At 38.8% G+C, this 57,671-nt stretch carries 58 protein-coding genes and 1 riboswitch (1 of these 59 cut by a window edge); of the genes, 13 read left to right on the top strand and 45 right to left on the bottom strand.

Going from position 1 to position 57,671, the window contains the following annotated elements:
- Positions 1–229: 229 nt before the first annotated feature.
- The 7 genes from ACE1MS_RS08440 to ACE1MS_RS08410 all read right to left on the bottom strand — a co-directional run bounded on the left by ACE1MS_RS08440 (position 230) and on the right by ACE1MS_RS08410 (position 5,645).
- Positions 230–430, bottom strand: a complete 201-nt coding sequence (locus ACE1MS_RS08440) for a hypothetical protein (protein WP_447402831.1) — start codon at positions 428–430, stop codon at positions 230–232.
- A 168-nt stretch (positions 431–598) separates the two neighbouring features.
- Positions 599–727 carry a hypothetical protein gene (locus ACE1MS_RS08435; protein ID WP_258858685.1) on the bottom strand — a complete coding sequence of 43 codons (129 nt, stop codon included), beginning with the start codon at positions 725–727 and terminating at the stop codon, positions 599–601.
- A 62-nt stretch (positions 728–789) separates the two neighbouring features.
- On the bottom strand, positions 790–1,731 hold the full coding sequence (locus ACE1MS_RS08430) for a nuclease-related domain-containing protein (RefSeq protein ID WP_012293976.1): 942 nt from the start codon (positions 1,729–1,731) through the stop codon (positions 790–792).
- Between the two features lie 157 nt (positions 1,732–1,888).
- A complete protein-coding gene (locus ACE1MS_RS08425) occupies positions 1,889–2,896 on the bottom strand; it encodes a FecCD family ABC transporter permease (protein ID WP_447402830.1) in 1,008 nt (335 codons plus the stop codon).
- A complete protein-coding gene (locus tag ACE1MS_RS08420) occupies positions 2,889–3,890 on the bottom strand; it encodes a FecCD family ABC transporter permease (RefSeq protein WP_012293973.1) in 1,002 nt (333 codons plus the stop codon). Before ACE1MS_RS08420 ends, ACE1MS_RS08425 begins: the two co-directional genes overlap by 8 nt.
- Positions 3,891–3,913: 23 nt before the next feature.
- Positions 3,914–4,840, bottom strand: coding sequence for an iron-hydroxamate ABC transporter substrate-binding protein (locus tag ACE1MS_RS08415; protein WP_031419655.1), 927 nt, complete (start codon positions 4,838–4,840; stop codon positions 3,914–3,916).
- A gap of 16 nt (positions 4,841–4,856) precedes the next feature.
- The gene (locus ACE1MS_RS08410) at positions 4,857–5,645 is read right to left on the bottom strand and encodes an ABC transporter ATP-binding protein (RefSeq protein WP_012293972.1); all 789 of its coding nucleotides are present in this window, start codon (positions 5,643–5,645) and stop codon (positions 4,857–4,859) included.
- Between the two features lie 147 nt (positions 5,646–5,792).
- Between ACE1MS_RS08410 and ACE1MS_RS08405 the strand changes: the two genes are divergently transcribed.
- The gene (locus ACE1MS_RS08405) at positions 5,793–6,842 is read left to right on the top strand and encodes an NAD(P)/FAD-dependent oxidoreductase (protein ID WP_200991132.1); all 1,050 of its coding nucleotides are present in this window, start codon (positions 5,793–5,795) and stop codon (positions 6,840–6,842) included.
- Positions 6,843–6,894: 52 nt separating this feature from the next.
- Here the strand turns inward: ACE1MS_RS08405 and ACE1MS_RS08400 are convergent, their stop codons facing one another.
- On the bottom strand, positions 6,895–7,137 hold the full coding sequence (locus tag ACE1MS_RS08400; RefSeq protein ID WP_031419654.1) for a hypothetical protein: 243 nt from the start codon (positions 7,135–7,137) through the stop codon (positions 6,895–6,897).
- Positions 7,138–7,308: 171 nt separating this feature from the next.
- Between ACE1MS_RS08400 and ACE1MS_RS08395 the strand changes: the two genes are divergently transcribed.
- From ACE1MS_RS08395 to ACE1MS_RS08380, 4 genes are all read left to right on the top strand, one after another.
- Positions 7,309–8,016 (top strand): class I SAM-dependent methyltransferase, encoded by a 708-nt coding sequence (locus tag ACE1MS_RS08395; protein WP_281486590.1) that lies wholly within the window; start codon positions 7,309–7,311, stop codon positions 8,014–8,016.
- A 141-nt stretch (positions 8,017–8,157) separates the two neighbouring features.
- Positions 8,158–9,306 carry a DUF418 domain-containing protein gene (locus ACE1MS_RS08390; RefSeq protein WP_031419651.1) on the top strand — a complete coding sequence of 383 codons (1,149 nt, stop codon included), beginning with the start codon at positions 8,158–8,160 and terminating at the stop codon, positions 9,304–9,306.
- A gap of 570 nt (positions 9,307–9,876) precedes the next feature.
- Positions 9,877–10,413, top strand: coding sequence for a sensor histidine kinase (locus ACE1MS_RS08385; RefSeq protein ID WP_375142628.1), 537 nt, complete (start codon positions 9,877–9,879; stop codon positions 10,411–10,413).
- Positions 10,410–11,015 (top strand): response regulator transcription factor, encoded by a 606-nt coding sequence (locus tag ACE1MS_RS08380; protein WP_031419650.1) that lies wholly within the window; start codon positions 10,410–10,412, stop codon positions 11,013–11,015. The genes ACE1MS_RS08385 and ACE1MS_RS08380 overlap by 4 nt, the downstream gene beginning before the upstream one ends.
- A 595-nt stretch (positions 11,016–11,610) precedes the next feature.
- Here ACE1MS_RS08380 and ACE1MS_RS08375 read toward each other — a convergent pair.
- From ACE1MS_RS08375 to ACE1MS_RS08345, 7 genes are all read right to left on the bottom strand, one after another.
- The gene (locus tag ACE1MS_RS08375; RefSeq protein ID WP_416277860.1) at positions 11,611–12,321 is read right to left on the bottom strand and encodes an ankyrin repeat domain-containing protein; all 711 of its coding nucleotides are present in this window, start codon (positions 12,319–12,321) and stop codon (positions 11,611–11,613) included.
- A gap of 142 nt (positions 12,322–12,463) precedes the next feature.
- The gene (locus tag ACE1MS_RS08370) at positions 12,464–13,150 is read right to left on the bottom strand and encodes a response regulator transcription factor (protein WP_031419648.1); all 687 of its coding nucleotides are present in this window, start codon (positions 13,148–13,150) and stop codon (positions 12,464–12,466) included.
- Entirely contained in the window at positions 13,128–14,606 is a 1,479-nt protein-coding gene (locus tag ACE1MS_RS08365) for an ATP-binding protein (protein ID WP_447402829.1), read from the bottom strand. The genes ACE1MS_RS08370 and ACE1MS_RS08365 overlap by 23 nt, the downstream gene beginning before the upstream one ends.
- A 182-nt stretch (positions 14,607–14,788) precedes the next feature.
- The gene (locus tag ACE1MS_RS08360) at positions 14,789–16,150 is read right to left on the bottom strand and encodes a PepSY-associated TM helix domain-containing protein (RefSeq protein ID WP_031419645.1); all 1,362 of its coding nucleotides are present in this window, start codon (positions 16,148–16,150) and stop codon (positions 14,789–14,791) included.
- Between the two features lie 464 nt (positions 16,151–16,614).
- On the bottom strand, positions 16,615–16,779 hold the full coding sequence (locus tag ACE1MS_RS08355) for a hypothetical protein (RefSeq protein ID WP_198694802.1): 165 nt from the start codon (positions 16,777–16,779) through the stop codon (positions 16,615–16,617).
- A gap of 67 nt (positions 16,780–16,846) precedes the next feature.
- A complete protein-coding gene (locus tag ACE1MS_RS08350) occupies positions 16,847–17,014 on the bottom strand; it encodes a hypothetical protein (RefSeq protein ID WP_012293960.1) in 168 nt (55 codons plus the stop codon).
- A gap of 63 nt (positions 17,015–17,077) precedes the next feature.
- Complete coding sequence (locus ACE1MS_RS08345) at positions 17,078–17,200, bottom strand: hypothetical protein (RefSeq protein ID WP_258858684.1); 123 nt, start codon at positions 17,198–17,200, stop codon at positions 17,078–17,080.
- A gap of 30 nt (positions 17,201–17,230) precedes the next feature.
- A riboswitch (cobalamin riboswitch) is annotated at positions 17,231–17,419 on the bottom strand.
- A gap of 414 nt (positions 17,420–17,833) precedes the next feature.
- Between ACE1MS_RS08345 and ACE1MS_RS08340 the strand changes: the two genes are divergently transcribed.
- The gene (locus ACE1MS_RS08340; RefSeq protein ID WP_289449177.1) at positions 17,834–18,199 is read left to right on the top strand and encodes a VOC family protein; all 366 of its coding nucleotides are present in this window, start codon (positions 17,834–17,836) and stop codon (positions 18,197–18,199) included.
- 243 nt (positions 18,200–18,442) lie between these two features.
- The gene (locus ACE1MS_RS08335; RefSeq protein WP_036167966.1) at positions 18,443–19,789 is read left to right on the top strand and encodes a C40 family peptidase; all 1,347 of its coding nucleotides are present in this window, start codon (positions 18,443–18,445) and stop codon (positions 19,787–19,789) included.
- Positions 19,790–19,838: 49 nt separating this feature from the next.
- On the opposite strand, the gene ACE1MS_RS08330 is transcribed toward ACE1MS_RS08335, so the two are convergent.
- The gene (locus ACE1MS_RS08330) at positions 19,839–21,227 is read right to left on the bottom strand and encodes a UDP-N-acetylmuramoyl-tripeptide--D-alanyl-D-alanine ligase (protein WP_036167963.1); all 1,389 of its coding nucleotides are present in this window, start codon (positions 21,225–21,227) and stop codon (positions 19,839–19,841) included.
- Between the two features lie 146 nt (positions 21,228–21,373).
- A complete protein-coding gene (locus ACE1MS_RS08325) occupies positions 21,374–22,768 on the bottom strand; it encodes a Mur ligase family protein (protein ID WP_012293956.1) in 1,395 nt (464 codons plus the stop codon).
- A 140-nt stretch (positions 22,769–22,908) separates the two neighbouring features.
- On the opposite strand from ACE1MS_RS08325, the gene ACE1MS_RS08320 reads away from it, so the two are divergent.
- Positions 22,909–24,120 (top strand): ATP-grasp domain-containing protein, encoded by a 1,212-nt coding sequence (locus ACE1MS_RS08320; protein ID WP_031419637.1) that lies wholly within the window; start codon positions 22,909–22,911, stop codon positions 24,118–24,120.
- Positions 24,121–24,201: 81 nt separating this feature from the next.
- Here the strand turns inward: ACE1MS_RS08320 and ACE1MS_RS08315 are convergent, their stop codons facing one another.
- From ACE1MS_RS08315 to ACE1MS_RS08275, 9 genes are all read right to left on the bottom strand, one after another.
- Entirely contained in the window at positions 24,202–26,418 is a 2,217-nt protein-coding gene (locus tag ACE1MS_RS08315) for a YheC/YheD family protein (RefSeq protein WP_197224963.1), read from the bottom strand.
- 97 nt (positions 26,419–26,515) lie between these two features.
- Positions 26,516–26,947 (bottom strand): hypothetical protein, encoded by a 432-nt coding sequence (locus tag ACE1MS_RS08310; protein ID WP_031419634.1) that lies wholly within the window; start codon positions 26,945–26,947, stop codon positions 26,516–26,518.
- Between the two features lie 158 nt (positions 26,948–27,105).
- Positions 27,106–27,819 carry an HAD family hydrolase gene (locus ACE1MS_RS08305; protein WP_012293951.1) on the bottom strand — a complete coding sequence of 238 codons (714 nt, stop codon included), beginning with the start codon at positions 27,817–27,819 and terminating at the stop codon, positions 27,106–27,108.
- Between the two features lie 60 nt (positions 27,820–27,879).
- Positions 27,880–28,251, bottom strand: coding sequence for a DMT family transporter (locus ACE1MS_RS08300; protein WP_012293950.1), 372 nt, complete (start codon positions 28,249–28,251; stop codon positions 27,880–27,882).
- 12 nt (positions 28,252–28,263) lie between these two features.
- Positions 28,264–28,587 carry a DMT family transporter gene (locus tag ACE1MS_RS08295; protein ID WP_012293949.1) on the bottom strand — a complete coding sequence of 108 codons (324 nt, stop codon included), beginning with the start codon at positions 28,585–28,587 and terminating at the stop codon, positions 28,264–28,266.
- A 46-nt stretch (positions 28,588–28,633) separates the two neighbouring features.
- On the bottom strand, positions 28,634–28,846 hold the full coding sequence (locus ACE1MS_RS08290; RefSeq protein WP_031419630.1) for a helix-turn-helix domain-containing protein: 213 nt from the start codon (positions 28,844–28,846) through the stop codon (positions 28,634–28,636).
- 11 nt (positions 28,847–28,857) lie between these two features.
- Positions 28,858–29,496: a DUF2975 domain-containing protein gene (locus ACE1MS_RS08285; protein WP_036161312.1), complete on the bottom strand. Its 639-nt coding sequence runs from the start codon at positions 29,494–29,496 to the stop codon at positions 28,858–28,860.
- Between the two features lie 136 nt (positions 29,497–29,632).
- Positions 29,633–31,150, bottom strand: coding sequence for an ABC transporter permease/substrate-binding protein (locus tag ACE1MS_RS08280; RefSeq protein WP_036161309.1), 1,518 nt, complete (start codon positions 31,148–31,150; stop codon positions 29,633–29,635).
- Positions 31,143–32,096: an ABC transporter ATP-binding protein gene (locus ACE1MS_RS08275; protein WP_198694806.1), complete on the bottom strand. Its 954-nt coding sequence runs from the start codon at positions 32,094–32,096 to the stop codon at positions 31,143–31,145. Before ACE1MS_RS08275 ends, ACE1MS_RS08280 begins: the two co-directional genes overlap by 8 nt.
- Positions 32,097–32,350: 254 nt before the next feature.
- Here ACE1MS_RS08275 and ACE1MS_RS08270 point away from each other — a divergent pair, with 254 nt between their 5' ends.
- The 3 genes from ACE1MS_RS08270 to ACE1MS_RS08260 all read left to right on the top strand — a co-directional run bounded on the left by ACE1MS_RS08270 (position 32,351) and on the right by ACE1MS_RS08260 (position 35,211).
- A complete protein-coding gene (locus ACE1MS_RS08270) occupies positions 32,351–33,745 on the top strand; it encodes a hypothetical protein (protein WP_447402828.1) in 1,395 nt (464 codons plus the stop codon).
- A 129-nt stretch (positions 33,746–33,874) separates the two neighbouring features.
- Entirely contained in the window at positions 33,875–34,660 is a 786-nt protein-coding gene (locus ACE1MS_RS08265) for a glucosaminidase domain-containing protein (protein ID WP_230584372.1), read from the top strand.
- 107 nt (positions 34,661–34,767) lie between these two features.
- Positions 34,768–35,211, top strand: a complete 444-nt coding sequence (locus tag ACE1MS_RS08260; protein ID WP_230591380.1) for a hypothetical protein — start codon at positions 34,768–34,770, stop codon at positions 35,209–35,211.
- Between the two features lie 393 nt (positions 35,212–35,604).
- Here ACE1MS_RS08260 and ACE1MS_RS08255 read toward each other — a convergent pair whose 3' ends face one another.
- The 12 genes from ACE1MS_RS08255 to ACE1MS_RS08200 all read right to left on the bottom strand — a co-directional run bounded on the left by ACE1MS_RS08255 (position 35,605) and on the right by ACE1MS_RS08200 (position 47,757).
- The gene (locus tag ACE1MS_RS08255; protein ID WP_012293940.1) at positions 35,605–36,435 is read right to left on the bottom strand and encodes a C40 family peptidase; all 831 of its coding nucleotides are present in this window, start codon (positions 36,433–36,435) and stop codon (positions 35,605–35,607) included.
- Positions 36,432–37,217, bottom strand: a complete 786-nt coding sequence (locus ACE1MS_RS08250) for a serine hydrolase (RefSeq protein ID WP_099805957.1) — start codon at positions 37,215–37,217, stop codon at positions 36,432–36,434. The genes ACE1MS_RS08255 and ACE1MS_RS08250 overlap by 4 nt, the downstream gene beginning before the upstream one ends.
- Before the next feature lie 7 nt (positions 37,218–37,224).
- On the bottom strand, positions 37,225–38,157 hold the full coding sequence (locus ACE1MS_RS08245) for a S66 peptidase family protein (protein WP_031419619.1): 933 nt from the start codon (positions 38,155–38,157) through the stop codon (positions 37,225–37,227).
- Complete coding sequence (locus tag ACE1MS_RS08240; protein ID WP_447402827.1) at positions 38,154–39,107, bottom strand: ATP-binding cassette domain-containing protein; 954 nt, start codon at positions 39,105–39,107, stop codon at positions 38,154–38,156. Before ACE1MS_RS08240 ends, ACE1MS_RS08245 begins: the two co-directional genes overlap by 4 nt.
- Positions 39,094–40,167, bottom strand: coding sequence for an ABC transporter ATP-binding protein (locus ACE1MS_RS08235; RefSeq protein WP_031419618.1), 1,074 nt, complete (start codon positions 40,165–40,167; stop codon positions 39,094–39,096). Before ACE1MS_RS08235 ends, ACE1MS_RS08240 begins: the two co-directional genes overlap by 14 nt.
- Positions 40,160–41,134 carry an ABC transporter permease gene (locus ACE1MS_RS08230; protein WP_447402826.1) on the bottom strand — a complete coding sequence of 325 codons (975 nt, stop codon included), beginning with the start codon at positions 41,132–41,134 and terminating at the stop codon, positions 40,160–40,162. Before ACE1MS_RS08230 ends, ACE1MS_RS08235 begins: the two co-directional genes overlap by 8 nt.
- Positions 41,134–42,078, bottom strand: a complete 945-nt coding sequence (locus ACE1MS_RS08225; RefSeq protein ID WP_036161306.1) for an ABC transporter permease — start codon at positions 42,076–42,078, stop codon at positions 41,134–41,136. Before ACE1MS_RS08225 ends, ACE1MS_RS08230 begins: the two co-directional genes overlap by 1 nt.
- A gap of 83 nt (positions 42,079–42,161) precedes the next feature.
- Complete coding sequence (locus ACE1MS_RS08220; RefSeq protein ID WP_036161304.1) at positions 42,162–43,991, bottom strand: peptide ABC transporter substrate-binding protein; 1,830 nt, start codon at positions 43,989–43,991, stop codon at positions 42,162–42,164.
- Between the two features lie 198 nt (positions 43,992–44,189).
- Entirely contained in the window at positions 44,190–44,984 is a 795-nt protein-coding gene (locus ACE1MS_RS08215; RefSeq protein ID WP_036167945.1) for a M55 family metallopeptidase, read from the bottom strand.
- Positions 44,981–45,529 (bottom strand): M15 family metallopeptidase, encoded by a 549-nt coding sequence (locus ACE1MS_RS08210; protein WP_447402825.1) that lies wholly within the window; start codon positions 45,527–45,529, stop codon positions 44,981–44,983. Before ACE1MS_RS08210 ends, ACE1MS_RS08215 begins: the two co-directional genes overlap by 4 nt.
- A 469-nt stretch (positions 45,530–45,998) precedes the next feature.
- On the bottom strand, positions 45,999–47,057 hold the full coding sequence (locus ACE1MS_RS08205) for a DmpA family aminopeptidase (RefSeq protein WP_197150722.1): 1,059 nt from the start codon (positions 47,055–47,057) through the stop codon (positions 45,999–46,001).
- Position 47,058: 1 nt separating this feature from the next.
- Entirely contained in the window at positions 47,059–47,757 is a 699-nt protein-coding gene (locus ACE1MS_RS08200) for an aspartate/glutamate racemase family protein (RefSeq protein WP_036162679.1), read from the bottom strand.
- A gap of 187 nt (positions 47,758–47,944) precedes the next feature.
- Between ACE1MS_RS08200 and ACE1MS_RS08195 the strand changes: the two genes are divergently transcribed.
- The gene (locus tag ACE1MS_RS08195; protein ID WP_012293928.1) at positions 47,945–49,339 is read left to right on the top strand and encodes an alanine/glycine:cation symporter family protein; all 1,395 of its coding nucleotides are present in this window, start codon (positions 47,945–47,947) and stop codon (positions 49,337–49,339) included.
- Between the two features lie 43 nt (positions 49,340–49,382).
- Here ACE1MS_RS08195 and ACE1MS_RS08190 read toward each other — a convergent pair whose 3' ends face one another.
- The 3 genes from ACE1MS_RS08190 to ACE1MS_RS08180 all read right to left on the bottom strand — a co-directional run bounded on the left by ACE1MS_RS08190 (position 49,383) and on the right by ACE1MS_RS08180 (position 54,365).
- Positions 49,383–51,344, bottom strand: a complete 1,962-nt coding sequence (locus tag ACE1MS_RS08190) for a methyl-accepting chemotaxis protein (protein ID WP_447402824.1) — start codon at positions 51,342–51,344, stop codon at positions 49,383–49,385.
- Between the two features lie 363 nt (positions 51,345–51,707).
- Positions 51,708–53,387 carry a methyl-accepting chemotaxis protein gene (locus ACE1MS_RS08185; protein WP_012293926.1) on the bottom strand — a complete coding sequence of 560 codons (1,680 nt, stop codon included), beginning with the start codon at positions 53,385–53,387 and terminating at the stop codon, positions 51,708–51,710.
- Positions 53,388–53,543: 156 nt separating this feature from the next.
- A complete protein-coding gene (locus ACE1MS_RS08180; RefSeq protein WP_447402823.1) occupies positions 53,544–54,365 on the bottom strand; it encodes a hypothetical protein in 822 nt (273 codons plus the stop codon).
- Positions 54,366–54,469: 104 nt separating this feature from the next.
- Here ACE1MS_RS08180 and ACE1MS_RS08175 point away from each other — a divergent pair, with 104 nt between their 5' ends.
- The gene (locus ACE1MS_RS08175) at positions 54,470–55,024 is read left to right on the top strand and encodes a hypothetical protein (protein WP_031419605.1); all 555 of its coding nucleotides are present in this window, start codon (positions 54,470–54,472) and stop codon (positions 55,022–55,024) included.
- A gap of 39 nt (positions 55,025–55,063) precedes the next feature.
- On the opposite strand, the gene ACE1MS_RS08170 is transcribed toward ACE1MS_RS08175, so the two are convergent.
- The 4 genes from ACE1MS_RS08170 to ACE1MS_RS08155 form a co-directional block, all read right to left on the bottom strand.
- Positions 55,064–55,603 carry a DUF1572 family protein gene (locus ACE1MS_RS08170; protein WP_012293922.1) on the bottom strand — a complete coding sequence of 180 codons (540 nt, stop codon included), beginning with the start codon at positions 55,601–55,603 and terminating at the stop codon, positions 55,064–55,066.
- A gap of 59 nt (positions 55,604–55,662) precedes the next feature.
- A complete protein-coding gene (locus ACE1MS_RS08165) occupies positions 55,663–56,550 on the bottom strand; it encodes a hypothetical protein (protein WP_289449202.1) in 888 nt (295 codons plus the stop codon).
- On the bottom strand, positions 56,543–57,055 hold the full coding sequence (locus ACE1MS_RS08160) for a sigma-70 family RNA polymerase sigma factor (protein ID WP_447402822.1): 513 nt from the start codon (positions 57,053–57,055) through the stop codon (positions 56,543–56,545). The genes ACE1MS_RS08165 and ACE1MS_RS08160 overlap by 8 nt, the downstream gene beginning before the upstream one ends.
- A gap of 111 nt (positions 57,056–57,166) precedes the next feature.
- Positions 57,167–57,671 carry the 3' portion of an SCO family protein gene (locus tag ACE1MS_RS08155; RefSeq protein ID WP_012293921.1) on the bottom strand. The gene runs 104 nt beyond the window's last position, so only the last 505 of its 609 coding nucleotides appear in the window; its start codon lies beyond the right edge, outside the window; its stop codon occupies positions 57,167–57,169.

Raw genomic sequence — 57,671 nt, 5'->3', positions numbered from 1 at the left:
TCTCTATCCGTCACTTTTTCCGTTCTATCCGTCACTTTCCTCACTCTATCCGTCACTCTTTGCGATTCCCTCATTTTCGCCTCCCCACCCGCGCCTTCTTCATGCGTATCCATCACTTTTCACTCTCTATCCGTCACTTTTCCTTTTCTATCCGTCACTTTCCTCCCTCTATCCGTCACTTCATTTTCGCCTCCCCACCCGCGCCTTCTTCATGCGTATCCATCACTTTTCACTCTCTATCCGTCACTTTTTCCGTTTTATCCGTCACTTTCCTCACTCTATCCGTTACTCTTTGCGATTCCCTCATTTTCGCCTCCCCACCCGCGCCTTCTTCATGCGTATCCATCACTTTTCGCTCTCTATCCATCACTTTTTCCGTTCTATCCGTCACTTTCCTCACTCTATCCGTCACTCTTTGCGATTCCCTCATTTTCGCCTCCCCACCCGCGCCTTCTTCATGCGTATCCATCACTTTTCATTGTCTATCCATCACTTTTTCCGTTCTATCCGTCACTTTCCTCACTCTTTCCGTCACTCTTTGCGATTCCCTCATTTTCGCCTCTCCACCCGCGCCTTCTTCATGCGTATCCATCACTTTTCACTCTCTATCCGTCACTTTTCCTTTTCTATCCGTCACTTTCCTCCCTCTATCCGTCACTTCTTTCCCTCTATCCGTCACTCTTTGCGATTCTCTCACTCTATCCGTCACTCTTGATGTTCCGCTCACTTTGCCTCACTATCTCCCCACAAAAAAACTACAACTCAGTCTGGCTGAATTGTAGTTCGTTTCTATTCCATGATCCAATACTGTCTATGTTTCTTTATTCCGTCTGCTTTTAATGGGAGCTGCTGTAGTAGCTTGTAGGCGACGTTTGGGGAATCGATGGCAAAGAATTCGCGGAAGCTTTTATTGGTGAGCTTTGGACCTACTAATAATCGATAATCTTCGAGGGCTTTTTTCAATGCATCCTGGTCGACCCATTTACAGCGAGGGCAATGCCATTTTTTATAATGGTAGTTCATTGGCTGACCATTCGCACAATGGGGACATAGAACCCCCTTTACCATCTCCTCAAGAGGTACCTTCACCTCTCTTTTTATTGTGCTATGCAGGGACATGAGGTGCATAGCAAATCGAAAGAGGTTTTCATTCTCTACTGGTTGATGCAGGTCGAACCATTTTTGTAAATGTGTACGTAATCCGGTTACATGAAATATTGGCTGTCCATGAAAACCTTCTGATAAAATTCCATTTTTTGTTGCAAGCACGACTGCATGCAAAACAGGCAATTGAAATTTTTCTTGATGTAACAGTTTTTTCATCCATCCTACATGTCGTTCAAGTTGAAGAAATGGATCAGTCATTCCCTCTACCTTGCCTTCTGAGGTCATCCGTGTCAATTGTGCAAAGGAGGTATCATATGAGAGAACGCCTGTTATATTTTTGATTTCTACAATCAGTAAAAAGTGTGGACATAGAAAAATGGTGTCCATTTGGTGAGTAGAGCCGAAGTTATTCATCGTTTGAAAATCATGGAGAAAATAATAGGGGGTAGGAAGGTCTATCTCAAGCCACTCTGCATCTACACGCTGTTCGCCTGCGTGTCCAGCCTTTAAACGTCTTAAGTTTTCATCATAATTCGAGTACTCCTGGTGAGAGTTTGAGAGTCTTCGAACAATGGCTTCTAGTGTCTTCTGTGTTTCCGATATTCGACGTGCTAATAGAATCATTTATTCACCTCCTGTCTTGATTATATAAAAAAAGAACCTCAACAAATGAGGTTCCTAAAAACTTGCCATATACATTTAGTAAAATAAATCTTTCTTTCATTTCAGTAGTTCAAAAGCCTTTGCTTTCGAGCATCCATTTACTCGTGCTATCACTTTTCTATACACTTTTCCGTAATAAATATAAAAAGTAAGGTGCGCCAATAAAGGCCACAATAATTCCCGCTGGCACTGTTGCAGTAGCAATGGCAACGCGGCCAATCGTATCGGACAGCATTAATAAACTTGCGCCAATGCATAAAGTCAATGGTAAAAAGAATTGGTAGCGTGGTCCGACAAGCTGTTTGGCAATATGAGGTGCCATCAACCCTATAAAGGCAATACCACCTGTTACAGAAACTGCTGCTGCTGCTAGTGCCACAGCGACGATTAATAAGCGTAACCGCTCGCGCCCGATATTCATCCCAAGACCTACGGCTGTTTGCTCCGTCATCGCCAAGACATTTAAGACATTGGATTTATAGAAAATGTACGGAATCCCAAGCACAAGCCAGGGCACTAAAGCCCAGAAAAATGGCCAATCCGTACCCCAAACGCTACCTGCAAGCCATTGGGCAATGAATTGCACATCACTACGCTCTGCAGAGGAGATTAATACCATCATAACCCCAGATAAAGCAGAGGCTACCCCTACCCCAATTAAAATCAATTGAACAGGTTGCACCCCTTTATGGCGTTGATAAGAGAAAAAGTAAATGCAAAGGGCAGTAAAAAGAGCAATACAAAACCCTACAACTGGCAATATATAAGCAAAATGTGGGAGATCGCCATTTACAAGTAAGTAAAAGACTGTAATCCCGACACCTGCTCCCGCATTAATACCAATGATCCCTGGATCTGCTAAATCATTGCGTGTAACCCCTTGTAGGACCGCACCTGCTAAAGCTAACGCCATCCCTGCCGCTGCTAATACCAACATTCTTGGTAAGCGAACTGAGAATAATACGAAGGATTCTTTAAAACTACCGTTGCCTAACAAGGTTGGTAGAATGCGATCAAACGAAACTGAGGCTGGTCCTAAAGAAATGCCTAGAACAAAAATGAATAACGTGACGACAAGCCAAGTAAAAAGCCATTTTCGTTGTTTTTTGCGACCTTCTTTAAACAAATTGGCGTCCTCCCTTCCTTACTAATAGTAGGAAGAATGGTAGACCAAGAATCGAAACAATCGCTACAACTGGCGTTTCAAATGGTGCATTAATCATGCGACCTGCAAAATCAGCCGTCACCATAAACCAGCCGCCAATAATTGCGCTCATCGGTAAGACAAAACGATAATCCGTTCCTACAAATGCGCGAACAATATGAGGTACCATTAAGCCAACAAATGCTAGATTCCCAACAAGAGCTACGGCAGAGCCTGCTAAAATAACGACAGCAAACATCATAATACCTTTAATCAATGTTGTGTTTTGTCCAACTCCTACCGCAACTTCTTCATTTAAACTTAAAATCGTTAATTGTCGACTAAAAGCAAATGACAATAGGAGACCTATGACAATGACAGGAACAATCAATAACGCCTGCCATGTCGTGCCAATGAATCCGCCACTCGTCCACATCGAAACATCCTTGGAAATTTGAAATAAAATGCCTGTGCCTTCAGCAATCGCCTGTAATAATGCAGTAACTGCTGCACCAGCTAAAACAAGTCTCAATGGTGAGAAACCTTTCTTAGTAGAAGCACCGATCCCATAAACGATTATCATACCAATTCCAGCTCCAATAAAGCAGGCTATAATTAACGTATAATAAGAGAATTTCGGGATAAATGCCATAGTTAAAGCAAGGGCCGCATTTGCCCCTGCTGTTAAACCAAGTAGCCCTGGATCCGCTAATGGATTGCGTGTAACCCCCTGCATAATCGCTCCCGCAACTGCGAGTGCACTGCCAACAAAAATAGCAGCAATGATACGAGGAAATCGAATTTCACGTAAAATCGTGTAATGCTTACCACCACTTTGTCCGACAATTGCTTGATAGACATCTTGAATGCTCGTATTCGCTGCACCTAAGCACAGCGAGATACAAGCCGTGCCGATTAATACGAGCAATGCAAGCAATACCTGAAGCCAAAATGGTAACTGTCGAAACTTTGTCATTTGCCTTCGCTACTCTCTACTAATTATTGTAAAAATTTCTCTTCAAAGAACTTCAGTTGATGTTCTAATGTAATCGGGTCATTGAAATAAAAGGCATTTGCATTCACTTCAAATAAATGACCATTTTTCACTGCTTCTAAGTCTTTAAACCATGCTGCGTCTGTAAATGAATTATCTTGGTCTTGGAACATACTGAAGATCACATAGTCCCCTGCATAATCCCCTAAAACTTCTTGAGAAATAGCATAGTAGCCTGGCTCTAAAGCTGTTTCTTTAACTTTCTCAGGCATTTTTAAGCCCATTTCTTGATATAAAATCTCTGTTCCGCGTCCCCAGTTATCGCCATAAATATAAAATTGTTTATTAAAGTTTTCTGCGACTGTTACAGTTGCATCTTCCCCGATTTTTTCTTTAATTTTTTTACCAGATTCCGCTGCACGTACTTTAAAATCTTCTACCCATGCCGTTGCTTCTTTTTCTTTATTGACCACTTTACCGATTTCAATAAATTGCTGTAAATAGTCTACTTTCCCATACGTAAATAATACAGTTGGAGCGATTTCTGATAATTTATCAGCATTTTCAATACCATTTAAACCAATGATTAAGTCTGGCTCTAGCTCAAGAATTTTTTCGATATCTGTATTTTCTACAACTACTGCATCTTTAATAGCATCTTCAAAGTTCGGATTTTTCGCTGCCCATGCATCTACACCGACAACATCAACATCAAGCTGTAATAAATCCCCTACAAATGAAGATAACACGACTACACGTTTAGGGTTTGCTGGTACTTCAATAGGTCCTGCTTCAGATTGATAAGTAATTGTTTCTGCAGAAGTCGCTTCTTTCGAGCCTTCATCAGCCTTTTCTATTTTCTCTTCTTTATTGCCGCACGCTGCAAGTACTAGTACGAGCATCATAAACATTGGTAATAACCACTTCTTCATTGTCTTTCATTCTCCTTTAAACGGTTTGTAATAAGTTATATGTAATGCACATTGGTTTGTTCGTTCGTGGATCTTTGCCAATTACAGCATCAATATTAAACACTTTTTTTAATACTTCTGGAACCATGACTTCCTCCGCAGTTCCAAATTTAACAAGCTCTCCTTGTGACAGCGCCACAATATAATCAGAAAAACGTGCCGCTTGATTTAAATCATGGAGTACCATAACAATCGTGCGCCCTTGTTCTTCATTGAGCTTGTAAAGTAACTCTAAAACCTCTAATTGATGTGCCATGTCTAAATAGGTTGTTGGCTCATCTAAAAATATAATGTCGGTTTCTTGAGCTAAAGACATGGCAATCCACACTCGTTGACGCTGTCCACCTGATAAAGCGTCTACAGATTGCAAGCGGAATTCTTCTGTTTTTGTCACTTGTAAAGCCCAGTCAATGACCTCTTTATCTTTCTGTGATAAATTGCCAAAGCCCTTTTGATAGGGAAATCGACCGTAGGATACAAGCTCTTCCACTGTTAAACCATGTGCACTTTCTGGGCTTTGCGGTAAAATCGCAAGTTCTTTCGCCAATTCCTTCGTGTTCATCTTGGAAATATTTTGACCATCCAGAATGACCTGTCCACTCTCATGCTTTAAAATTCGTGTAATGGCCTTTAATAAGGTAGACTTTCCGCAGCCATTTGAACCAATGATGGTTGTGATTTTGCCATCTGGAATTTGTAGCGATAAGTCATGCACAATCGTTTTATTCTCATAACCAACACGAATCGATTCAACTTCTAAACGCAATTCGGACCCTCTCTTTCATTTTACTTCATTCCATGCTATGATAGGCACTGTTAAAAATGATAATCATTATCACTAAAATTAGTCTAGTTTTATGATAAGATTTTGTCAATTACTTTTTTACTATCAATTAAGGATGTGGCAATAAAAATGCAACATGTGTATGATGTGACAATTATTGGCGGAGGCCCTGCTGGCTTATATAGCGCCTTTTATAGTGGTTTACGAGGATTAAAAACAAAATTAATAGAGAGCCAATCTCAACTTGGTGGAAAAGTATTACTTTATCCTGAAAAGCTTATTTGGGATATAGGAGGCCAGCCCCCTATTTTAGGCGAGAAATTTGTTAAACAATTGATCCAGCAAGCTAAAACATTTGACCCTACTATTCTAACAAACACAAAAGTAGATTTTATTGAACGACAAGAACATCTATTTATTGTACATACGGCAACTGGAGAAAGGCATTATTCAAAAACTGTTCTATTAGCGGTTGGTGGCGGTATTATAAACCCTCAGAAACTAACACTGGAAGGTGCTGAGAAATATGAAATGTCCAATTTACACTATACCGTTCAATCCTATAAACGTTTTGTGAATAGGGATATCCTTATTTCTGGTGGTGGCAATGCGGCCATTGATTGGGCTGTAGAACTGAGCCCCCTTGCTAAAAGTGTGACAGTGGTTTACCGTAAAGATACATTATCAGCGCATGAAGCAACTGTAAAAGAAGCCATTGATGCAGGGGTCCTAATTGAATGTAATACGACGATTACAAAGCTTTTAGCGAATGATGATAAAACCGCTATTCAATTAGTGAGATGTGAAAATTCGAAAACGAAGGAAAGTTACACTCGTCAAATTGACGAGGTTATCATTAGTCATGGCTATAATTGTGAAGCGTCCCTCACGTTTGAAGAAGCCATTTCTATTCCTAAAAAGGATGATTATTATTTTGAAGGCAAAGCAACTGGTGAAACAGCACAGCCTGGTATTTTTGCGGCAGGAGATATTTTATCATTTGAAGGAAAAATCAATTTGCTGCTTGGGACATTCCAAGATGCAGCCAACGCGGTCAACTCTATTAAAACTTATTTAGAGCCAACTGCTTATCGCCATGGAATGGTGTCCTCTCATAATGAACTATTTAAAGAGAAAAATCGCTCCATTATCGAAAAAGAACTTGTCCCATCCCATTAGGTCGCAATAGAAACCCTCTTAAAGAAAGCATTCTTAAGAGGGCTTCTTTCTTTTATTTGAATAAACTTAATAGTGCCCCCATCTGTCTTAACATATTTACGCCATTCGTAATCGTTCCAGCATGCCCCATGATTGCATGTAAATGATCTGGCAATCTTCCTAAACCAGGACCTTGAAATTGCCGATTGGGTGGATAGTTAGGTTGCATCGCTCTACCTCGAAATGGAGGACCAAAAGTTCCCATATTGTTTGAAGGATAGACTCCTCTTCTATAATTCGGCTGAAAATGTGGCATTTATACACCTCCTATCTAAAAGCTCTCCCCTAGTATATGTGCATCATCTATGAAGGAATTAGACGTATGAAGAAGTATCAAAAATTATCTATTTAAAAATAGGATTTCTAGCTTTTCATCATATGTAAGGGAACCATACTAGTTTTCTTTTCATACTATATGAAAAAGAAGGTGGTTTTCATTCAAGACTCTAATTATCTCCAATTCCTAGCAAAATTTGGTGTTGGTGGTGCCCATCCTGGTGGCATCAATCTATCAAAGGAAATCCTAAAGAATGAGAGTATTCTGCCAACCTCTCATATTTTAGATGTTGGCTGTGGTACAGGGCAAACAGCTGCCTTTTTGGCTTCCTACTATACAACAAATGTAACGGGTATCGATATTAATCCCATTATGATAGAAAAGGCACGTCACCGCATGAAAAAAGCACGTTTACCAGTCAATATCATTCAAGGCTCGATTGAGGAAACATCACTCCCCAATGGAGCATTTGACTTTGTGCTTGCTGAATCTGTTCTTTCCTTTGTTCATAAACAACGTGCATTGCAAGAGATTTTTCGTTTATTAAAACAAGGTGGGCGCTTGATTGCTATTGAATTTACAATCCCTACGCTTCTTTCCTCACAGCTGGCAGACGATATTCAACAATTTTACGGGTTTGATGCTCTCTTTACGAAAAAGGATTGGGTTGCATTATTTCAAGAGATAGGGTTTCAAGATATTCGCATACAAAAAAATAAGGATATTTCCTCTAAGCCAGAATTCCACATTTCCAAGGAGATTGAATCCACATTGTATGATGTCTTGAATCAGCATATTATGATGAATGAAAAATACGATAATATTTTAGATTATCGCATCTATATCTGTACAAAATAACCATCTAGCCAGCATCCAAAGCGTTGCTGGTTTTTTTGTTATGACACCTGTCATAACGATTCTTTGACTCGTGTGAATAGGTTTTATCCTCCTGTTTTCTTATCATGAATATAAGAAAAACAAAGAAAGAGTGATGGAACTATGCAAACACAACAAAGGCTTCCCTTTATCGATATGCTAAGAGGATTCGCTGTCTTAGGGACCCTCGGAACCAATATTTGGATTTTTGCTTATCTGGGTGATTTATCGTATATTACAACGAGTAATTATTCTGGTTGGTGGTCATTCAATGATTTTTTACGAATGTTAGTACTATTTTTTGTAAACGGCAAGTTACTAGGATTATTAACGATTATGTTTGGGGTAGGTTTACAGTTAAAATACCAGCAGGCACTTCGTAGAGGAAATACTTGGCCTGGCGTGTATCTTTGGACCATTGTCTTCTTAGGGGTGGAAGGACTACTTCATTACACACTGGTCATGGAATATGATATTTTAATGAGCTACGCCGTTACGGCATTTATCGTGGCTATTCTCATTAGATTAGGCGACAAAGTCATGACCTGGGCTTTCTATCTTTTGGGTAGTTTTCATGTCTTCCTCATTCTTTTTATTTTTGTCGTTACATTGCTTGGGGCTAGCGTTTCCCTAAATGGGATGGAAACTGTCACAGCCATCTATGAAAATGGTACATGGCTGGCGCAAGTACAGCATCGCCTGACAAACTTTTTATTTTATCGAACGGAAGCTATATTTATTATCCCGATGAATGTTTTTTTATTTATCCTTGGGGTCAAATTCATGCGCAACGAGGTTTTTTCACCAACAAGTAAAGGTTATCAAGCTCGACAAAAGCTTTTTACAATCGGTGTATTCATTGGTATTCCATTGAATCTGCTAATTTTTATACCTGGGGGACTTTTTGATTTACCTGTTCGCTATTTATGTGCACCTATTCTATCCATTGGCTATATTGGAATTTTAGGTAAACTGGTAGAATATAAGAAGCTAGATTGGCTTTGGCAACGGTTTGCCAATGTCGGCAAAATGTCATTGAGCTGTTATGTCCTGCAAAACGTGCTGGCGTCTATTATTTTTTACGGCTGGGGGCTTGGCTTAGGCGGGCATGTAAATAGCCTTTTTATTATAAGTATGTGGGTTGCCCTATCTTGTCTACAGCTAGTACTAGCAACATTTTGGCAGCACCAGTTCCGTATTGGCCCGATGGAATGGGTTCGTAAAAAAACGATTCAAGCTCTGACAAAGAATAAGCAACAGAGGATGGTGTAAGCCATAAAAATATATCCCAGAGAACAAGTTAAACACTATTTAATCATCGATGTTGTATCCATAATTGTTTTAATTGCCATGGTATTATGGTCGCATTCTGTACTCCCTTTCACAGCTAAAATCGTTATTTTAGCCTTGTACTTAGTCGCCTTCTATATGGCTTTATGGAATCGAGATTGGAAGCTACTAATTGCCTCACTTGTAGGCTTCCTTCTCATTACCATCCTTGCTATTTACGAGGATATCTTCATGCTTATCTTCGGATTTACCTTTGCCGATTTATTAGGGAGGGCAAAATCAAAATGGCATATTGCTAGCGGAATTCTTGGTATAGCTGCTATGTTTTTAATCATTTTGTGGGCGACCGCAAATTCCCTAGCACTTGTTGACACACAAGTACTAATACCCTTAATGATCATTCAATTAGTATTCCCTGTTCTCATTTATTTTGTAGAAAAGTCGAAAAACCTACAAATTGAATTGGCAGATGTCAATACCCAGCTTGTTCAACAAGAGGAAAGACAGCGCATTGCTAGAGATCTTCATGACACGATTGGTCACACCCTGACGATGATTAAAATCAAAACGGAATTGACCACTAAACTTATCGACCGAGATCCTTCCAGTGTCAAACAAGAATTAAATGACATATTAGCTACAACACGTATAGCCTTAAAGCAAGTACGAGAGCTCGTTTCGGATATGAATTTTGTGTCTCTACAAACAGAGCTACTACACTGCCAGCAGCTCTTACAAAGTGCGAATATTACGACCACTATTAACAATCATTGTCCAAAAATTGTTCTTTCAAGTGTTGAGGAAACCATGTTAGCTTTATGTGTACGTGAGGCTACAACTAATATGCTGAAGCATAGTCAGGCTCAAAACTGCAACATAGAGATTGAATGTCGAAATAGACAATTTACCATTGCCATTCAAGATGATGGGATTGGTTTGGAACAGAAGGGGCTGGGTAATGGCATGAACTCGATGAAAGAAAGAATGCGTGTTCTGCAAGGTTATGCCCTTTTTGAAGGGGGTACAAGGACAGGCACTCTCGTAATATTCAGCATACCAATTCAAGATGGAAAGGAGCCCTCAACATGATACGAGTTTTACTAGCAGAGGACCAACAAATGTTACGTGGTGCCTTAACATCTCTTTTGTCCTTCGAACCAGATATTGAAGTAATAGCTGAAGTTTCAGATGGTCAAAAAGCATGGGACTACATTCAGCAGGAATTACCCGATGTTTGCCTGGTAGATATTGAAATGCCCCATCTGTCAGGATTAGAGCTTGCAGAAAAAATTAAAGAGGCCAACTTGCCCTGTAAAGTGATGATTGTCACTACATTTGCACGCCCAGGCTATTTACAAAAGGCCATGGATTGTGAGGTACATGGCTACTTACTGAAAGATGAACCGATTGATTATTTAATTGCTACTATTCGCAAAATCATGCAAGGTGAAAAGGTGGTCAGTAAAGATTTAGCCGCTACCTTATTTATGAAAGAGCAAAATCCTTTAAATGAGCGAGAAGTTGCCGTGCTACAACTGGTGAAAGAAGGCTTAACCACTCACGAAATCAGTAAACAATTATTTTTAACAAAAGGCACCATTCGTAATTATTTATCAACCTCTATTCAAAAGCTACAAGTAGAATCAAGACAGCAGGCCGCTCAAATTGCTAGTGATAAAGGCTGGCTATAAATCAGAAAAATCTCGCCACCTCTGTGACGAGATTTTTTGATAGGAGAACGTATACTACATAGTTCAATTACAAATTCACCTGTTTATTTACCTTGGAGAACTACATTTGTCGCTATCGCCCAATTATTTAATGGTGTCACCGTATAATTTACATCTGCTTTTAATGTGCCACCATTACCACGAAGTTCCACACTTCTGCCAGCTAATAAATCCGTTTGAGGATTATTAGTTAATTACAATTCCAATGAATTACTATTAATAGCCTTAGCAGATTGCAGTGTAAATGGTGCTATTTTTTTGCAACAAAGCTCTTTACATCAATTTCTGCCCAATGTGAGTACACTTGGTATGTAACACCTTGTTTGAAGGGAAGGTTTGACCTGCAGGTAATCTAAATTGAGGAGCTTATTTTCCATCAGCTGCTTGTGGAAAGGCACATAATTAGCTACAAACTCTTCCCCTTCACTTGTTATCACAGTCACATAGCGATCACGCAATGAAGAAATAATATCAAAGCGTTGGCCACTTGCATCACGATTTTGACGAGATAAAAGCCATCAAGAGTGAAGCTTCTCGATGGCTAAAGTCTAGTCGTTTATTTTGCTCCTGCTGCAACAAGGATTTCTTCAATCTCCTTAAATCCTTTCTGTTTTGCGTGCTGTAAAGGTGACATATTATTTTTATCTGGAATATTGACATCAGCTCCATGATCAATCAACATTTGAATGGCCGTTTGCTGTGTAGGGTTGCCGTTATTTAATACAATCGCTTCCATTAATGCTGTCCATCCCAGATTATTGACATGATTCACATCGATGTTTGTGGTAGTTAATAATTCCTCAATGACATGAATGTAGCCGTGCTCAGATGCTGGAATTAATGCCGTTCCACCATAACGATTTACAATCGTAGGATCGGCACCTGCTTGAATCGTTAGCTTTAATATATCCAAAGAGCCTTCCGCACCCGCATATAAGAAAGGCGTGTTTTTCATATCATCCTGGATGTTCACATCCGCACCTGCATCGATGAGTAATTTCACTGCTTCCACATCCTGATTGTAGGTAGCCATCATCAAAGCCGTTCGATTGCTTGCGTCTTGTGCATTGATATTCACTTTTTCATGTATAACTTTTTTTAGCGATTCTACATCGCTTTTTTCTACCGCTTGAAACAATTGACTCGTCAAATCTGTTGCCATTTCCTCATTTCCTCCTTTATCACGCCTTATGGTCTCCGTATCATTTGAGGCACATCCCTGCAATAAAAATGATAAAGCGATCATAGCTGCTTGCATTTTTTTCATTGGCTATTCACCGCCCTCACTATTTAATTTTAGCAGTCTATGTATAGTTTATAATTCATTGCTAAATTGCCTATTAACCATTTCTTAAAAAAGTCTAAAATTTTCAATTAAAAAAACCTCGTCAAGACGACGAGGCGGTGTCTTACACATTTAAGCGGTAACCTGCACCCCATACGGTTTCTAAAAACTTTGGCTGTGCTGGATCACGTTCAATTTTTTCACGAAGCTTTCGTATATGCACGGTAACTGTGGAAACATCTGCAGCGGATTCATAGCCCCAGTTCCGCTCATATAATTGTTCTTTACTTAATACTTGATTTGGATGTTTGACAAAAAACACAAGCAAATCAAATTCCTTGGTCGTAAAGGCCACTTCTTCACCATTCACCAAAACCTTTCGAGCTGATGTATCGATCGTAAGGCCATGTATAGACATCATATTGTTCGTTGGTTGGTTTGAGGCTAAACGCTCATATCTAGATATATGCGCCTTGACCCTTGCCACAAGCTCACTAGGACTAAAAGGCTTAGTAATATAATCATCTGCCCCTAACCCAAGACCTCGAATTTTATCAATATCCTCTTTTTTAGCCGATACAAATAAGATGGGGATATTGTTCACTGCTCGAATTTGTTTACAAATTTCAAAGCCATTCATTCCAGGAAGCATAATATCTAAAATAATTAAATCATAATCGCCATGAAGCGCCTGCTTCAGCCCCTCATCGCCATGATGCTGAATATCTACCACATAATCATTAATTTCTAAATAATCTCGTTGGAGCTCTGCTATGCTCACTTCATCTTCAATTAATAGTATTTTTTTCATAATTCCCCCCCATTTCCTCATCCTTTTTCAATGAAATGAAAATGCTCGTTCCCTTTGTTAATTCGCTCTTTGCCCAAATATCGCCACCCATTTCATGGACGATTTGTTTGGCAATTGCTAACCCAAGACCACTTCCACCTGTTTGAGAATTTCGAGAAGGTTCCGCACGATAAAAACGATCAAATATATGTGGTAATGCAGTAGGGTCAATTCCCGCACCATTATCTGTAACTTGAATGATGGCATCATCTACTCGCTCATGTAGGGAAATAATAATTTGCTTATAAGGTTTATCCATATATTTTTCACTGTTGCTCAATAAGTTGGATAAGACACGTCTTAGCTTATCCCTGTCCACCATAGCAAAAAGCGAAGAGCCTGCTGATATATATTGTAAATGAATATCTCTGGCAATAAAGTCAAAGCTAGCATCCTCCACATAATCATGCATATATTGTTGAAGATTGACACTTTCCATTTGGAACGGAACCTTTTTCAAATCTAATTTCGAGAATAAGAATAATTCATCAATTAACACGTCCATATCCTTGGCTTTCGTATAGATAGTTGTTAAATATTTATCCATTTTCTGTTCAGTGTTCGCTACACCATCTTTAATGCCCTCCACATAGCCAATAATAGAGGTCATTGGCGTTTTTAAATCGTGGGAGATATTCGATAACAGTTCTTTCCGATTTTCTTCATATTGAAGCTGAATTAGTACAGATTCCTTCAGTTTAACTCTCATTTCCTCAAACGATCGATTAAGCTGACCAATTTCATCATTAGAACGGGATGTAATTTCAAAATCTAAATCACCCGATTTAATCCGTTCTGCCCCTTCCTTTAAGGCTGTGATTGGGTTAATGATACTTCTAGACACTAAATAATTGAGTAAACCGATAATCATCATAAATAAGACAAATAAGATACCTAACAGAATGGGTAACAGTTCTCGCGTGACCTCCGCATGTGAACTAACCTCTCTTAATACAAAGATACTCCCTTCTGTTTTGTCTGGGAAGTAAAAATCGAACTTCACATACGTATAAAAGGCTTGATTAATCATAATTGTGTCACGTGAATTAATATTGGTCGCTTCAAAACCTGGTAAACTTTGAAGCAATAGTTGTTGATGCTCTTGTTGTGTTGCATAAACAATTTGATGGTCTTTCCGCACAACAATCTCAATGGAAGGAGCATTTATGGTTTGTAGCTGTTCAATATCTAAAAGCTGCTGGGGATTTTTTTTTGCCAATAATTTCAAATCTAAAAAAGCATTTTCCTCTACCGTTGTTAAAGGCTTTTGGACATAAGACTTTTTGTAAAAATGCTCAATTGCTTTAACATCACCTGTAATGGCAAAGGAAAAAAGAAAAACCGCTGCAAGTAAAAGCGTGATGGCAATCATAATAACGCCTACATAAGATAGCAAAAACCTCGTTTTAATCGACATCTAAATTCCCCCAATAAGCTGAAACTAATAGCAATGTACCATACAAATCTTAAAACTTTATAAAATCGCGCTGAAAAATCTATAAATAATTTTCTGCATCAACATAGTATTCGGCTTACTCCAAATGAAATAAACAACAAAAAAAGATACGACACATTTGGGTTGTGCCGTATCCATTATCTTTATTTAGTTTCTTCTGCTCTTAGTTTCTTTTTGGTTTGCCATCCTAAAATGAAATATTCAATCAACACTACCGCAATCAATGAGGCACCAAACAATGGCATAATAATTCCTAAAATAATAAGGAAAATTACGAAAGGAAGTGAGATTTTATGTGAAATTTGTGGTGGTGCAGATAGCTCACCTTTTTTCCTACGTAAAATCCAAGTGCGAATCCCCCATACAATTACTGCTAAAAAGGCTAAACATACCAGTAAGTTTAACAGCTTATTTGGCCAGCCAAACAAATGGCCTTCATGTAAAGGAATGCCCCATGTAAAGAATTTCGCCAGCATACCATAATCCTCGTAGTTAACCTGATCAATAAACTTGCCGCTATATTGATCAAAATACATCGTTGCCTCGTCTGTAGGCTTGACATCAAGTCCTGTTACACCTGAATTACTGGCCTTTGCCACTGTAAATACGCCTTCTTCGTTTGATGGATAAATAATCGAATAAGGTTTGGCAATATTCATGGCAGTTATTTCTTTTTCAAGATTAGCAATGGTCATTTGGTTGTCGTTTGTATAACGGACAGCCCCCCCACCGTGATGCTGTGCATGTTCTCCCTCAGATGATGGCGCCTCTAATTGACGCGTTGCCCATGGAATTTCAGACACATCGGATGTTGGTGGCTTTTGCTGTAATAATGGGTAGCCGAAAGTTGGACTTTCTGACGCTATATTTGCCAATATGGAACCTTGAAAAGCAGACCATAAAAGCCCTGTAGCAATGAACATCACCATAGGAATAGTAATGATTGTCCCAACAAGCGCATGGTATCTCTTACTTTTTTGTCGTTTATTTTCCGATTTGCGCTTTTTCAATAAATCCCCTTTAAACGTCATATAAAGTCCGGATAGTAGTAAAAAGATTGTCCAGCATGCCGCTAGTTCTACTAAATAATTGACAAATGTACCACCAATAAATAATGAGCTATGGGTATTTCTCATAATATTAGAGAATGTATAATTGGCATCCTGACTACCAACCATTTGATAATGATCATCTAAAAATACATACTTCTGTTCATTCCCATTTGATAAAGTTAAACGCGTATTATAAGGCTCTTCCAACATAATCACTTTTGTAGTGGAGTAACCTGCAAATGCTGCCTCTGCTTTTTCCACTGCTTCATCAATTGTTAAGACCTCTTCTTTATGGCTATCGCCAAAAAAATAATCATCATATAAACGATTTTCTACATCTGTAAAAAACAAATAACCAATCCCACTTAATGTGAGAGATAGCAGTAATGGCGTAATACAAAGGGCTGCGAAAAAATGCAAACGCCAAAACCTTGAATAAAGCAGATTTTTCATTTTTAATCTCCAATCTATTTGATCAAATACGCCTCACCGTAATGGCCGCTGACGTTAGGCTACGGCCAGATTTTGAAGAGGAGCTTGGTTGAAAAGTTCCTCTTCAAAATCTGTGATATCCGATTGAGGCATTATCTTGATTCAGTAGGCGTTTGAACACTTAATAAGCATTCATCACTCCCTTTGAAGGAGGAACCATCTGTATTTGATACTACTTTCAGTACAAACAGTTGCTGAATGAAGATAAATATCAAATTTATTATATAAAGTAAAAGTGAAATATGAATGAAGTCCTAAAGGCGGTTTTATGACAAACAAATGTATTCCTAGTGGTATTATACTATTTGAAGATGAAACAATCATAGCCAAACAAATGTGGACACAAGTTTAGCTACGATTTAGGAAAGATTTATAAACTCAAATTCACAAGAATTTTACACGGACTTCGATTTTTCATTAATGCTTTAAAGCCTTTCTACGATATCTTCTAAAGCAATTTTGCTTGTCATAACTGCCTGCCCATCGATTACCCCACGTGCCAGTATTCGAATGACCTCGAATAAATTCACTGCTCTCGCTGCTTTCATAGCTTGCAAAATTAATAAGCCATTGAATTTTACGCCTTCCACAAAAATGTTGTCAACAAATGCACAATCAAAAAGGCTACCCCATCAAGAAGTAGCCCTCAAACGTTGATTATCCAATTAATTCCTTCATCACATTCGCGTACGCTGCTAAAATAGATTGCTCATGTGCTGTATCATGCCCAACATATTGTTCAACAAGCTCCTTTAAAGGCTTTGGCTCTTGCATAATTTCTAATTTAAATAAACTTTCATAATACTCAACAACTTGTGGATTCATGTGGACCACTCCTTTAATAATTTACATAAAAAAGACATCTTTCCCTCATTAGAAAGATGTCTTTTATGACAAATACACGACATAATACGATGTTTGCCATATGGAAATAAGCTTTCTATTCTTCATAGAAGCTATCTTTTTAGCAATCATCGTACTATGAGCATGCAGGAGAATTTCTCTAGTCACACTCAACACCCCCTATCCGCGTAGGTTTCTTGGCTGTACTAGATAAAGGCAGGTCTCCTGGCTTATGTTCTTCACACCTTTCACCTTCCCATTACAAGGCGTAACAGTGGTCTCTTGAAATGTGCTCCCATTTACAGTTGCGGGACAGCGTCGGATTTCCACCGATCTTCCCTTTTAAACAAACCCAATTTGGTTTGTACCTCTATCCTATTATTCCGTTTTTATTATTATACCATAAGGTTTGTACGATCTTAATAGATTCAAAAAACTATAGTTTATTTACTCATTCAGCTATTTCATAATATTCTTCATGGTTTCACTTGCATTAAGTAAGACTTTATGTAGAAGTTGATGGGAACGAAGGGCGGCGACTCCTGCGGGAAAAGCGGGAAAGTCGAGATCCTGGACTGAGCGAAGCGAGGGAAGCAGCTCGACCCCGCCCGCAGAAAGCGTCCGCCCGTAGTGGAAATCAACGGCTTTACTTTATTTCATTGTAAAAGAAAAAAGACTGTTGGCAAACTCTCAAATTTTTTGCGTTTGTCTACAGTCTGAGAGTAGACACGACCTTTCATTTCAACTATTTTGAAATTAATCTATAATTAGCTATAAGTATTTGAAACAGGAGGTCTAACTATGATTATTGCTTTACATCATGTGCAAATTACTATTCCAAAAGGGTCAGAGAATCAAGGGAAAGATTTTTATTGCGGTGTCTTAGGTCTGAAAGAAATAGAAAAACCCGATTCTCTTAAAGGCAGAGGCGGGTTTTGGTTACAGCTTGGTCACCAAGAGATACATGTAGGAACAGAGGATGGCTTTGATCGATTGTCGACCAAGGCTCATATTGCGTATCAAGTTGAAGATATTGATTACTGGAAGAAGAAACTAGCCGAACTTCAAATCGAAATAGAAGACTCTGTACCTATCCCCTATTATGAGCGTTTTGAATTCCGAGATCCCTTTGGTAATCGAGTAGAAATCATACAGGCAATTGCCTAAACTGCCCTATTTTGGGCAGTTTTTTTAGATGAAATCCTCCCATATTACAGTTTACTGAAACATTTGTAATATAACTGTAAATTCCTTCGATAAAGCCATTTATAGCAGGCGTTGAGGCACTCCCCCACATCTCCCTGGCAACATTTACCGCCAAGAAGCCCTATATTTTCATGCTACGATTATTTCCAAGGCAAGACGATACAGGAGAAATCCTACTAAACGCTTCAGGAGGTTATTTACAACATGAATAAACGATTTTTATCTACAACACTTGCATTAACCATTGGATTTAGCTCATTCGGATTAGTCCAAACAGCGACGCAGCCAATTCAAGTAGAGGCAGCTACAACAAATGCACAAAACAACGCTCAGGCAGTTGCCGCTAAAGCCAATCAATTGATTCAAACTGGTAAAAGCTTAATGGGTCAAGCGACATATAGCAATACGGTTTACAAGCCTACATATCCTTATAAATTTTCTTGTGCTTCATTTTTAATGTATATCTTCGAGAAAAATGGTGTAGATCTTGGGACGTATAATGAAAACTATATGATTCAACAAGGTACGTATGTAGCACGTAACCAATTACAAAAGGGAGATTTACTATTCTTTAAGAGTAAAAAAACAGGAACTGACCCCGACCATGTAGGTATGTATATAGGTGACAATAAAATGATTCACATGGCTGATTCCAAGCAAAATATTGTGATCTCAGATTTAAATAGTAAACCTTATTATACTGAAAACTATGTATCAGCACGACGCGTTTTACCTACCCTTCTATCTGCCAACCCTGCAACAAAAGGCGATAAAATTGTAGAGAATGCGCTAACGTATAAAAATAAAGCAACGATTAGTTCTTCAACAAATGAATCGAGCCTACGCTTTACAGCCCCAGCATTTGTCGATTTCGTCTATCGTAAAAGCGGTGTGACACTTGGTGCAAAAACGTTAACTGATTTAATGAACCAAGGATCAACGGTAGCTCGTGCAAACTTGAAAAAGGGTGATTTAGTATTCTTTAATAGTGTAGCAGGCTCAAAAAATCCTTCTATTGTTGGGATTTATGCCGGTGATCACCGTATTATCATCCCAAATTCCGATGGTGTAATGACGAGAGTTTTATTAGTTGATTACTATAAAGAACACTATATTACAGCTAAGCGGGTTTTCTCTAACACCCCCTCTGTAAGTGCACCTTCAGCGAATACGTCTGCCGATAAGATTATTGCTACAGCTTCAGGTTTAACTAGCAAAGCAAAATTTGGTTATACGTATAATGAGAGTGCACTAACTTTCACAAGTGCGGGATTTACGTACTATGTATATAACAAGAATGGCATTGATTTAAAGGATAAACTAGCGAGTAAACAAGCTTTAGTCGGTACAAAAGTGCTCAAATCTCAGCTTCAAAAAGGTGATTTATTGTTCTTCTCAACGAATGATGGAGGAGCAACTATCACGCAAACAGGCATCTATTTAGGAAATAATCAATTTATTAGTATGACTACTAACAATGTTGTTAAACAAAATTTAAGCTCCACTTGGGCGCAAAAGAACTATGTTACAGCTCGACGTGTGTTAAAATAACAAGCTTTAAATGGTAGGGTGTCTCAACTATTAGAGACACCCTTTTTATTTAAGATAAATTTTTAAGATTGTTGGCAAATTCAATCATAGATTTACTTGACATCGGTCCTTTTATGAGAACAATGGTGTCCGCGTCAAGCTTTGGTTTCAATATTTCTAAAACACCTATTACATCTTTAAACGTATGAACCTCTGCTTTAGTTCCATCTTTTTTCGCTTGGTCGGCAATTGCCTCTGCCCTTTTGCCAATCGTAATTAATGTATCTATCTGTCTTTCAGCTACTTTGGAGCCAATTTCCCGATGATATTTTTCTTCAAAATTTCCTAATCGCTTTATATCCCCTAGCACAAGAATAACTTTTTTCTCTTTTCCTACTGTATCTAACACTTTCAGGGCTGCCTCGACAGAAGTTGGATTATTGGTCCACGTATCATCAATAATGGTACTGTCACCTAGACCTGTCGTAAATTCTAAATGTCTCGCCATTTGTTTAAAGGATCTTAAACCTGCAATAGCTTGGCGTATAGAAAGTCCCATTTCGCTACAGGCAGCAATGGCGGCTAACGCATTATATACTTGATGCTCACCGTAACCCGGCACAAATACATTGTATTTAGTGTCTGCTACTTCCAGCACAAATTTCATGCCTGTATGAGTAAATTGGATAGCAGAAGCTTTGTAATCAGCCGAATCCTGTAAACCAAATTTAATAATTTTCCCTTTAAATTTTTGGTAAGATATTTTTTCGATGTTAGCATCATCTGCATTAATGATTAGTGTACCATCTGCTCGAATACCCTCTACAATCTCTGCTTTCGCTTTAATATAACCTTCAAGATTGAGACAGCCATCTAGATGGTGAACACCAATATTCGTAATAATGCCGATGGTCGGCTGATAAATCATGCATTGGTGTTTTATGTTCCCTGTATTCCCCAAGCCTAGTTCAAAAATGGCTGCCTGTGTTTTATCATCCACGCCCGTCAAATAGGGTAATGATTGCCTTGGCTCATTTTTACTACTTACAGATGCTTGCACTTGCCAATGCTTACTAGCGATATGTTTTAGCATCTCTTTTGTTGTCGTTTTACCACAGGTTCCAGTCAATGCCACAACCGGAATATGAAAAAGACCACGATAATATTCGATAAATGTCCAATAGGCCTGCGCCACGCTTTTGACGTGTAAAACCGTTGTATTATCTAACGCATTTTTTAACTCAGTAGCTGGTTTATCAGATATGACAAGGGATGGTCCCTTCCTATCAATCTCTTGCCAGTTGATTTTATCACTTCGACTCACAAACATAAGTGTATGACTTTGAGTTAAATCATGTCGATTATAGTAAATTGCATGCTTTACAGACCATTGATCTGATCCATGGATAATTTTCCCCTGCAAGACGCCTCTAATTTTTTGCACACTAATGGATTGCAAGTGTACTACGCCTCCTTTCTTTATCAATCTTGTACATACCTATTCATTCTCTTGATCACGAGTGCTACTTTTCTGATCAATTACTATACCTTATTAGAGTGGTATTCTATGTGACACAGTTAATATCCTAACCATGAAGAAGTGAGCTAAACTGTGGGAGGCGGAGGTTTATATTTAAGCTCAGTTGCTAATTTCGAAACCTGTTCACTATACATATCACCCTTTATGAGGACAATCGTATTTTCATCTATAATCTTCTGCAACAATGGATAAACAAGCGTGCTATTTTTATAGGTATAAACTGGAGCGTTAAAGCCTAATTTCACCGCATGATCAGCCATAATCCGTGCATGCTCGCCAATAGTAATTAGCACATCCACACCAATACGTTGGATTAATTCACCCGCTTGCTCATGTATAATATAGCCCCATGAGCCCAAATCGGTAATCGTGCCAATAACAGCAATTTTTTTCTTTCCATCTCCTAGCTCATTCAACACTTTTAAAGCCGCCTCTAAGGAAGTTGTCGTAATACTCCAGGTATCATCTAAAAGCATAGAATGATTAATGCCTTCAAAGAGCTGTAGTTGTTTTTTCAATTGACGGAAAGATTGGAGTTGATTGGCTGCAACTGGAATAGGTACCCCTATTTCATAGGCCGCTGCAATGGCAGCAAGGGCGTTGTACACTTGATGTTGACCAAATCCCGGTACAAAAATATCATAAGTTTTTCTATTATGGTGCAGCTTAAAGTTCATACCCTTTTGATAATATTGGATATGACTTGCACGAAAATGACAAGAATCATGGATACCCACCTTCACTAAGCGCCCATTAAACTTAGATATATCTAGTTTTTTAGTATTCATATCTTCGGCGTTTATGATGAGGGTTCCTTTAGGTTGAATGATATCTAGCATTTCTCCCTTTGCCTGAATATAGCCTTCAAGCGTCTTACAATAATTCAAATGATGGGCACCGATATTCGTAATAATCCCAATGGTCGGCTTGAAATACTTCCCTGCATTCGTGACATCTCCAGGTGAGCCAACAGCTGTTTCAAATACAGCCGCCTCTGTGTCATCTTCAATATTCAGTAAATATTGCAATGATGCCGTTCTTGAATTACTACTTAATGTCGTTGCTGTCACTTGTCGATCAGCAGAAAGAATATGTTTAATCATCTCTTTCGTCGTTGTTTTGCCTGAAGTACCAGTAATAGCAACAATGGGGATATGAAATTGATTGCGATAAAAGTGAACAAACTTCCAATAGGCCTCATCTACATTCGCAACCTGTATGATAATAATCTTGGTTGGAATCTCTGTGGGCCGATATGCTCTGTCGGTCACTATTACAAGAGGAGAAAGTGGCTCAAGACTTTTCCAATTAACAATACGTTTACTTGTAAAAAGGGCCGTATTGGGCTTTTTCACTTGTTTTAATCGATAAGCACCATGCTGTATCAGTATGTCCTCAGACCCTTGCACTATATAGCCCGCCGTAATCACTGCTAAATTTTTCACCGAAAGAGGCTTCATATTTTTTCTCCCTCCTTTCTTTTCTAGTATATGTAACCTCTTAAAAGTTGCTTGGATGTAGACAAGATACACAACTAGAAGAAAACTATTTCTTTGCATATATATAAAGGTGATTAAGTATCTAAGTACCAATAGAAGGAGTGATATACCTGAAAGCGATTGTATTTATCGGTACAAACAAATCCGGGTCTAGTCGTGAAGCAACAAGAGCAGCAGAAAGATTAGGCTATTTCACAATACTTTTCACCAATAATGAAAAACAACTTCAGCAGCGCCGATCTTACCCCGATATTCATAGAATGATTCTCATTGATACTTTGAATATCGAAAGAATGAAAGAGGAAATTGATAAACTAGGGAAAACCGGATTAGAGATAAAAAGTATCGTTAGTTTTGTTGATCCATTTGTTCATATTGCTTCCATGTTATGTGATGAATTTTGTCATAACTACACATCCTCTTCCGCAATTGAAATCATGGAGGATAAAGAAAAGACTAGAAATCATTTGAAAGACCAACCATACTCACCAAAATTTTCGCTCATGAAACCTAATGAGCCTATTGCAAAAAATTTAACATTTCCATTAATCGTGAAATCACCAAAGTCAACAGGTTCCAAAGATGTACTATTAGCAACGGATGTCGACCAGCTTCAAAACCACCTCAAAGCATTGCGTAGTAAAAATCCCTATGAAACGATTATGATTGAAGAATATTTGGAAGGCCCTCAATATTTAGTAGAGGCGGTCGTATATCAACGGCAATCACATATAATTGGCATTATTGAACAGGAAATTACCCAAGGGAAACGGTTTATCATAACAGGCTATGGCGTATTAGTGAAAGCCCCTTTAGATATTCAGGCAGGCATTGAGGAAGTTCTTCAGTCCATTGTCAAAGCATTTGATATAGAAAATGGCGCTCTCCATTTGGAACTCCGATTGACAAAAAACGGCTGGAAACTCATTGAGATTAACCCAAGGATTTCTGGAGGTGCCATGAACAACATGCTTCAAGCGGCACTCGGATTTAGTTTAGTAGAAGAAACATTGAAGCTTCTGCTTGGCGAAGAGCCTAACTTTCAGCCTAGACATAAAAAATTTGTTTACACAAAATATGTCATTGTAGAAAGCAAAGGAATTTTAGAAAAAGTAATTGGTAGAACAAGAGCGACAAATTCAACGGGAGTGGTCGAGGTTTATGTTAAACCAAGGAAAGGTACATTCTTAACCCCTCCTTTATCAATGGGTCACCGCTATGCCTATGTCATAGCACAAGGGTCAACCTTATCGGAAGCTCGGAATCATGCAACAAATGCCGCCAAAGAAATCAAATTTATTTTAAGAGTATGAAAAAAAACCCCGAATAATTGCCGCTTGCCAGTGGACAGTTACTCGGGTTTTTATATGCATTCCGTTATCGTGACGTAATGATTATTCTTCTTTCAATGTTTGGTCCAAATATTTCACCGTCTCAAACATATTCGTTTTACTAGCTCCCTTTACGAGAATCGTATCATGAGGTTGTATGAGTTTATCTAGCAGTGCATGCAAGGCATCTTTATTAATAAAGTGGTGGACCTTGGATGGGTCCATCCCCATCTCAATTGCGGCATTACTCATTTCATCAGTCCTAAATCCATAAGTGATGAATTCATCAATACCTACCTTATAAATATACTCGCCAACCTTCCGATATTCTTCTTCCCTCAACACCCCAAGCTCCCGCATTTGTCCAATAATCGCTACTTTTCTTTTTTTGGCAATATTGGTCAATACATCAATGGCAGCTCGGACTCCTTGTGGATGGGAGTGAACCGTATCATCTATGACCGTTATATCATCACGCAAGTTATAAATCGTTAATCGTCTTGGTGGCTTTTTAAAGTTGAGCCCTGCCTGGATATCCAATGGACTAAACCCTAAATAATCAGCTACAGCTACAGCATTAAGGGCATTATAAACATGATGCTCCCCTAAAATAGGAATATACAATTCTATTTCTTGACCATGTAGCTTCATTTTAAAGGACATGCCGATATCCTTATACTGAAGGTCATATGCTCGGTAATCTGCATCACTTTTTATGCCCACCGTTAACATTTTCCCTTTAAATTGCTGTGTCTCTAAATATCTTGAATTATCATCATCCTTATTCAATATAAGTAGCCCTTGTTGGTCCATCCCATGAATCAGTTCCGACTTTGCCTTCGCAACCCCTCTTACATCCCCATCAAAGTTACCTACATGGGCCAAACCAATATTCGTCACAATACTAATATTCGGCTGTATAATGCTACAGTGATTCGTAATAATACCTGGGTACGCCATGCCGTATTCTAATACGACAGCCTGATGAGAGTCATTGATTTCTTCCTTATGCTTTTTTGTATGCTCTGTCGTATTCCAATAATCCTTCGATTCAAACACATTCCATTTTTTTGATAAAATCGAACCGACAAATGCCTTGGTTGTTGTTTTTCCTGCACTTCCTGTAATGGCAATAATAGGTAAGTCCTTTTTAGCCTCCACTTGATTGCTTTTTGGTTGAACAATATCTTTTTTGACGTCCGTTTGATTGTTTTTCTGTTGAACCATTTTCTTTTTTACAGGTTTATGGTTTTTTGCGAGATACATCGCATAGCGGATAGAATTAATGACGACGTCTAATTCTAAATAAAAAGCAGGAGGACAGCCCGGGCGCCAATTTACCTCATACATCCAAATTTTTTGTTGTTGATCTAAACCGACGTCAATGCCTATTTCATCAATGACTTCCCCGAACTTTTCCATTTGTATGTCATCTAGATGATGCGCCAGTGCTAAAGAGAAATGCTCAAGCATTCGTCGAATATTGTAAGCTTCTTCCTTGAACTCTTGCTCTAAAAATGGGTCTAAATAATTGGTGAATCCACCATTATTTATATTTGGGATGATAGAGCCATTTGGAGCAATCCGAGGGTAGACAGTCGTCACCACCCATTTACCTTCACCATTTTTTTGTACATGCAGACGGAAATCATATACCTGGCCTGCCTTTGTAATGGATTGAATATAAGGCTGCATAATAAAAGTACCAGACGCAAGTTGCTCTTTTAATAAGGCATCTAATTGTGGCTTCGAATAGATTGTATTCGTACTATCTTTTCTCACCTCAAAATTCTTGGGTCCGGCCTTCGTAATAAAATAAATACCCTTTCCTTTACGTCCATCAATTGGCTTAAACACAACTCTTTTATAATAATGGATGAAGTTATGAAATACATCTGCATTCTTGACAATTTCAGAAGGAATCAAATACTGTTCAAATTCCTTGGCTTCTTTTAATCGTTTCATAACATTCCATTTATTCCCTATCGAATAGGTCGTAAAGGGAATTTCTTCTTTTAAGCGCTCAATAATCTCTTTAGACACAGATAACTTCTCTGGACTTCCCGCATTATAAATAACATCTGGAAAGGGCATTGTTTTTTCCTGCCATTGCCCATTCTCATATACCTTAGCGCGAATGGTACGTTTTTCAAAATCAACACTTTTAGGTGTAAAGTAAAAAAACTGTGCCCCTTCTGCCTTTGCAACTGCCGCATATGCATATGACTTGAGAACTGTCGTCGGATCAAGTCGATGATGCAGCATACCAATAATCGTCATAGCTAAACTTCCTTTCATTAGATTCTATCTCTATTACATTCACTCTTAATCCTTTTCATATAGACAGATGCTCTAGCTCTAGTCGTTTAATAGGATGCTACCATTTAGGTTCAATGATAAATTTCCCTTTTAGCATATCTGGCTTTAATAGCTGAATCGCAGAAATACTACTTAGCTCAATGGATTTTTCTGTACTTGTCTTTTCTAGCCTCACTACATCCGCAAGGGAATTGGTATCGTTCCCCTCATAATCAAAGGCACGTAGCAAAGACACCGTGCCACGATATCGATCTTTATCGACGTCCTCTATTCGGAAAAACTCCGTTTCAAAGTCCTTTACCGTATCCATTAGTCTTAAATGTGCGCCACTATTGGTAATTAAAAAAAACGGAATCGTATCACTCCCAACTATTTTTACAAGCAGCTGACCGAAATATTTAGAATGAAAATCCATCATAATATCCTGAAGATCCTTCAAATCGCACAAAGCTTCGCATAAAAAATGATTTCTTCTTTTCTCACTATTCAAATTGTAGCCCCCTCCCTAGTCTGAATAAGTATCCTAGTCTCCGTAAGTTGCCCTCTCGTTATAATATGTAGCGATACATAATATGACGACTTTTTCACAAAGAAACTAAAAAAACCTCTACCAAACGAAATGAGTGGTTAGAGGTTCGAAGCAAATCATTATTTGACAAGGCTTGCCAGTAGCTGTTCTAAATCATATTGTTCCAAATCATCTATTGTATGATGACCTGTAGAAAACGGTAATTGCTTGGTGATGGTATTGGGAACCACTACCGTGTGAAGACCCGCTGCCAAAGCTGCACGTGCTCCATTCGGTGAATCCTCCATAGCTATCGCTTCATTAGCACTTACACCTAATTGTTCAAGTGCCTGCACATACAGCTCAGGATCAGGCTTAACATTTGTCACCGTATCAGCGGTACAATAACAATCAAAAAACTCTCGTATACCCAATGCATCTACAAATCGATCAATCCATGAACGGCTTGAACTACTTGCAAGACCAATTTTTAAACCCGCTTCCTTTGCTTGCTGCAAAAGATTTAAAATACCAGGCCTTATCACTTCCAACTCCATCAGTTCCGCATGCCTTCCTTGAATGGATGTTCGAAATGCCTCCTCATCTAAATCCATTTGATGATGTGTAACTAGATAGGTATAAGGATTAAAATCCTGAAGATTTGTACCAAGGCATTTTGCATACGTCTCTAACGATAATGCCACACCATAAGATGCATAAGCATCCTTAAAAACTGTATACCAAGCTGTTTCTGTATCAATAATCGTCCCATCAAAATCAAAAATAATCGCCTTCACTAGCCCATCCTCCTCCCCTAAACGGTCATTTGCAATTCCTGCATTGCTATCCGCCATTTTTCTGACTCTATCCGTCTATTTCCACATGCTATCCGTCACTTTCCTACTGCTATCCGTCTATTCTGGCATGCTATCCGTCACTTCCACTTTGCTATCCGCCCCTCTATCATTTCGATTTCCTTCATTTAGCAAAATAACTCCGCCTATTATGAGTGCAATCCCAAGCGCAGAGTAGAGGTTAAACATATCGTCCCAAATGACAATACCTACAATAACCGTCAAGGCGGTGCCGACACCTGACCAAATGGCATAGGCCAGGCTTAGTGGCAAAGTTTTCAAGCATAGGGATAGGCTGTAGAATGATATTCCATAGCCAAGTGCCACCGCCACAGATGGGCCTAGAACTGTAAATCCATCTGAAAGCTTCAGCATAGTTGTTGCAAAAACCTCACTGATAATCGAGAGTGTTAAAAATAAATAGCCTTTCATCTCGTTAGCCTCCTAATGACTACCCGCAAGATTAAGTACCACGACACCTAAAATAATACAAAGAATCCCTAGTACCTTCTTACGATTAAATAATTCCTTATACAGTACAACACCCACGATGGCTGTTAGTGCTGTGCCTAATCCTGCCCATATTGCATAGGCTGTGCCAATGGGTATTGTTTTTAGGGTTAAGGCTAAACAATAAAAGGCCGTGCCATAGCCGACCACTACTCCGAGAGATGGCCAAATACGAGAGAAGCCTTCCGTACGCTTGAGCATAGAGCTTGCAAAAACTTCTGCTACAATGGCGATAAATAAAAAACTGAAAACCATCATTTTTATGAAAATCCTTTCTTGCTGCTATGTTTAAATGCTACAATGATTAATCTTCATCCTCGACATATTCTAATATATCTCCCGGCTGACAGCCCAGAGCCTTACAGATAGCATTTAAAGTAGAGAAACGAACAGCTCTTACCTTACCTGTTTTTAAATTAGAAAGATTGACAATTGACACATCAACCCTTTCTGCAAGCTCACTCAGTTGCATTTTACGATCCGCTAGCATCCGATCTAAACGAATAATTATAGTCATATTTTCACTTCCTAAGCTGTTGCATCATATTCATCTTGGAGAAATGTACCATAACGGAAAATACGCGCAATGGTCCAAATCACCAAACCACATAGTAATAATGTCCAATTAATGCCTGTGTAATGATAGCTGATCCCTGTAATAAAATCTGTCTTTTCCAATAAGGATTCAAGCTTAAACGGTTGCATCATTAGATAGACGATATATGTACGGAATGCACTTACAGTCAAGCTCAAGATTATCACACAATACGCAATTCTTTCTATTTTTATACTATTATCTAGCGAAAATATAATCCCTTTTGCTATATTACTTAAAATATTTCTTACTTGAACAACGATTAAAAACAGAATAGTTATGTATATGGTAGCAGTTACTAATAATTTCACGATATCCATTTTCCTGTAGTACATATCTTGAACTGTCTGCTTGGACAACAGCATTTCCAATCCCTCAAAATGAATGGAAGCTGTCACACTTGTCTTGACTAACCAATGATTCACAGCATCCTCTGACACAATCATTGCTACTATAAAAATAACTGCCATGCACGCCATGCCTAAAATCATGAGAGCCATGATGACCGTAAAGATGATCCGAAGCCCCTTTGTCAACAATTGAAATTCTTTGCTTTGAATTGTTTTCTCCATTTTTAGCATCCCCTTTCTTCTATTTTATTATACTGTTCCTTTTATCTCTATCAATAATAAATTAATGTTTATCATTAAATTATTATTGATATTAATAAAACCCTCTAGCACATTTCTACTAGAGGGTCATGATGGTTTATTTCAGTAAGCCGGCATTGACTAGATACTGATTAGCTACTTCTGCCGCTAGTTTTCCTTCTACATTCACTTGATAATTCATTTCCCGCATATCATCGTCTGTAATTTGATCAGCGAGTTTATCTAAGGATTGTTCAATCTCTGGATATTGGTTCAGCGTCTCTTTTCGTAATAATGGGGCTCCTTGATAAGGCGGAAACAGCGCTTGGTCATCCTCTAATACACGGAGCTTGTATTGACGAATTTCACTATCCGTTGAATAAGCATCGAGTAGGTTGATATCTCCCGATTCAATCGCTTGGTAGCGAAGCTTAGGCTCCATTGTTGCAAGGGAGGGAAACGCAATATCATAGCGTTTTTGAATCCCGACATATCCATCCTCACGATCATTAAATTCCAATGTAAACCCTGCTTTAACAGCTTGTTCTATCGATTTAAGGTCCGAAATAGTTTGTAGCTGATATCTTTCTGCCAAGTCCTCCGATACTGCTAACGCATACGTATTGTTATAGTTCATTGGGCTCAGCATCACCATATCAAATTGCTTTAGCATTCCATCTTTCGCCTGCCGATAGACATCTGCCTCATTATTATTGATGGCTTCTTGTTTTAAAAATTCTGAGATGGCTGTGCCTGTAAATTCTGGGTATATATCAATGCTGCCAGATTTCAACGCATTAAATACAAATGAGGTTTTACCCAGTCCTGGTTTTAATTGCACTGTTAAGTCTGTATCCTGCTCTATTAATAACTTATACATATTAATGAGAATTTCAGGCTCCGCTCCTAGCTTTCCAGCGATGACAATTTCATCTTGGTCTTTACCATTTAGAAGCGGCATGAAGACCATCATCCATGCAACCATACTCACAAGACTGACAGCTATTACTGTTTTTCTAAATGACAGCGACTCAAGCCTTTTCAGTAAAATATCGAAGATTAATGCTAATATTGCTGCAGGCACAGCCCCTAAAATAATGAGTGCGGTATTATTACGATCAATGCCTAGTAAAATAATATCCCCTAAACCACCGGCTCCAATTAAAGCAGCTAATGTGGCTGTGCCAACAATTAACACCATAGCGGTTCGAATACCAGCCATGATGACAGGCAGAGCAAGAGGCAATTCGACCTTCAATAAACGTTTAGGTGTGTTCATCCCCATTGCCAATGCGGCCTCCTTCAATGAAGGGTCCACTTCCTTGATGCCTGTATAAGTATTCCGTAGAATCGGTAAAAGTGCATAGACCACTAAGGCAATGATGGCTGGAACTTTGCCAATTCCGAACAGAGGAATTAATAACCCAAGTAACGCTAGAGATGGAATCGTTTGTAGCACGGCACTAATACCAATTATAGTTTCTGCTATTTTCTTTTTATTGGTTAAATAGATACCTAGCGGAATGGCAATAATGATGGCAAAAAATAGGGCTATAAAGGAGATTTGTATATGCTCGAGTAATGCTGCCAGAAGCTGTTCCTTTCGTTCCTCAAACATCGCCACGAAATTAGTCATGTGCTCGACCTCTTTCCTTGAAATCATTTGCGACATATTGCAGTATAGCTGTTCGAGTCACCATACCCATAATCTCCCCATTTTCTTCCACACCAAGAACGTTATGCTCTGTCAGTTTTTCAAGAATCGTTGTGATCGGCTCATTGATAGTAATCGTATCCCCTAGCTCACTAACACTTACGATTGGTTGCATAACCGTCCGAATATCAAACCTATTGTGAACTGAATTTACCCCTATAAATTGTTGGACAAAATCATTCACTGGATTTTCTACCATTTCCTGAGGAGATCCAATTTGAACAATTTCTCCATCTTTCATGACACATAGTCGATCCCCTAGCTTCAGCGCCTCCTGCATATCATGCGAGACAAAGACGATGGTTTTTTGAATTTTACGCTGCATGTCCAGTAGATCATCCTGTAACTTTGTACGACTGATGGGATCTAAAGCACTGAAAGGTTCGTCCATCAAAATAATTTCTGGATCAGCTGCTAATGCACGAATTACGCCCACTCTTTGCTGTTCCCCTCCAGATAACTCCTTTGGCTTGCGCTGACGATATTTTTCAGGCTCAAGGCCTACCAATTCCAATAGTTCATCCACACGCTTTTGAATTTTAGTTTTACTCCATTTTTTTAATTCTGGGACAATCGCAATATTTTCTTCAATGGTCATATGCGGAAAAAGAGCAATTTGTTGTAACACATAGCCGATACTCCAGCGTAACTCGTGAATATTATAATCACTTACTCTTTTTCCATTGATCCAAATAGTTCCTTCAGTCAATGGAATTAATCGGTTGATCATCTTCAATAAAGTAGTTTTACCACATCCACTTGGACCGATAATAACGAAGAATTCACCTTTTTTAATCTCCACGTTGAGGGCTTTGACAGCCACATGGTCGTTACTATACATTTTTGAAACATTATCAAATATTATCATTTGCCAGCTCCTTATATTTCGCGAATAAAATAGTAAATTTGTATTTCGTCTATATATTTCACAAATAATAGCCCTTCCAAACATTTGTACGAAGGCTAGTTGATTTACTACACTCCCAACTCCTCAATGGTAGTAAAACCTCTTTACTATTTATCTTAGCATTTTATCCCTAATTACACATAAATCTACTAAATTGACTGTTAATTCCGTCTTATGAGAAGATAAAAAAAACGGCAATTGGGAGGTAGTGAACTATGAAGAATGTCTTTCAATTTATACCTATTAACAAACTGGCTGATAAGTTTCCCGAAAACTCTTGGTGGGCAAGCCATTACACGGATTTTAGTGAGAACGGCCTTGTTGCGTACTATGAGGGAGATTTGAAGCTTCCTTTTCTTGATTTGGATTGGGACATTCCTTTCCCACAGCAAGACAATGTGATCATTATTGTTATTGATGGTCATTTGACGGTAGATCATTTATACAATGCAGAAACGGATGGTGCAATAGGACTGATGGTAATGGGCAATTTGACAGCTAAAAATATAGCTGTAGGTGGTCAGGAAATCTATGTTCACGGACATCTGACAGTAGAGGATATTTTGTGTGGCTCCTATAATCATGGGGAAACGATTGTCAATGGTCATCTTCAGGCAAACGTATTAGTTCAAGACGATGAGTATCGCTTTAACGTTCATGGACAGAAGTCACTGCAATGTATCGTCAACATTTGGCACGGAGATGGCGTTTTTCAGGAACTCCCTATCCGTATACAAGATGTGTTAATTGACGAGGTTTTTTATGATATGGATGACGATGAAGAAGAGATTGAATTTTCATTCGTCACATTGGTGAGTATCCTTAAAGAAGGACGCTCCGCACTGACTAATTTACAGGAAATCCCCCACATCAAGAAGGCAACTCATGTATATTTTACGGACCATCACATCGATGTGGAAAATATACTAAAGCTAACAAAGTGTATTTTGATGACTGGAGACAAGCCTTATTTTGACCTTGAGGAACATGGTGTGCATTTCACTGTTCAGCGAGCGCATATCGATGATGACGGAGACAAGACGAATGATAGCATTTATATGAAAACCTCCCAGTATCATTATTTTATTTGGCTCAATGAAGATCAAACCGTCTCCCTATTGAGAAAATCATTCGATGAAGGAGATGAATGGTGGGACATTACGGATTTACCTCAGGACAATTTAGTGGATATTCAGGATCACTGGATTATGTTATTAACTTGTGTAAATGTCGCTACCCTTTATGTGCCTAAAATCGAGGTACAATATGTAGAACGAATTTTACAACATCCAGAAATTCAAGGGCTTGACGAGGATGACGATGGTTTCTGGGACGGTTCTAAATATTATAGTTTTCGTCAGGCCTATACGGATGAAGATGGTGATTTTATTCATGCTCGTATTGAAATTAAGACGCCTGATGAAGCGTATTATTTTTATTCATTAGAAAATCCATCCTATGTTTCTCGACACTACCAACCACCTAACCATTTTGGTCGCCACGAGATAGCTTTTTTAAATACTAGACGCTGGGAGGCTTCCGAACAATATTTTGAGAGATTTAAACAATATATGTCTCAAACTTTTAAGATAGACAATTCAGCGGAATGACATGGAACTATTTAACGTTCGCAACGTTCTATTAATGATATAAGCTATTTATTTACACACTTCTTTATTTCTCTTTCACTCTTTGTCATAATAAGAGATAGCTAAACTTTTAATAGAAGGGAGGGAGATGTGGTCACTACCAACATCAAGCCTATCATGAAATACGTAGTTAATTTTTTTAAAGGACTTCTGATTGCTGTCGTGGTTATTTGTATTTCATTTTTTATGGTGACCCAATTGTTTCATACGACAGAAAGAGAAGAGCCTGTCGTCATTGATGATCGCCCAAGTGCAGAAGAATTTATCGGCAAAATCGCTGAAACTGCACGAAATCTCGGTGCCAATAATGACTTATATGCCTCTGTGATGATTGCACAAGCCATTCTCGAAAGCGAGAGCGGACAAAGTGGTCTTGGCTCTGCCCCCAATTATAATCTGTTTGGCATGAAAGGCAGCTATCAAAATAATTCCGTGAAACTCGAAACGTCTGAGGATGATGGATCAGGTAATCTGTCTACCATTATGGCTGATTTCCGTAAATACCCTTCCTATGAGGCTTCTATGCAGGACTATGTAAAGCTAATGCGAAATGGAGTTTCGTGGAACAAGGAATATTATGCAGGTGTTTTCAAAAGTAACACCAAATCCTATACTGATGCGACGAAGTTTTTAACAGGCTCCTATGCCACTGATTCAAAATATAATGAAAAATTGAATTCACTTATCGCTCAATATGACCTACAGCAATATGACAGCCCGGTAAAGGATAAAAAAACGATCACAGTCACGGATGGTGACTCTATAGTAGATATCGCAGAGGTCTATAATGTCAACGTGACCTCTATTAAGCAATGGAATCAGCTAAGGTCAGATCGACTCGAAGCTGGTATGCAATTAAATATTTATCACTATTAGACGATAATCTCCATGCTCAGAAAATGGGCATGGAGTTTTTTTGCGAAACCAATCTTTTTCTCAAACGTCCTTATGTAAAAATGCGGCAAGGAAAGGATAGGACTATAGTGACTCGTACACAACTACTCAGCCTCATCATCATCAACCTAGTACTTTTGCCAATCATTCAACTTAGCTACAACTTATTATTTATGACTCAAATAGCTGAAAGCTTTTTTCAAATAGTCCTGTTCCCAATGTTGATAATTGTATTGAATCTGTTCCTTTGTTGCTGGCGACTAAAAATATCATTTTATATCCATTGGATCTTTATTTATGTGGGACAAGGTACTGCACTAGCCTGTTATTTCGTGTGGCATTATAGTCAATTAACACCCTTCCCACATATGCCTGTCGGTGAAGCGGCCTTTGATCTATACATGGTCACTTTTTTAATTGGTTTATGGCAGCTAGTCGCATTATTTGTCATCAATATTTTGGCGTTTGTCCTTTATTTATTTTGGCAAACCCTCCGAAATAATGACCATCAAAAAAAGCTTTATAGGCTTTGACCTAATAAAGCAAGACATTCTATATTGATTTGTCGGTGAATAACGGATTCTATTATGTAACGCCCCTATGATGCTTTAGCTATTGAGTATCCTTCTGAAGTGTATAAACCCCTCTCTTTAAGTTATGGACTTCATTCGTTAACCCATGGACATCTGTCTTTATTTCTTGAACCCTCCTCCTTAACATACAGATTTCTTACTTTCGCTCTTGGAACCCGTCCTTCTACATGGACATCCATCTTCCTTTTAAACTCATATCTGTCCAATTATATCTAGCGATGATTGACGACGTGTAAACCTTAATCCAACTACTCCCCTTCTACCCTTCAATTTTTTTCTAATATAGCATACTGGCCATTGGCTAGCTGCTTAATGGCAGTTAAAAAGAGAAGCCTATAGCTTGGGCTTCTCCGGAAATAAAGTACCTACTTCTGTTAGGGTTGTCGCTAAATCGTGACGATAGAGTGCATGCTGTTTATCTAGGCTATTGATGGTCACTTCGTTCCCACCAAGCGAAGAATGAACATACAAATTATCGCCCATGTATAAAGCTATATGACCTGGAAAATAGAGCAAATCACCTTTTTGTCTACTTTCTTTCTCTATTTTCACAATAGGAAAGCCCTCCACCATTTTAGCATCCCTAAAAATAGTAACCCCATTTAACATATAAGCCATTGAACATAAGCCGGAGCAATCGATTCCTAATGGTGATTTGCCACCCCAGCGATAAGGTGTAGCTAGATAGCCTAACGCTGTTTCGATCACGTTTTCTCGAAAAGAATGCTCGGTTATTTGCGTTTGAGATCGCTTTGCCTGTAGCCACTTAGTGCGAACATAGCCTATTTTTCCCGACACTAATTGTACAGCAGACCATTCTTCTGGTACGTCCTCTTGCGTAACAACGCCTATACTAGAACCTTTCACAAGAGTCATCAGCTTTGTGCTTTGGATACGAGGCTGCTGTAAAACATCTGCAAAACTTTGAATAATGATATGCTGTGCTTCTCTATGCCATAACGATACCTTATCTTCATCCAGCAGCAAATCAGCCTTCTGACAATATCCTTTATAACGATAGGCAGTTTGGACATATACCCAATCCTCATGACAGTCTGTCAGAATATCTACTGTCATGCCATAAAAAACTTCATCTATTAATTCAGAAGTTTCATCAGGCTTGACATGCAAATTGGCAATCATAGCTTTAATGATAGACTTCATTGCTGTTCCTCCCTCTGCTCCATCATATGGTCATAAACCACTTTTGAAAAACGACCAATAAGTTGGCGAGCCAACTCATTTTCCGTTACGTTTGTTATGAAAACACCAATCAGATAATCAATTGAGTTACTGTAGACAATACCTACATCATGATCGACTGTGTCAAGCCCTCCTGTTTTATGGGCTAGCTTTACATCATCTACGAGGTAGCGCTTTAAGCCTTCATGTGCGCGTTGTCTATTTAAAATATCGATGACAAGCCTATTGTAAGGTGGTGCTAGTAAATCCTGTTGATAAATACGTGTAAAAAGGTGAGCCATGTCCCATGCAGACGTAAAGTTGTCTAAACCCATTGCAAGGCGCTCGACATCCATCATTTTTCGCTGTAGCAACGTTTCCTGTAAGCCTATTTGACGGAAATAATCATTTAAAAATTCCATTCCTACTACATCAATTAGGACGTTTGTTGCTGTATTGTCACTTGTTATAATCATCCATACTAGTAGCTCATAAACGGTGCTTTGCGTCAGACGTTGCTCGCTTATTACACTAAAATCTACCCAATCAGCAGGAGATATGGGTAAGGACGAATGAAGGGATATGCTGTATTTCTCGACATACGCTAAAGCAGCTAGAAGAATCGGCACTTTAATAATACTAGCACTCGAAAATGCCTCCCCTATTTGATGGCTAAATAGGAATTGCTCATTCTTTGGATTTTTTACAAAGAGGTGCACTTTGTAGGGAGTTTCATGGAGGAGGTCTTGGATTATTTTCTCCATATGACACCTACCTAACAACACGAATCTGATGATTGTCTGCATCCATCGTAATAGTTCTTCCTAAAGGCAGTGACAGCGTTGGTAAACAGTGTCCACACGCTATTCCTGAAATAATGGGTTTGTTAAAAGGCACTAGAATTTCCTCAAAAATCGTTTGTAGCGATAAACTTTGTTCTGGCTTTTGTGGATTTTCAGGTCCGCAATTGGTCCATGCTCCTAATAAGATACCTGCTACGTCATCTAATTTCCCCGCTAGCTTTAATTGCGTTAACATTCGGTCAACTCGTTGTTCACTTTCATCAATATCTTCTAAAAATAGAATTTTCCCTTTTGTATCAATTTCATAGGGTGTCCCAAGTGATGCTGTCACTAATGTTAAATTGCCCCCAATAAGTGTTCCTGTAGCACTTCCAGCTACGAGTTTAGACATTGGTTGATCTACAGGATTTTTTAAGTCATACTCCTCCATCTCTTCTGCCATTATGTGCTGACAAAAGGATTGCCAAGTATAATCGTCCATTTCCTGCCTAATAAACTCAGTCGAAGGCATGGGTGTATGGTACGTAACAAAGCCACTTAGCTGGTTGAAGGCTATATGTAAAGCCGTCACATCACTATAGCCTGCAAAGACTTTAGGATTCGCCCTCATTACCTCAAAATCTAAAAGTGGTAAAATTTTCGTTGCCCCATAGCCACCACGAACACAAAATATGCCGTCAATCGTTGGATCCTGAAACATTCGATGAACATCCGCCGCCCGCTGATGATCAGTGCCCGCTAAATAACCATGTCGCGCGTGACACGTCTCTCCAACGACCACCTTCAACCCAAGCTTTTCAATACTCGCTATAGCCGGCTGTAATCTTTCCGGTGGAGTAGCACCTGAAGCACTTAGTAGACCAATTGTGTCACCTTTTTTCAAAGCCTTTGGACGAATCATTCATTTACCTCCCGTTTCAATAAAGTACGATAAACTGTTAATTCTTCTTCATTAGCTAAAATAAAATGGCCATCCTCAATTTCCACAAATGAAGGAGGACTGTCATCATAACGATGTTGTGTTGGATCATAAATCTCTACCACTTTCTCTCGTTCCCTATAAGGGTTTGGCTCCGGTACAGCTGATAGTAAAGCTCTCGTATACGGATGAAGTGGATGGATGAAAAGCCGCTCAGTTTCGGCTAGCTCGACAATTTTTCCTTTATAAATGACGGCCGTACGATCCGTGATAAAACGGACAACGGATAGATCATGAGCAATAAATAAAAAGGTTAAATGATTTTGCCGTTGAAGATTTGCTAATAAATTCAATACCTGTGCCCGAATAGATACGTCTAAGGCAGATATTGGCTCATCAGCGATAATAAATTCTGGTTCCATCACTAATGCACGAGCAATGCCAATACGTTGGCGTTGACCACCAGAAAATTCGTGAGGAAATCGATTCGAAAATTCTGGAAGTAGACCTACGTTTAATAGTGACTTGCGAACCTTTTCCTGACGTTCTGCCTCATCTTTATATTTTTTGAAAGGATATAATCCTTCCGACACGATATAATCAACTTTTGCACGTTCATTGAGCGACGCCATCGGGTCCTGAAAAATCATTTGGATTTTCTGGGTAATTTCCAAATCCCAATCTTTCGGAATTTTCCCATGAATAGTTTTGCCATGATATAAAATTTGTCCCTCTGTAACCTCGTTGATGCGCATAATAGACCGCCCAATCGTTGTTTTCCCTGAACCTGATTCACCTACTAAACCAAATGTTTCGCCTTTAAAAATATGAAAACTAACATCATCAATGACCGTAAATGTATCTTTCCCCTTGTCAAAATTGACGGTTAAATTTTTCACTTCTAGTAACACTTCTTTATCACTCACTAGCATACTGCCTCCCCTCTGCAAAAAAGGCTTGTAAGGCAGCAGGAGGTTCTACCTTTGGGGCAAGTGGATCTAATAACCATGTTCGTGCATAATGCGTATCACTAACCTGAAAAAAAGGTGGGCGCTCGATAAAATCAATTTTCAGCGCATATTCGTTGCGCGGCGCAAAGGCATCACCCTTTATTTCCTGAAAAAGATTGGGCGGCGTCCCTTTGATCGAATACAACGCTTCTCCCTTGGAGCCGAGCTGCGGTAAGGAGGAAATAAGGGCCCATGTATAAGGGTGCTTACTATTAAAGAAAATTTCATGGGTTTCCCCCACCTCAATCACATCACCCGCATACATCACCGCGATACGGTCTGCCACCTTGGCGACGACGCCTAAATCATGCGTAATATAGACAATCGTTAAGCCATACTTCTGTTGGAGATTTTTTAATAGCTGCAAAATTTGTGCTTGAATGGTTACATCTAAAGCGGTTGTTGGTTCATCACATAGTAAAATATTTGGCTTACAGGCGATCGCAATCGCAATGACAATACGTTGACGCATCCCACCAGAAAATTCATGTGGATATTGCTTATAGCGTTTTTTCACATCATGGATTCCAACATCTGTGAGTAATTTTAATGTTTCTTCATAAGCCTCCTTCCCCTTCAAGCCTTGATGTAACACTACACATTCCTCAATTTGCTTCCCGATCGTTTTTAACGGATTTAAAGATGTCATCGGGTCCTGCGTCACCATCGCTATTTCCTTTCCTCGTATCCGAAGCCATTCTTGCTCTGTCGTAAATTGGCCTAGATCCTGTGCTCGATAAATGATTCTGCCCTTTTTAATGCTGCCGTTTTTGTCGAGCAAGCCCATAATGGACTTCATGAGCACGGATTTGCCAGAACCAGATTCACCAACAATAGCTAAGCTTTCCCCTTTATAAATATCCAGAGAAATATCTCGAATTGCTGTTAATACACGACCACGTAATGTGAATTGAATGACTAAATTTTGGATAACTAATAGGCGTGATTTTTTAGATGTCACTAATTTCATCTCCTTATACATGGTTTTTCGGATCTGCTGCATCTGCAAAGGAATTACCAATAATATAAAACGCAATAGTAATGACACTTAATACAATACTCGGAAAAATTAGCTGATATCGTAAGTCTGGCGACATCATGAGCACACGCCCTTCATTGATTAAATTACCTAAGGACGGTTCACTAATTGGCAGCCCTAAGCCAATATACGTTAAAAATACCTCTGCCCCTATGGCAAAGGGAATAGCTAGACTCAACCGTAACATAATGACAGAAATTAAATAGGGTAGTAGATTTTTAAAAATGATACGGTAATCCGGTGTCCCTAAGCATTTAGAGGCTAAGTTGTATTCACGGTCGCGTAAAATAACAATTTGATTGCGAATAAATCTAGCCATTTCCACCCACCCCGTTATACACATGGCGATAATAATCGTTGATATACTTGGTCGTAAAATATAAGACATTAAAATCAGGACAATGGTTGTTGGGATATTATCAACAACGTTATACAGTTGTGTAATAGGCACCTCTAGCTTTCGCGAAAAGCCCCATAGTGTTCCAACTGTAATCCCAACCATGGCTTCTACTAAAGCGACTACACAGCCGATAAATAAGGATGTCCTTGTCCCCGCCCAAATTCGTGACCATAAATCCTGCCCAATTGAGTTTGTACCAAACCAAAACTCAGCATTAGGGGAAATATTACGTGCCTGCATCCCAGTTTGCTCATCTAGGTAAATTTCCGTTGGTGATTTTTGTGCTGGTAAATACGGCTGTAGGATCGTAAACCCAACAATTATAAGCACGCCAACTAATAAAAACACAGCTAGTCGATTTTTCAAAAAGGATTGCCATGTGGAACGCCAATATGAGTAATTAGAATGACCTGTTTCTTCTGCTTGTCGCGCATCGACTTCCACAAATTCAAACAATGTTTCCCGTGATTTATTAGAAATATTATGAATTTCATTCGTATACATGCCCATTAGCGTACTCCGCCTCCCTTGCCTAGTTTAATCCGAGGATCAACAAGCGCCATGGCAATATCCCCTAAAATAAGTCCGATGATACCAAGGGAGGAGAACACCAGCACTAAGCCTTGGACAATCGTATTATCCTGTCGTTGAATCGCATCAACGAGTAAGCCCCCCATCCCTGGGATGGAATACAAAGATTCTATATAAATAGAGCCCGTAATGGTGAACAAAATAGTGGCAGGTAAATATTGCGCCATTGGGATAAAGGCATTTCGTAAAACATGCTTGAACATTAATGTTCGTTCCTTTACTCCCTTAGCTCTCGCAAGTTTAATATAGTCCTTGTTCAATTCATCCACCATATAACGTCTCATCCACATCGCATAGGAGGCTGTAGGAGCCAACGCCATGGAGGTTAATGGAAGAATCCATGTAATCGGTCTATATTCATCAAAGAGCATCGGCAATTGAAAAAGATCTGTAATATACATTTGTATCACTAAATAATAAACAGCTGCAGGTACAGCTACGACAAAAACAATATAGCCTGTCCCAAGTCGATCGAGCCAACGCCCCTTACGATAAGCCATCATAATACCTAGCGGCACACCAATTAAGAGTGAAAGGGCAACAGCTCCTAAACCAAAAAGTAGTGAATATATAATTTTGTCCCCAATAATCGTTGTAACAGGTACATCCGTTCGATAGGTCACCGATTTCCCGAGATCCCCTTGTAATAATTTCGTGTAAAAGTTTCCTAGCTGGATAAGCAATGGATCCCGTAATCCTAGATTCGTTAAATAGATTTCTTGCTGAGCAGGAGACATTTTATCGGCTGCCGCACCTAAATATCCTTCCTCTGGCATTAATCGTAATAACGAAAAAACAATAGTAATAATAATAAAAAGGGTGAACACGGATTGTAAGAGTCGTTTTCCTATATAGTGCAACATCGCGCCATCCTCCTATGTCAAAAAGACTAAAGGAGATGCCGACTGTTCCTTTCGGTATCTCCTTTTTCATCTACGATCCCCTACTACTTTTTAGCATTAGCCAAAGCGTCAGCACGCTCTTGTTCCCACTGAGCAAGCGCTTTCTTAAAGTCTTCATTACTCATTGGTTTTTCCAAAACTTGCTGGCCTTTAAATTTCTCAGCAGTCACACCAAATGGTGAATACTGTGCCTCAAAAGGATTTAATTTAGATGCAACATAGCCACTACCACCAACGGAATAGGGTATTACAAAAGCTTCTTCAATTAAAAAGGCCTCTGCCTTTGCAAATAGCTCATAACGTTTTGCCACATCAATCGTTACTTTTGCTTCATCCACAAGGTTTTGATACGTCGTTTTTCCATTGGCTTCTGTATACCCCTCAGCTAATTCAGGTTTATTATAAGTACCATCCACTGTAAATGGATCCGTATACGTGGATGGATCCGCATAATCTGGACCCCAGTTCGCTTCTAAAAGCGCAAATTTACCAGGACGACGCACCTCAGATAAAAAGCCTGTCGCTGGACCTGCCTCAACAATAATGTCGACATAATCTGTCCCGAGTAATTTTTCAATTTGCTGCTCCACTACTTGGGAACGATTAGCCCAGTCTGGACTACCAGCATTATATGGCAATAACACTTTTACAGGGAATGTAGCTTTTCCCGCTAATGCCGCTTTGGCTTTTTCTTTGAACTCAAGTGCTAGTTCTTTATGAAAGGAATCTTCATTGGAAATAGCTGCAAGCGGCGTTAATTGTGTGTAATCTACCCCTTCAACATCTACAAAGTTTTTTGGGGTAATCGTGTTGCTCAGCAAATCGGCTGGATTATAAGGCTCCATCGTTAGCATGGCGGAAACACGGTCCAGGGCATGAAATATTGATTTTCGGAAATTTTTGTTGTTGACGGCGACCTTCCAGTTATCTGGTTCATATTCTGCGTCAAATTGTGGGTTAAAGTTGAGAGCGTAGAAGTAGGTATAGAAGTTATTTTGTGTTTGACGAACTTGAGATTTTTTCTTATCATCCTTAAACCATTCATCAATAATGGAAGTAGGAATACTTGCGGAATCAATTTCTCCACGTAAAAACAGTTCAGGTGCTACCGTTGCTGCTTCTTTATTATATTTGTAGCGGATACGGTCAATCAGTACTTTGTCTTTATCCCAATACGTATTATTTTTTACTAGAACACGCTCATTTTGTGGCTCAAATTTATCTAAAATATAAGCGCCATTATAAAGGAAATTTTCCCGTGTTGTGCCAAAGTCCACCCCTTTTTCTGCAATGAACTTACCATTCACTGGGAAGAAACAAACGTAGTTTAACATAGAGAGAAAATAAGGTGTTGATGCTTCTAAAGTATATTCTACTGTATGTTCATCCAACGCCTTTATGCCTACCTGCTTGAAATCCGTTATGTCACCGTTATAGAATGCCTCTCCATTTTTTACAACTGTCGCAATCCAGGCTGTCGAGGATTCATTTTTGGCATCAAGAACATATTGTAAACCGTCCACAAAATCCTGTGCAAGTACATTCGCATATTCTTTCCCTTCATGTGTCACCCATTTGGCGTCATCACGCAATTTAAAGGTCCATACAGTGGCATCTTCATTTGCCGACCATTCCTTCGCTAATCCTGGCTGGACTACCCCGTACTTATCATATTCAATGAGACCATCCACCATATTCGCCGCCACCGCAAATTCATTCGTTTCAGACGTTTTTAAATAATTTAATGTTTTAATTTCCCCTGAATACACCACGCGATATTCTGATGCTTTTTCACTCGATGATTCATCATTGCAGGCTACACAAAACAATACGACCAGACATACGAAAAGCCACCCATATTTTCTCACATGCATCCCCCTAGTCCTCTTTTTATAATGAAAATCCTATTAGAAGGACCGATGACATGACCCTCAATAGGATTTTTCAAACATTCGCTAGGTCAGTCTCTATTGACCCTCTCTCTATAGATGCCAACCAAAACTACTTATTCAACATGACAACAGCGTGTCCTATTGGCTCACACGTTCCTAAGTTAAAGCCCATCCTCACAGTCAAGTTAAAAATTGCAAAATACGTAGTACTTCATAAAAATCATCCGTGTTGAATTCTACAGTATTATGTGGTTTAAATGTGGCATTTGGATAAAAGGAATTACGATAAGCCCGTGTATGATCTCGATATATGATTTCTATCATAAAGCGCTCTGGCAATGGTACCTGAATATGCTCACGTGGCACCTTCATCGAGGACTCTACCAGTCTTTTGGTTTCCATAAGCGTTAGCTTCGGGCTGACACTAATAGTTGCATTCCCGATTCCTTCTTTTGTCGCGAAGGTCACAATGTTTTCATTGACGATCTGAATTTCTTCAGTCAAGCCAACATCCCCACTGACAAACGAAACAGGAACACCATGTAGTGCCGCTGCATACGTATTAATTAAAAATTCACTCGCATACTCACCATTTATTTTGACATCTGCATACGTGCAAAGTGTATGGGCAAGCGGATTACGCGCACTTCCCCCTTTACTGTGATAGCCAATAAAAATCGCACGGTCAAAGCTTTGATCGAGACCCGCAACCATACACATCGGATCGTAAGTCCAGCCACGGATTACCTTACAGTTGATAGGTAAATTAGAAATATCGAGATTGCGTGCTGAATCGTGTGCATCCTTCAATAGTATTTCTGTTGCTCCCCCCGCTATCGCCCCTTCAATGGCAGCCTCTACTTCTTGTGTCATTTGTTTTTGAAAAAATTGATAGTCAGGTGCATTTAACTCTGTTTCACTCCAGGTAGTTGTACCCGTAATGCCTTCTATATCGGCGCTAATATAAACTTTCATTGATATCGAATCTCCTTTATTTCATGATTTTGAATCGTTACCTGAATGGCTCCGTAACAGGCCGTTTTAGCTTGAACTCGTCTTGCCCACGCCACGTTATGAAAATCGTAATGCCACCATTCCTCTGCATAATTACTAAAGCCTACTTGTGTCATACAGTTGTATAATAAACGTCGATGTTGACAAGCCTCTGGATTTTCATTTGAGTTATGTTCAAAATAGCGTGTAGCTGATTTTTCATTCATTTCATCAAAGGCTGTACCGAGATTCAAAGCTTTCCCTTGTCTATCAGCAAGCGTTATATCAATAGCACCTCCTGTTAAATGGGGTGCTAAATGAGCAACCTCTGCGCTTGGTAAGGCGACATACTTTTTAGTTGCCTGCAGTAATTCTTGTTCTGTAGCATGTGGCAGAATGTGGGCCAATTGCTTTAAAAAATAACTAAATAAATATTGTTGAACTTGGAATGGGCGATAGCCATCATAGATTAGCAGGCTAAAATCCTCCGGTAATAGGGTCAAAGCATGCTGCAAGCGTTCAAACAAACCTTCACGTACATAAATGCCTCGTAAACTATTAGGAATCTTTTGCTGATAGTAAATAGGTTCAACAAAAATTCTTCTATGAAAACCTGTAATCTCGATAAGAGGCTCTTGGCTATCGATAACAGATGGCCTCTCAGGTGAATTTTCATTTGAAGTCGTTCCAATTGGTTGAAAGAGGTTTACAATACTAGAACACCTCCTTAATTATTAGATTATTCAGTTTTTTTAAAATGAATGTTATCATATCTTTCTAGCATTGACTAGATAAAAATACAATTATTACAAATTAGTGGGTATTCTCTTAAAAAGATTCCTAATCCAGCAAAATGTCGTCGAAAAATCTCTTTTATCCTCTATTTAAGGATTTTATTCATCTCATGGCCCTCACATGCTAAAAAAATGTTGAATCTAGTGTACTTACGCAAAAAAAGGTTATTGAAACACTGTCTATGTCTCAATAACCTTTTCGCTATGCTTTTTGAAATGAGTAGGCTTCTACTTGATGTCCATTGCGACCAATTGTGGTTTGTGCCTGAGCTAGTGAATTGAGAATGGCTTCCTCAGTTGCCTCTGCCGCAGCCGCAAATAACTGATTCATCACGGGATGATCCTCACGGAGTTGAGTTCTTGTTTCTACAAGCTGTTCAGAAATATGTGGGATGTTGTGTGCAGTTGTAAAGCCTATCACAATGTCTCCACTGCCATGTGAGTAATGACTTCCTGTTCGACCTAAACCTATCCCACAGCGTTTAATGACTCTCTTCAACTGACGACTACTTAGTGGAGCATCGGTGGCAAGGACTATAATAATCGAACCATCTGTTGGCGCTAGGGTCGATGCACATTGGATGGAGGGAGCAGCATAACGTTCAGCTAAAAATTCTGAGCTGTGCCCAAAATTACTGAGCACCATGCAGCCCACCGTATAGCTAATTTCTTCTTTATCAACTTTGACAATTCGAGAAGAGGAGCCAATTCCCCCTTTATAGCCAAAACACATCATTCCTTTTCCAGCGCCAATTGCCCCTTCCTGTGCTGTATTCGGAGAGGCATTACGAATGGCTTCTACGGCATGCTCAGGTGTTACGGGACATGCTCGGATGGAATTTAAATAGCTATCATTGCATTCACCTACAACAATATTGATGGTGCCAGTCGTTTGACCTATATCCTCATTCATGTCGAGCATATAACGTAGTGCTCCCTGCATAACGGCTGGTACACCAAAAGTATTTGTGAGCATAATTGGTGATTCAATCACACCTAGCTCATTCACCTGCACAAGCCCAGTTGTTTTGCCGAAACCATTTAACACATGGCTAGCTGCTGTAACTTTGTGCTGAAATAAATTCCCCCCGTGCGGTAAAATAGCTGTGACACCTGTACAGGCGTAAGCTCCTTCATGATCTATCGACTCATCCAATGTGACATGTCCTACTCGTACCCCTTCAACATCAGTAATACAGTTTTTCTGCCCAGCTGGTAACACACCCACTTCAATGCCGAATTGCCTTACCTTTCCCTGCATATTACGTTTCCTCCTGAATCGCCATTGACACCGCCGCCTGGGCATGAATCATCGTTGTATCAAAGACTGGAACACGGATATCCTGCTGCTGAATGAGCAGGCCAATTTCGGTACAGCCAAGAATTACTCCTTGCGCTCCTGCCTCCACAAGCTCATTAATTACTTGAATGTAATAGGACTTGGAATTTGGGATGATACTCCCCAAACATAATTCCTCATAAATGATCCGGTTAACTTCCATACGTGAATGACGTTCTGGCACAATAACCGCTATTCCATAGCCCTCTACTCTCGACCTATAAAATTCCTGTTCCATTGTGTACATAGTGCCGAGGAGAGCTACTTTTTGTAGTCCAGCCTTTTTTATTTGTTGAGCCGTGGCATCAGCAATATGTAATATGGGGATAGTGATGGCCTCCTCCATAACCTCTACGACCTTATGCATCGTATTGGTACATATAACGATAAAATCTGCACCTGCTCGTTCAAGTGACAGTGCGGCTTGCGCAAGCACAATGCCAGCTTTGTCCCATTGTCCCCTCGCTTGAAAATGCTCAATTTGCTGGAAATCAACACTATACAAAATACATGTAGCAGAATGAAGGCCCCCTAGCTGTAGTTTGACCTGTTCATTTACTAACCTATAATATTCAGCAGAGGATTCCCAGCTCATACCGCCAATCAAGCCGATTGTTTTCATCATCAAAACTCCCTCCTTTTATTCTATTTATTATACATATTAGCCGAATAAAAATGAGAGAATTTTCGGAATTTACCACTCTTATAGGAAAACTCAAAACTTTATTATAATTTATTATATTAGAAAGGTTGATTTTTCATAAAAAAACAGTGTAGACTAAAGCGTACTGTGAAAGGAGGAATAACTTATGGAATGGATTTCAAATATTGTTGATAGTGGAAATAATATTTTATGGACATATATCCTGATTATCTTATTATTAGCTGCTGGACTATATTTTTCATTTGGTACAAAATTTGTACAAATTCGTCTTTTTCCTGAAATGTTTCGTCTGATTGTCGAAAAAAGGGAGGGAGATTCAGGGGTTTCGCCATTCCAAGCCTTTACGATTAGTGCCGCTTCACGTGTAGGCACTGGGAACATTACAGGTGTTGCCTTAGCCATTGGTGTCGGTGGACCAGGTGCAGTATTTTGGATGTGGATTATTGCTATTTTAGGAATGGCAACAGCCTTCATTGAAAGTACTTTAGCACAGGTCTATAAAGTAAAGGATGGCGATACTTTCCGAGGTGGACCTGCCTATTACATGGAAAAAGCGTTAGGTCAAAGAAAACTAGGTATCATTTTTAGTATTCTATTAACACTAAGTTTTGGATTTATATTTAATGCAGTGCAGTCTAACACAATTGCTACTTCGGTTGGGGAAGCATTTGATATAAGTCCAAAGCTCATTGGAGGCTTACTTGTAGCACTAACAGCATTAATTATTTTTGGTGGTGTACAAAGAATTGTAAAGGTAACGCAAGTCCTTGTACCTGTTATGGCCGTCTTCTATTTACTTGTAGCGCTTTTTGTTGTGGTGACAAATTTATCAGAAATACCGAATGTCTTTAAATTAATTTTCACACATGCATTTGGTCTACAAGAAGCTGCTGGTGGAGCAATTGGAGTCGCTATTATGCAAGGGGTACGTCGTGGTTTATTTTCAAATGAAGCTGGGATGGGTAGTGTGCCAAATGCTGCGGCGACTGCTAATACCTCACATCCTGCTAAGCAAGGACTTGTACAAAGCTTAGGTGTCTTTTTCGATACGATTATGATTTGTACAGCAACAGCCTTTATCATTATTTTAGCTGGCTTATATGATAAAGGTGAAAGTAATGGTATTATTTTGACGCAAAATTCCCTAGCTGTACACGTTGGGGATTGGGCTCCTTATTTTATTGCCATTTCCATTATCTTCTTTGCTTTCAGTTCGATTATCGGTAACTATTACTATGGTGAATCTAATATCGAATTTATAAATGCCCATAAGGGTTGGATGGTTATGTATCGCGTCCTAGTACTAGTCATGGTTATGTTCGGCTCTGTAGCACAAGTTCAACTTGTATGGAATTTAGCAGATTTATTTATGGGGCTCATGGCTTTCATCAATATTGCTATCATCATGATTCTTGGTAAAATTGCCTTCCTTGTATTAGATGATTTTACAGGCCAACGCAAAGCAGGTAAAAACCCTGTCTTTTATGCCAAATCAATTCCGACATTAAAAAATACTGATTGTTGGGAAGAAGATCGATAAAATAGGAATGCCCCTCCATTGCAATGAATGGAGGGGCGTTTTTTTAATATTTGAACTGACTAATCAGTTGTTTTAATTCATCGGCCATATGCGCAAGTGCTTGTGCCGAGGCATTGATTTCTTCCATTGATGCTAACTGTTCCTCAGTTGAGGCTGCAACATCTTCAGAAGCGGTTGCATTCCCTTTGGCTGAGAAGGCTAAATCTTCCGTCACTGCTGCTACCTCTTGCACTCCAGCAGACATTTGCTCTGAGGCAGAAGAAACCTCTTCCATTTTTGGCGTAATTTCATTCATACTTGTCATAATGACTTGGAATTTCGTAATGGCTTCATCAGAAATATGTAAACCACTTTGAACATCCTCCGTTACCTTAGCCATAATACTTACAGATTGCTCTGTTTCTTGTTGAATTCCGCGAATCAATTCAAAAATTTGTTTAGCCGAATCCTGTGATTGCTCGGCAAGCTTACGGACTTCATCTGCTACAACTGCAAATCCTTTTCCATGCTCGCCTGCTCTTGCTGCTTCAATAGCGGCATTTAAAGCCAGTAAATTAGTTTGATCCGCAATGCTTGTAATGACGTCTAAAATGGATGTAATTTGCTGTGAACGTTCATGTAAGGTTTGAATTTTAGCATTAGAATCAGCAACAGATAAATGAATAGACTGCATTTGATCCTTTGTATTTTGAACAGCTTGTCCGCCCTCATCTGCCTGTAATGTCGCATGCTGTGAAAGGTCCGTCACAGCAGATGAAATTTCAGCAATATGAAGAATAGCTGTTGAAAGCTCATGTAATGATTCTGCATTTTTATTGGCACTAACAGTTTGACCATCTGCACTTGATGCAACATCTTGAATCGAAATTGCGACTTTTTCGGTTGCTATACTTGTTTGATTCGCATTAGCTGTTAGCTCTTCAGCAGACGATGCCACTTCCTCTGCATTTTGTTCAATTTTTTGAATAAGCGTCCGTAAACTTTCCTGCATATCATTAAAGGCCATTCCTAATTGCCCAATTTCATCATTCGAAGTTATCGTAACAGTTTCTGTCAGATCACCTTTACTTATCGTAACGGCGCTATCTTTTAATGCTTTAATTGGTTTAATGACAGCCTTCATCACGAAGTAGAAGATTATAGAACTAATAACGACAGCTGCAAGTAGCACTATAATGGTGTGAGTTAAAATCGATGAAGCCGATTCATCAATTTCCTTGGAAAAGATGGTACCTGTGATTTTCCAATTGGTTACTTCATTCGTCGTATAGAATAAAATACGATCATCGCCGTTAAAGACGTATTCATAGGTGCCAGAGGGACTTTCGTACATTTTATCGAGGAAACTTTCTTTTATCTTGCCACCCGCTTCGAGGGTAGGATGGGAAATGACCAGATTGTCTTCCCCAAAAATAGAGGGATAACCATTTTTCCCAATTCGAATGGAATCTGCAATTTTTTGAAGGTTTGTTAATTTAATATCAATAGCGACAACCCCTGACTGGTCCTTAATCTGTTTAGCCACCGTGACAACCATATCACCTGTTCCCGCATCCTTATACGGGTTAGTAATTAAAGTTTCACCTTTTAAAGCCGTCGCTTGTTTATACCAATCTCGATCTAATGGATTATAATCCGCATCATTCAATCTGGGTACTTGAGAAAACGAACCATCATTTGTTCCAACATAAATACTTAAAACGTCTGGATTAAGCTGTCCATATTGTTTAAACTTTGATTCAATAGACGTTTGAGATTGCTTAAATTGCTGTGCATCTATTTCACTACTAAACACTTGAATGTCATTCATCTTATCAGTAATCGTTTGATCAATTAGCTTATTTAGAATTCCTACACTTTCATTGGCGCTAAATAAGATTTCCTCTTCAATGGAATCCTTAGCTGATAAATAAGATAAACTACCTACAGATATAACAGGAATTAGTAATACTAGCGCAAATAGCGTATAAAGCTTGCCCTTAAAACTGCTAAATATTTTCTTCATATATTATTCTCCTTTTGTTTCTTGAAGTGAAAAATATCACTTGTCAGCCTGATATTTGCTACAACCGTTCCCACTCTGTATCTGTTTTACATCTCTCCCATAGCTTTTATCGGATGAAATATTATTTTTCAAACATAATTATGATTTTTTTATTATTCAGTCTTTACAGATACTCTAAATCCCTGTAATTGTCAGGAATAACTTCCTATTAGCCCACAACTTACTAATCAATAGCTACACGCTGAAATGGCTTCTATTGGTCTAGACTTTATAGAAATTGGAACTGCTGAACTGATAAAAAGGTAATAAAAAGAGGTTGTCCAATGATTTATTTAACCAGTAGACCCCTCTTTTATCCTGAGCTTAATATTTAAATGTTTGTATCGATTCCTGTAAATCTATCGCCATTTTCGCTAAATGTGTGGAAGCCGCCGCTACTTCCTCCATTGCCGCATTTTGCTCTTGGGAAGAAGCGGCAACGCTTTGCACATGACGGCTTGATTTCATAGATACCTCACCTATGTAGTCAATTTCTTGGACAAGCTGTTCAATATCTTGATGGATGGTACGAATAGCTGCGGTAACTAACTCCGTCTGTGCTTGAACATCATTAATAGCATCATCAATTTGTATAAAATTATCTCTTGCCACATTAACCTTATCCCGACCTACATGCACCGAATCATTGCTATTGACCATATCTTCTTCAATTATTCTTGTACTGTCAGTAATTTGAGCTACTACTTTTTCAATTTCCACTGCTGCAAGATTAGACTCATCTGCCAGCTTGCGTACTTCCTCAGCGACAACGGCAAACCCTTTCCCATGTTCACCGCTTCGTGCCGCTTCAATAGAGGCATTGATAGCAAGTAAATTGGTCTGCGTCGCAATACTTTTAATGACATTTACAGCTGCTACAATAGCTGCTGAATTATCATCTAAATCCTGGACACGCGTATTTAATTCACTCGTATTGGCTGAAATTTCATCCATTTGTACCGTTGCATCGTGGACAGAAGAACGACCTAAACTCGCCATATTTTTCGTTTCGACGGTTGCATCATTAACATTTTGAATGCTAGTGGAAATATCATTCATTTTCTTCAAAATATGGGCCGATAAATTCCGTACATCACCTGTTAAAGTATCCTGCTCTTCAATTCCATGTGCAATATCTTGAATCGACTCTGTGACAACCTCCGTTGCCTGTGTGACCTCCATACTACTTGCCGTTAGCTGCTCAGAGGTCGCTGCCACTTGTTCAGAGGAATTTCCTACTTGCTTCATCATCTGACGAAGCTTTTCTGACATTGTATTGAATGACTCGGCTAGGTGAGCAAATTCATCCTTTGTTTTGAATTGAAGATGGGTGTTTAAATTCCCCTCTGAGAATGTATCCATTTCACTGACCGTTTGTTGGATATTTTTAGCAATCCTTCTACCAAATACAGTGGCAATAATGATGCTAATGAGGAGAGAAATTGCCGCCAATATCAATATTTCAATACCACTTCTTTCCCCTTTTTGCTTGGTCGCCTCTATATGTGCTAGCATGTCTTCCTGCTGTGCAGTGGCCATCGTCTTTCCAAAGACTACAAGTTTCAAAGAGCCCTCTCCTAAAATCGGCAAGGCTACTTGCTGAGCCTGTTCTATTTCGCCACGTTTATAAAGCGGAATAATCTGTCCATCTATCGCCTTTTCCCAATCATCAAGCTGTTGTAAAAATTGTTCAAAATCTTGATTGCGAGCGCCTATTTCTTGAAGGCGATTAATGGATGTATGTAAGGTATTCCGAATTTCATGATGATTGTTTAACATTTCTTCCTTACCATATAATATATATCCTCGAATAGCTGCGTTTGCACGCACAGTTTGGAACGAGATATCTTGATATAGATGGATTAATTCCGTATTGTCTTCGATTTCAGCTAGTGTCCTATTATTATTAGTTAAGAAATACATCGCAATGGCTGTAATCATTAATAAGAAGGCTAGCACGATACCAAAAGCAATTTGTAGTTTACGTTCCACAGTTAATCTCATATGATTCCCTCAATTCTACTGTAATCACCATTGAGTATATCCTACCTAAATCTATTATCCTATAAAATATGTACCTTTTCTCACAAAATATCGCTAAAATTTAACAATAATGAAAACTCCACCTGAAAACTATTGACAATAATATCCACTATTACGCTAGTTTAAATAGGAATTAATCCATTGAAAGCCATGTAGATATAACCAAAAAAGTGGGAGAAGTAATACCATTTTCACGAAAAGCCCCCTTTTTTCCACATATTCACGAATACCTGAAGTAAGCATCAGGACACTTAGTAATAATAAGCTATGCTGAGCCCCATATATTTGCATCGTAAATGTGATCGTTAATGGCAGGAGGACAGGAAGAATAAAATCAGAAGCGAGTCTCTTCTCCTTTTCTTTCATCAAGTTTTGCTGATCAGTTTTCGATGTACCTCCTATTAATTGCTTTGCCAGCATATATGCTAGACTAAAAAATAAAATTGTATACATAATAAATAATAACCATGGCGTTCGGCTTTCTTCATTCAATAAAAGAAAATAATCTACCACTTCTTTAGTTTGTAGTTTATAATACTGCATCGTTTTCTGATCCATGAAGAATAATTGTTCGTCGTCCACCATCACCTTAACAGCCATTTCCTTTCCATTATCGAAACGAATATATAAATCACTCGTTGGGGTAGGTTCGGTTGGTCGACTGGTCGGGACTTTTTTGGTCTGTAAAGCTTGTTGCAGGTGTTCTGTATCTTTCACCTCATAACGGTTAAGGTAGAACACTTGCTTTAATGGATATAAATATTGCTCCTTGCCATCATTTCCAGACATATACCATGCCTGCTCAATCGTTTGAAAATGACTATGCGGAAGGGTTACTAGTTCGTCTCTTTGCATTTCATTGTTCAAAAACAGCAGGAGGGTGATGAGGCTAAGCGTAATGCCAAGAATTAGTGTAAGTAAATGTCCAACCCGATTCATTGCTTATACTCCTTTACTCTTTACATATATAGTAATTATTGTAATATACGGTTTACCCATCCAATAAGTTTCATCTATACTAAAGGATGGAGGTGGAACGGGAAATGAGCAAGCCAGAATTATATGTTAATTTAGTAGTAGGACCTGATTGTGATTTCGAATCAATGGCCATCCGAGCCGCACTTGAATCCTTTGGTGCAAGGGTAACGCTTCATTTGATTGGTAGACCAAATGATTTGATTGATGTCTTATCGGGCATTGATCTTCATGGCAAAATGGATTATCTCATTTTGAATTTTCACGGAGATGAAGGACGCTTTTGTCTGCCTGAGTTAGGGGAGGATGTGTATGAAGACGATGAACCAAAGAGTTTGTACTTTGGTCCATTGGATATACAAACTTATAGCCGCCTACAGGGTGTAAAGGTTATTGCCGCAGGCTGTACATTAGGGTGGAAACAGCTCGCAACAGCATTTTTAGAAAGTGGCTGTCACTCCTATTTAGCACCAGATGATTATATCGATGGTAACGCAAATCTTATGTTTCTTATTCGCTTTTTCTATGAGATCATCTCTCATCATAAAAATCAGCAGGAAGCATATGAACTAGCTCAAGCCATTGATTCGGAGACGGCAATGTACAAGCTTTATGTATCATAAAAAAAGATCGTAGCAACTAAAAGATTGCTACGATCTCTCTTATTTTTCGTGGATGTTTTCAAGCATAGCCTTGTTAAACGTTTGCGACTGTCCTCTCGCTATACTTAACGTTTGCCAGTCAGATCCCTTTACTTGCTTCGCGATATATATAATTTGACCAATATGCTGTGAATAATGAGCCATTTGTCTTTCTATCGCATCGATTACCGCTAGCTTTTCCCCTCTGATTGTGACATGTCCCTGCAAATCGGATTCTGTAATACTTGCCAAAGCATCTAAAAATACTTGCCAGCCCTCTTCCCAGACCGCGAGAATTGCTTCTTTTGTATAAAGACTATTGATAAACTCATCATCCCGATTTCGTGTAGTTTTCTCACCATCTGTCGTTAAAAAATCAGTCCAGCGCGAAATCATATTACCACTAACATGTTTAACAATGACCGCGATACTATTGGATTCTTCATTATACGCCCAGTGCAGTTCTGCCCCCTCCAATTGATCCAGTGCCTTATCGCCTAACTCTTTCACACTTTTAAATCTCTTTTGAACAACCTGTAAATACGTTTCCGCAATCGTCATAGTCGATCCCCATCCCCTCTTTTTTATTATTATAAATGGAAAATCTTACTGTTTACCAGCTATTTACCAAGAATAAATTCCTTGACGATAGTTGCCATTTCTTCCTGCATTTCTTGTGGATCTCCATTTAGTTGGTAACCAATGTGATAGACATAGCCGTTGTAGTATGAATAGTATTCGTTGGCTCTTGTAGTCATTTGATAGATTCTCTTATCAGCTGCGTCGTAATTATAGTAAATATAAGGAAAACCTTGATTTGGTGTCATCTCCCGAAATAACACAGGATTCATGAAATTTAATGCTACATTTGAAATCTTAATATCTGCAGTATCTTCAATATTTTGAGATTTTACATAGTCTGCTAAGGGATTTCGATCGACATTTGTCACTGTAAAATTAATATATTGTAAATCCACGCCAGTGTAAGATTTTTCTTTAAAACTAAATTGGAATTGCGTTTGCTGACTACCATCATCCATTTTTGATGTTACCGCATATACTTCCTGAATATTCGGTTTAAATGGTAGATTTTCGGATTTAGTGAGATGGACAGCATTTCCCAACAAAGTACCTACTGATTGCATAGCCTCGAAGCCTTGAAGTGGTGCATAATATTTAATATTTTTTGCCTGACTTAAATAAAGTGATATCGGAAAAAACTGACTGTACGTTGTATCTTTTCCTTCTACTTCTGTATGAAATAAATCTGTGAATAGAAGTTTTTTTCCTTCATCTTTTACCTCTGTCGTCACCTGATCCATTGGCTGTGTTGCTTGCCAAGCAATGAAAAATAAAATAGAACATGTGATCATAACGGTGAATGCACGATATGTCCATTTTGACTTGGATGGATACGACTCTTGCTGAACATGGTGTCGAACCTTTTGAATAATCACCTCTTTATGTGCTGTGACATCCTGTAACACCTGCATGGTATGTTTATCCATGGTAAAGTACCTCCCATTCAATATGTTGTAAATCTACTCTTAGTAGCTCCTTCCCCTTCTTCAAACGAGACTTTATCGTACCCTCAGGAATTGTCAGTAGTTCAGCAATTTCTTTAATCGTCATTTCTTCTAAGTAGTAATAAACTATCGCTTCTCGCGGTTTGATGGGTAAGCGTAAAATAGCTTCATCTAATAAAGCATGTTCATCTTGAAGAATAAGTGCATCCTCAAAATTGGATTTTTGCTTTAAAAATTTATGTTGAAATTTAATTTTTCGATAGGCCCAGCTTTTTAAATAATCCTTGCATTTATTGATCGTCATGCGAGCAAGGTATGCCTTCAGTTCTCCTCGTTCCTCATAATGTTTTTGATGATAAAATTTAATAAAAACATCCTGTACAATATCCTCTGCTATTTGTAAATCCTTCGTATAGTAATAAGCAATACGAAACAAACTCTCCGTATGTATAGCCATCAGCTGCTCCAATTTTTCTATATTAGACATATACATTCCCTCCTTCTACACTATAAACGATTCCCAACCAGAAAAAGATTATTTTTCCAGATTTTAAAGGACATAAAAAAACCATCTCAAAAATTTGAGACGGTTTTCTATTTATAAATTTTCATCAATATATGTTTCAATATCAGAAGCTATTGTATCAATTGGTACATCTTCAATATTTTCAGCGAAGCCATTATACATTTTAACGATTGTTCCCTCTTTATCAACTAGGAAAAATTGATTACCATGGATAACTTGATCACTATTAGGATCATTTTTCACTAAAATTTTCGTATTTTTAACCGCAAACTGTTCAATATACTTTTGTGAATACCCTGTAAGAAGATTCCACTTAGAATCATCTGGCACATTATATTTACTAATATAGTTGGCTAATACTTCTGGCGTATCAACATCTGGATCTACAGAAAAGGCGACGATATTATAATCCTCTACCCCTTTTTTCTGAAGCTTTTCTTGGACTTGTGCCATATTCAAGGACATTGGTGGGCAAATCGATACACAATTCGTGAAAATATACATACCGATCCATGGCTTGCCTTTTAAACTTTCAAGTGAAACCGTCTCTCCACGCTGATTGACATGTTCAAAATCA

The sequence above is a fragment of the Lysinibacillus sp. fkY74-1 genome (genome assembly GCF_053165895.1).
Note: the sequence above shows the minus strand (reverse complement) of the source record. Positions and strands in the feature narration are given on the sequence as shown.

Coding starts and splice junctions, on each gene's coding strand:
- ACE1MS_RS08440 (WP_447402831.1), bottom strand. CDS start 430: ATGAGGGAATCGCAAAGAGTGACGGATAGAGTGAGGAAAGTGACGGAT.
- ACE1MS_RS08430 (WP_012293976.1), bottom strand. CDS start 1,731: ATGATTCTATTAGCACGTCGAATATCGGAAACACAGAAGACACTAGAA.
- ACE1MS_RS08420 (WP_012293973.1), bottom strand. CDS start 3,890: ATGACAAAGTTTCGACAGTTACCATTTTGGCTTCAGGTATTGCTTGCA.
- ACE1MS_RS08415 (WP_031419655.1), bottom strand. CDS start 4,840: ATGAAGAAGTGGTTATTACCAATGTTTATGATGCTCGTACTAGTACTT.
- ACE1MS_RS08405 (WP_200991132.1), top strand. CDS start 5,793: ATGCAACATGTGTATGATGTGACAATTATTGGCGGAGGCCCTGCTGGC.
- ACE1MS_RS08400 (WP_031419654.1), bottom strand. CDS start 7,137: ATGCCACATTTTCAGCCGAATTATAGAAGAGGAGTCTATCCTTCAAAC.
- ACE1MS_RS08390 (WP_031419651.1), top strand. CDS start 8,158: ATGCAAACACAACAAAGGCTTCCCTTTATCGATATGCTAAGAGGATTC.
- ACE1MS_RS08385 (WP_375142628.1), top strand. CDS start 9,877: ATGATTAAAATCAAAACGGAATTGACCACTAAACTTATCGACCGAGAT.
- ACE1MS_RS08380 (WP_031419650.1), top strand. CDS start 10,410: ATGATACGAGTTTTACTAGCAGAGGACCAACAAATGTTACGTGGTGCC.
- ACE1MS_RS08375 (WP_416277860.1), bottom strand. CDS start 12,321: ATGAAAAAAATGCAAGCAGCTATGATCGCTTTATCATTTTTATTGCAG.
- ACE1MS_RS08370 (WP_031419648.1), bottom strand. CDS start 13,150: ATGAAAAAAATACTATTAATTGAAGATGAAGTGAGCATAGCAGAGCTC.
- ACE1MS_RS08365 (WP_447402829.1), bottom strand. CDS start 14,606: ATGTCGATTAAAACGAGGTTTTTGCTATCTTATGTAGGCGTTATTATG.
- ACE1MS_RS08360 (WP_031419645.1), bottom strand. CDS start 16,150: ATGAAAAATCTGCTTTATTCAAGGTTTTGGCGTTTGCATTTTTTCGCA.
- ACE1MS_RS08350 (WP_012293960.1), bottom strand. CDS start 17,014: ATGAATCCACAAGTTGTTGAGTATTATGAAAGTTTATTTAAATTAGAA.
- ACE1MS_RS08340 (WP_289449177.1), top strand. CDS start 17,834: ATGATTATTGCTTTACATCATGTGCAAATTACTATTCCAAAAGGGTCA.
- ACE1MS_RS08335 (WP_036167966.1), top strand. CDS start 18,443: ATGAATAAACGATTTTTATCTACAACACTTGCATTAACCATTGGATTT.
- ACE1MS_RS08325 (WP_012293956.1), bottom strand. CDS start 22,768: ATGAAGCCTCTTTCGGTGAAAAATTTAGCAGTGATTACGGCGGGCTAT.
- ACE1MS_RS08315 (WP_197224963.1), bottom strand. CDS start 26,418: ATGACGATTATTGGTATGCTGCATCATCGACTTGATCCGACGACAGTT.
- ACE1MS_RS08305 (WP_012293951.1), bottom strand. CDS start 27,819: ATGGCGGATAGCAATGCAGGAATTGCAAATGACCGTTTAGGGGAGGAG.
- ACE1MS_RS08300 (WP_012293950.1), bottom strand. CDS start 28,251: ATGAAAGGCTATTTATTTTTAACACTCTCGATTATCAGTGAGGTTTTT.
- ACE1MS_RS08295 (WP_012293949.1), bottom strand. CDS start 28,587: ATGATGGTTTTCAGTTTTTTATTTATCGCCATTGTAGCAGAAGTTTTT.
- ACE1MS_RS08290 (WP_031419630.1), bottom strand. CDS start 28,846: ATGACTATAATTATTCGTTTAGATCGGATGCTAGCGGATCGTAAAATG.
- ACE1MS_RS08285 (WP_036161312.1), bottom strand. CDS start 29,496: ATGGAGAAAACAATTCAAAGCAAAGAATTTCAATTGTTGACAAAGGGG.
- ACE1MS_RS08280 (WP_036161309.1), bottom strand. CDS start 31,150: ATGACTAATTTCGTGGCGATGTTTGAGGAACGAAAGGAACAGCTTCTG.
- ACE1MS_RS08275 (WP_198694806.1), bottom strand. CDS start 32,096: ATGATAATATTTGATAATGTTTCAAAAATGTATAGTAACGACCATGTG.
- ACE1MS_RS08270 (WP_447402828.1), top strand. CDS start 32,351: ATGAAGAATGTCTTTCAATTTATACCTATTAACAAACTGGCTGATAAG.
- ACE1MS_RS08255 (WP_012293940.1), bottom strand. CDS start 36,435: ATGAAGTCTATCATTAAAGCTATGATTGCCAATTTGCATGTCAAGCCT.
- ACE1MS_RS08250 (WP_099805957.1), bottom strand. CDS start 37,217: ATGGAGAAAATAATCCAAGACCTCCTCCATGAAACTCCCTACAAAGTG.
- ACE1MS_RS08245 (WP_031419619.1), bottom strand. CDS start 38,157: ATGATTCGTCCAAAGGCTTTGAAAAAAGGTGACACAATTGGTCTACTA.
- ACE1MS_RS08240 (WP_447402827.1), bottom strand. CDS start 39,107: ATGCTAGTGAGTGATAAAGAAGTGTTACTAGAAGTGAAAAATTTAACC.
- ACE1MS_RS08235 (WP_031419618.1), bottom strand. CDS start 40,167: ATGTATAAGGAGATGAAATTAGTGACATCTAAAAAATCACGCCTATTA.
- ACE1MS_RS08230 (WP_447402826.1), bottom strand. CDS start 41,134: ATGGGCATGTATACGAATGAAATTCATAATATTTCTAATAAATCACGG.
- ACE1MS_RS08225 (WP_036161306.1), bottom strand. CDS start 42,078: ATGTTGCACTATATAGGAAAACGACTCTTACAATCCGTGTTCACCCTT.
- ACE1MS_RS08220 (WP_036161304.1), bottom strand. CDS start 43,991: ATGCATGTGAGAAAATATGGGTGGCTTTTCGTATGTCTGGTCGTATTG.
- ACE1MS_RS08215 (WP_036167945.1), bottom strand. CDS start 44,984: ATGAAAGTTTATATTAGCGCCGATATAGAAGGCATTACGGGTACAACT.
- ACE1MS_RS08205 (WP_197150722.1), bottom strand. CDS start 47,057: ATGCAGGGAAAGGTAAGGCAATTCGGCATTGAAGTGGGTGTGTTACCA.
- ACE1MS_RS08200 (WP_036162679.1), bottom strand. CDS start 47,757: ATGAAAACAATCGGCTTGATTGGCGGTATGAGCTGGGAATCCTCTGCT.
- ACE1MS_RS08195 (WP_012293928.1), top strand. CDS start 47,945: ATGGAATGGATTTCAAATATTGTTGATAGTGGAAATAATATTTTATGG.
- ACE1MS_RS08190 (WP_447402824.1), bottom strand. CDS start 51,344: ATGAAGAAAATATTTAGCAGTTTTAAGGGCAAGCTTTATACGCTATTT.
- ACE1MS_RS08185 (WP_012293926.1), bottom strand. CDS start 53,387: ATGAGATTAACTGTGGAACGTAAACTACAAATTGCTTTTGGTATCGTG.
- ACE1MS_RS08180 (WP_447402823.1), bottom strand. CDS start 54,365: ATGAATCGGGTTGGACATTTACTTACACTAATTCTTGGCATTACGCTT.
- ACE1MS_RS08175 (WP_031419605.1), top strand. CDS start 54,470: ATGAGCAAGCCAGAATTATATGTTAATTTAGTAGTAGGACCTGATTGT.
- ACE1MS_RS08170 (WP_012293922.1), bottom strand. CDS start 55,603: ATGACGATTGCGGAAACGTATTTACAGGTTGTTCAAAAGAGATTTAAA.
- ACE1MS_RS08165 (WP_289449202.1), bottom strand. CDS start 56,550: ATGGATAAACATACCATGCAGGTGTTACAGGATGTCACAGCACATAAA.
- ACE1MS_RS08160 (WP_447402822.1), bottom strand. CDS start 57,055: ATGTCTAATATAGAAAAATTGGAGCAGCTGATGGCTATACATACGGAG.